39 protein-coding genes, 1 pseudogene and 1 CRISPR repeat array (1 of these 41 running past the window's edge) are annotated in these 57,671 nt (G+C 42.1%); of the genes and pseudogenes, 23 read left to right on the top strand and 17 right to left on the bottom strand.

The window, feature by feature from the left end; genetic code table 11:
- The 5 genes from bcsA to BV375_RS27685 form a co-directional block, all read right to left on the bottom strand.
- Positions 1-1,922: the 5' portion of a UDP-forming cellulose synthase catalytic subunit gene (gene bcsA, locus BV375_RS27705; protein WP_086766457.1), read on the bottom strand. It extends 691 nt beyond the left edge of the window; only the first 1,922 of its 2,613 coding nucleotides appear in the window; it begins with the start codon at positions 1,920-1,922; the stop codon falls past the left edge of the window.
- Between the two features lie 93 nt (positions 1,923-2,015).
- On the bottom strand, positions 2,016-4,373 hold the full coding sequence (locus BV375_RS27700) for a cellulose biosynthesis cyclic di-GMP-binding regulatory protein BcsB (RefSeq protein ID WP_086766455.1): 2,358 nt from the start codon (positions 4,371-4,373) through the stop codon (positions 2,016-2,018).
- Between the two features lie 124 nt (positions 4,374-4,497).
- Entirely contained in the window at positions 4,498-5,760 is a 1,263-nt protein-coding gene (locus BV375_RS27695; protein WP_086766453.1) for a glycosyl hydrolase family 8, read from the bottom strand.
- Positions 5,761-5,914: 154 nt separating this feature from the next.
- Positions 5,915-8,272: a tetratricopeptide repeat protein gene (locus tag BV375_RS27690; RefSeq protein WP_086766452.1), complete on the bottom strand. Its 2,358-nt coding sequence runs from the start codon at positions 8,270-8,272 to the stop codon at positions 5,915-5,917.
- Positions 8,269-10,017, bottom strand: coding sequence for a carbohydrate porin (locus BV375_RS27685; protein ID WP_086766450.1), 1,749 nt, complete (start codon positions 10,015-10,017; stop codon positions 8,269-8,271). The genes BV375_RS27690 and BV375_RS27685 overlap by 4 nt, the downstream gene beginning before the upstream one ends.
- 216 nt (positions 10,018-10,233) lie before the next feature.
- On the opposite strand from BV375_RS27685, the gene BV375_RS27680 reads away from it, so the two are divergent.
- Entirely contained in the window at positions 10,234-11,022 is a 789-nt protein-coding gene (locus BV375_RS27680) for a hypothetical protein (protein WP_086766448.1), read from the top strand.
- Positions 11,023-11,143: 121 nt separating this feature from the next.
- On the opposite strand, the gene BV375_RS27675 is transcribed toward BV375_RS27680, so the two are convergent.
- Positions 11,144-11,971 carry a hypothetical protein gene (locus tag BV375_RS27675; RefSeq protein WP_086766661.1) on the bottom strand — a complete coding sequence of 276 codons (828 nt, stop codon included), beginning with the start codon at positions 11,969-11,971 and terminating at the stop codon, positions 11,144-11,146.
- Positions 11,972-12,549: 578 nt separating this feature from the next.
- Between BV375_RS27675 and BV375_RS27670 the strand changes: the two genes are divergently transcribed.
- Positions 12,550-14,151, top strand: coding sequence for a cellulase family glycosylhydrolase (locus tag BV375_RS27670; RefSeq protein WP_086766446.1), 1,602 nt, complete (start codon positions 12,550-12,552; stop codon positions 14,149-14,151).
- Between the two features lie 201 nt (positions 14,152-14,352).
- Here BV375_RS27670 and BV375_RS27665 read toward each other — a convergent pair.
- The 5 genes and pseudogenes from BV375_RS27665 to rpsT all read right to left on the bottom strand — a co-directional run bounded on the left by BV375_RS27665 (position 14,353) and on the right by rpsT (position 25,772).
- Positions 14,353-20,304 (bottom strand): annotated as a pseudogene (locus BV375_RS27665) (DNA-directed RNA polymerase subunit beta'').
- 33 nt (positions 20,305-20,337) lie between these two features.
- Complete coding sequence (locus BV375_RS38875; RefSeq protein WP_279432973.1) at positions 20,338-20,460, bottom strand: hypothetical protein; 123 nt, start codon at positions 20,458-20,460, stop codon at positions 20,338-20,340.
- Between the two features lie 68 nt (positions 20,461-20,528).
- Positions 20,529-23,828, bottom strand: a complete 3,300-nt coding sequence (gene rpoB, locus BV375_RS27655; protein WP_086766659.1) for a DNA-directed RNA polymerase subunit beta — start codon at positions 23,826-23,828, stop codon at positions 20,529-20,531.
- Positions 23,829-24,628: 800 nt separating this feature from the next.
- Positions 24,629-25,414 (bottom strand): TatD family hydrolase, encoded by a 786-nt coding sequence (locus BV375_RS27650; RefSeq protein ID WP_086766440.1) that lies wholly within the window; start codon positions 25,412-25,414, stop codon positions 24,629-24,631.
- A 61-nt stretch (positions 25,415-25,475) separates the two neighbouring features.
- Positions 25,476-25,772, bottom strand: coding sequence for a 30S ribosomal protein S20 (rpsT, locus tag BV375_RS27645; protein WP_086766657.1), 297 nt, complete (start codon positions 25,770-25,772; stop codon positions 25,476-25,478).
- A 976-nt stretch (positions 25,773-26,748) separates the two neighbouring features.
- On the opposite strand from rpsT, the gene hisD reads away from it, so the two are divergent.
- From hisD to BV375_RS27630, 3 genes are all read left to right on the top strand, one after another.
- On the top strand, positions 26,749-28,050 hold the full coding sequence (gene hisD / locus BV375_RS27640; RefSeq protein WP_086766438.1) for a histidinol dehydrogenase: 1,302 nt from the start codon (positions 26,749-26,751) through the stop codon (positions 28,048-28,050).
- A 181-nt stretch (positions 28,051-28,231) separates the two neighbouring features.
- On the top strand, positions 28,232-28,657 hold the full coding sequence (locus BV375_RS27635; protein WP_086766436.1) for a universal stress protein: 426 nt from the start codon (positions 28,232-28,234) through the stop codon (positions 28,655-28,657).
- A 169-nt stretch (positions 28,658-28,826) separates the two neighbouring features.
- A complete protein-coding gene (locus BV375_RS27630) occupies positions 28,827-30,161 on the top strand; it encodes an HlyD family efflux transporter periplasmic adaptor subunit (protein ID WP_086766434.1) in 1,335 nt (444 codons plus the stop codon).
- A 67-nt stretch (positions 30,162-30,228) separates the two neighbouring features.
- Here the strand turns inward: BV375_RS27630 and BV375_RS27625 are convergent, their stop codons facing one another.
- The gene (locus BV375_RS27625) at positions 30,229-30,612 is read right to left on the bottom strand and encodes a hypothetical protein (protein ID WP_086766432.1); all 384 of its coding nucleotides are present in this window, start codon (positions 30,610-30,612) and stop codon (positions 30,229-30,231) included.
- Positions 30,613-30,808: 196 nt separating this feature from the next.
- Between BV375_RS27625 and BV375_RS27620 the strand changes: the two genes are divergently transcribed.
- The 3 genes from BV375_RS27620 to BV375_RS27610 all read left to right on the top strand — a co-directional run bounded on the left by BV375_RS27620 (position 30,809) and on the right by BV375_RS27610 (position 34,732).
- Positions 30,809-31,240, top strand: a complete 432-nt coding sequence (locus BV375_RS27620) for a hypothetical protein (protein WP_086766430.1) — start codon at positions 30,809-30,811, stop codon at positions 31,238-31,240.
- A 375-nt stretch (positions 31,241-31,615) separates the two neighbouring features.
- Positions 31,616-32,521 (top strand): Hsp33 family molecular chaperone HslO, encoded by a 906-nt coding sequence (gene hslO / locus BV375_RS27615; RefSeq protein WP_086766428.1) that lies wholly within the window; start codon positions 31,616-31,618, stop codon positions 32,519-32,521.
- Positions 32,522-32,674: 153 nt separating this feature from the next.
- Positions 32,675-34,732: a chromosome segregation ATPase gene (locus BV375_RS27610; protein WP_086766426.1), complete on the top strand. Its 2,058-nt coding sequence runs from the start codon at positions 32,675-32,677 to the stop codon at positions 34,730-34,732.
- 448 nt (positions 34,733-35,180) lie between these two features.
- Here BV375_RS27610 and crtD read toward each other — a convergent pair whose 3' ends face one another.
- Positions 35,181-36,713: a C-3',4' desaturase CrtD gene (gene crtD, locus BV375_RS27605; RefSeq protein ID WP_086766425.1), complete on the bottom strand. Its 1,533-nt coding sequence runs from the start codon at positions 36,711-36,713 to the stop codon at positions 35,181-35,183.
- 240 nt (positions 36,714-36,953) lie between these two features.
- Here crtD and BV375_RS27600 point away from each other — a divergent pair, with 240 nt between their 5' ends.
- Positions 36,954-38,234, top strand: a complete 1,281-nt coding sequence (locus BV375_RS27600; protein WP_086766424.1) for a pitrilysin family protein — start codon at positions 36,954-36,956, stop codon at positions 38,232-38,234.
- A 75-nt stretch (positions 38,235-38,309) separates the two neighbouring features.
- Positions 38,310-39,173, top strand: coding sequence for a fructosamine kinase family protein (locus BV375_RS27595; RefSeq protein WP_086766423.1), 864 nt, complete (start codon positions 38,310-38,312; stop codon positions 39,171-39,173).
- A gap of 235 nt (positions 39,174-39,408) precedes the next feature.
- Here BV375_RS27595 and BV375_RS27590 read toward each other — a convergent pair whose 3' ends face one another.
- Positions 39,409-40,275, bottom strand: coding sequence for a WYL domain-containing protein (locus tag BV375_RS27590; RefSeq protein ID WP_086766422.1), 867 nt, complete (start codon positions 40,273-40,275; stop codon positions 39,409-39,411).
- Positions 40,276-40,533: 258 nt separating this feature from the next.
- On the opposite strand from BV375_RS27590, the gene BV375_RS27585 reads away from it, so the two are divergent.
- The 7 genes from BV375_RS27585 (at position 40,534) to cas5d (ending at position 49,428) form a co-directional block, all read left to right on the top strand.
- Positions 40,534-40,794, top strand: coding sequence for a DUF433 domain-containing protein (locus tag BV375_RS27585; RefSeq protein WP_086766421.1), 261 nt, complete (start codon positions 40,534-40,536; stop codon positions 40,792-40,794).
- Positions 40,791-41,174 carry a DUF5615 family PIN-like protein gene (locus BV375_RS27580; protein WP_086766420.1) on the top strand — a complete coding sequence of 128 codons (384 nt, stop codon included), beginning with the start codon at positions 40,791-40,793 and terminating at the stop codon, positions 41,172-41,174. Before BV375_RS27585 ends, BV375_RS27580 begins: the two co-directional genes overlap by 4 nt.
- On the top strand, positions 41,174-43,372 hold the full coding sequence (gene cas3, locus BV375_RS27575) for a type I-D CRISPR-associated helicase Cas3' (RefSeq protein ID WP_086766419.1): 2,199 nt from the start codon (positions 41,174-41,176) through the stop codon (positions 43,370-43,372). Before BV375_RS27580 ends, cas3 begins: the two co-directional genes overlap by 1 nt.
- Positions 43,373-43,658: 286 nt before the next feature.
- Entirely contained in the window at positions 43,659-43,853 is a 195-nt protein-coding gene (locus tag BV375_RS27565; RefSeq protein ID WP_086766417.1) for a hypothetical protein, read from the top strand.
- A gap of 225 nt (positions 43,854-44,078) precedes the next feature.
- Positions 44,079-47,573 carry a type I-D CRISPR-associated protein Cas10d/Csc3 gene (cas10d, locus tag BV375_RS27560; RefSeq protein ID WP_086766415.1) on the top strand — a complete coding sequence of 1,165 codons (3,495 nt, stop codon included), beginning with the start codon at positions 44,079-44,081 and terminating at the stop codon, positions 47,571-47,573.
- A 113-nt stretch (positions 47,574-47,686) separates the two neighbouring features.
- Complete coding sequence (gene cas7d / locus BV375_RS27555; RefSeq protein ID WP_086766413.1) at positions 47,687-48,715, top strand: type I-D CRISPR-associated protein Cas7/Csc2; 1,029 nt, start codon at positions 47,687-47,689, stop codon at positions 48,713-48,715.
- Positions 48,716-48,720: 5 nt separating this feature from the next.
- The gene (cas5d, locus tag BV375_RS27550) at positions 48,721-49,428 is read left to right on the top strand and encodes a type I-D CRISPR-associated protein Cas5/Csc1 (protein WP_086766411.1); all 708 of its coding nucleotides are present in this window, start codon (positions 48,721-48,723) and stop codon (positions 49,426-49,428) included.
- Here cas5d and BV375_RS27545 read toward each other — a convergent pair.
- Entirely contained in the window at positions 49,425-49,835 is a 411-nt protein-coding gene (locus BV375_RS27545) for a hypothetical protein (RefSeq protein ID WP_086766409.1), read from the bottom strand. The genes cas5d and BV375_RS27545 overlap by 4 nt on opposite strands.
- A gap of 146 nt (positions 49,836-49,981) precedes the next feature.
- Between BV375_RS27545 and BV375_RS27540 the strand changes: the two genes are divergently transcribed.
- The 6 genes from BV375_RS27540 (at position 49,982) to BV375_RS27515 (ending at position 55,654) form a co-directional block, all read left to right on the top strand.
- On the top strand, positions 49,982-50,602 hold the full coding sequence (locus tag BV375_RS27540; protein WP_086766407.1) for a 2OG-Fe(II) oxygenase: 621 nt from the start codon (positions 49,982-49,984) through the stop codon (positions 50,600-50,602).
- Positions 50,592-51,446: a CRISPR-associated endoribonuclease Cas6 gene (gene cas6 / locus BV375_RS27535; protein WP_086766405.1), complete on the top strand. Its 855-nt coding sequence runs from the start codon at positions 50,592-50,594 to the stop codon at positions 51,444-51,446. The genes BV375_RS27540 and cas6 overlap by 11 nt, the downstream gene beginning before the upstream one ends.
- Before the next feature lie 103 nt (positions 51,447-51,549).
- Positions 51,550-52,143, top strand: coding sequence for a CRISPR-associated protein Cas4 (gene cas4 / locus BV375_RS27530; protein WP_086766403.1), 594 nt, complete (start codon positions 51,550-51,552; stop codon positions 52,141-52,143).
- A gap of 302 nt (positions 52,144-52,445) precedes the next feature.
- Positions 52,446-53,450 carry a type I-D CRISPR-associated endonuclease Cas1d gene (gene cas1d / locus BV375_RS27525; RefSeq protein WP_086766401.1) on the top strand — a complete coding sequence of 335 codons (1,005 nt, stop codon included), beginning with the start codon at positions 52,446-52,448 and terminating at the stop codon, positions 53,448-53,450.
- A gap of 9 nt (positions 53,451-53,459) precedes the next feature.
- Positions 53,460-53,732 carry a CRISPR-associated endonuclease Cas2 gene (gene cas2 / locus BV375_RS27520; protein ID WP_086689588.1) on the top strand — a complete coding sequence of 91 codons (273 nt, stop codon included), beginning with the start codon at positions 53,460-53,462 and terminating at the stop codon, positions 53,730-53,732.
- Positions 53,733-53,987: 255 nt separating this feature from the next.
- Positions 53,988-55,120: a CRISPR direct-repeat array (repeat unit 37 nt; unit sequence ATTGCAATTAACAATAATCCCTATCAGGGATTGAAAC).
- Positions 55,121-55,285: 165 nt separating this feature from the next.
- Complete coding sequence (locus BV375_RS27515; RefSeq protein WP_086766399.1) at positions 55,286-55,654, top strand: Dethiobiotin synthetase; 369 nt, start codon at positions 55,286-55,288, stop codon at positions 55,652-55,654.
- A gap of 100 nt (positions 55,655-55,754) precedes the next feature.
- Here BV375_RS27515 and BV375_RS27510 read toward each other — a convergent pair whose 3' ends face one another.
- Positions 55,755-56,366 carry a hypothetical protein gene (locus tag BV375_RS27510; RefSeq protein ID WP_086766655.1) on the bottom strand — a complete coding sequence of 204 codons (612 nt, stop codon included), beginning with the start codon at positions 56,364-56,366 and terminating at the stop codon, positions 55,755-55,757.
- 118 nt (positions 56,367-56,484) lie between these two features.
- On the bottom strand, positions 56,485-57,519 hold the full coding sequence (locus BV375_RS27505; protein WP_086766397.1) for an alcohol dehydrogenase catalytic domain-containing protein: 1,035 nt from the start codon (positions 57,517-57,519) through the stop codon (positions 56,485-56,487).
- Positions 57,520-57,671: the final 152 nt, after the last annotated feature.

Here is a 57,671-nt window from a genome sequence, read left to right as displayed (position 1 = left end):
ATATTTATTGTTTCGCCCATAACTACTTGGTCGTTACTCGAAATAACCACATTGAGGCGTCGTTGTAATCGGTGTGCAGAACGTACTTGCGGTTGTTCAAAGCCAACTAACAAAGCAGCTATCAGCAAAATTAGGTTAAAACAAGACCACATCGTATTGACTAAGACAGCTTGCCAATCTTCAGGGCGTAGTAGTAGCCAATAGGGGACAGCCAGCAAGGAAGCAATCACCACCCCAGTTACCAACAACAGATTGCGCATCGATTCCCAGTCAAAGATTCGTTGGGTAACAGATACTCCTTTATCAGTAACGTTAAACGAACCCAACTTGGGATTAATCAGCGCCAACAAAGTAACCCACCCAGCCTGGAAAGCCATTGCAAATTCAAAAATTTCATTCCAGAAAGAGAACCGGACGTGTTTGTAGATAATATAATTGGCTGACAAAGAGAGGATGATATGTGGTATGGCGTAGGCCAATGTTTCTAAACCTAAACCTTGGACAGAGTTAATCCCAAATAATAAAAATAAAGTGGGAGCGATCGCATATACTAATCGGGGATATCCATATAAAAAGTGCGAAGTTGCGCTTAAATAACAAATTCGCTGCGCAAATGTTAGCTTCAGTTTGCGGTTAAAGAAGGGATTTTCCAACCGCAATATCTGCGCCATTCCCCTAGCCCAACGTACTTGTTGTCCTACATAGGAAGAAAAGGTTTCTGGTGCTAAGCCAGCCACCATAATTTTGTCGTAGTACACCGACTTGTAACCTTTAGAATGCAACCGCAAAGCAGTATGACAATCTTCTGTAACCGTTTCTACGGCAATTCCCCCAACTTCCAAAGCATGGGATTTACGGATCAATGCTGCTGAACCGCAGAAAAAGGAAGCATTCCAAAAATCGTTACCTTTTTGTAGCACTTTATAAAACAGTTCATTGCCCACGGGGATTTTACCGTGAGTAAGCAAATTACGCTCAAAGGGGTCTGGGTTATAGAACCAGTGGGGAGTTTGCACAAAAGAAACTTTCGGGTCGAAAAAAAAGCCCACTGTATGCAATAGAAATTGGCGTGACGGAATATGGTCGCAATCCAAAATCATCACTAAGTCGCCGTCAGTTTTGCGAAATGCGGTGTTGATATTGCCAGCCTTGGCGTGGTCATTATTATCCCGCGTCATGTGTATACAGCCGAGTTCTTCGCACATTTGCCGGAGTTGTTCTCGTCTGGCGCTGAACTTTTCTCGACGTGGGTCATTTTCCTTGTACTTTTCCGGGCGACCATCATCCAGAATATAAACCTTCTTTTTGCTAGCAGCATAATCGCAAACTAAGGCTGCTAATGCGGTCTTACGGACAATCTCAACGTCTTCGTTATATGTTGGGATGTAAATATCAACGTTGAACCATTCTGCTTCTGCAATAGTAGATAAATTAACTGGCTGACGTTCTTTAATTTTGAGAGTTTGAAAATATGCCAACACCAAGGTCAAAATGGCGTAGAGTTCTGCTGCAAATAACAGTAAACAAGCAATACTATTCACCCACCCATCAAAATTCAGGGTGTAACTGGTGCGGTAATATAAATAACGCAGTGTTGTCACCAAACTCAACCACACCATAAATAGATGGTAATAATGGCTGATGTCAGCAGAAGATTCTTGATTTTCAGCTTGTATAACTAACTGACCAACTAACACTAAAAAGACGGCAACTGCACCCTGCTGCCAAACTTCTATTGGCGTGATAATTAATGGCACCGAAAGCAACAATAGCAGCGCAGCCAAAAACTTCAACTGGTTTCCACCCATGTTGTCGAGAACACGCTCAAAGAAACTGGGAGTCAGGTCAATAAGCCATTTAGTTAATTTAGCGCGCTGGCGATCGCCTGGTTTACGAGGTGGTCTGTATGAAGAAGAAGACATTTGTAATGTTAAACTTTTAGTTGTGAAATTTGAGTTTTAAGTTGCAAATTTACGCAGATAATTATTTGTCAGAGTCGCGGAAATTTGCATTTTTTACTTCTTCTCGTCATTAGATAAACGTTTAATATACAACTGAGAAATGCCATAAAGCAAAATTGAGAAACCAACAACTCCTACAGGTAGCAATAGCCAATTTTCTTGAACGAGGCGTGATACCTTACTCAGGAAAGTGGTTTTTTCCCAGCGCTTAATAGAAGGAGCACTTTGGAAAAAATCTAATTGATAAGCATCGGGATCGTAGGGAGCAGGGTTTCTTTGGTCGCTACTAATCAGCACCGTATCTTTTTTAAGTTGGAAGAACCACGAGTCTTGATTGAGGACTTGTCGCACTCGTTCTAAACCAATTTCAGATTGAGCTGTCAAAGCCAAAATCACGCGATCGCTGTTCCAAGGAGAGATAATTTGCTTGATCATCCCTTGCCCATCCTGAGGGGTTTGAATTGTTGCTTGGGCTGATAAGCGAGAAAATGCTTGGCTTAAGTTCAAGCCGCTAGATTGAAACACATCAGGAATCGGAAACTTTTCCCGTGTGCCAATTCCTACTAAATGGTCATTATTGCGGACTGTTTCAGGTAATGTATCTGGCGTGTAAACATCTAGTTTGACTGCATCCGCTTGGCTAAGTCGTCCTAGGCGATCGCTAAATGCCAGCAAAGTTAACACATCTGTAGTAGCGGGGTTTTGTGGTAGGATAATCGCCGTTTTTGACAAATCCTGAGGCGCAGTAAACGGAAACCCAAATTTCAACAGGTTTAGATCTGGTAAATCTGCTGAGATTTCTCGCCGCAAGTCGAAACTAGTATCAGAATGCACTGTACCTGTGAGTTGCTGATCCGGTGGCTGAAGACAGTTTTGTTTATCAAACGGTTCTCTGGAATTCATCCGGAAAAACACTTGCAGTTTAGAGTTAGGCTTAATCAGGTTTTCCGGCAAATTTACTTTTAGGTTTTTGCGATTTGCGCCTGATTCAGAATCAAGACGTGCTCCCCCAATGAATACGCCATCTAGTAGCACTTCTACAGCAGAGGTTCTGGGATTAATTTGCGGCCCGTAGCTGTAAACAAGGTTCATCGAACTACCCCGAACAAAGCGATCATCAGGTAAAGCACGGAAATCAATATCAATTGGTGGTGCTGCTGCACCACGTACAGTTACATCAGCAAAAGGCTGACCGTTTACTTGGGTTTTAATATCGCTGAGTTGAAATGTATTTTTCTCTGGTAAATAACGAGGCCATTGGCGGAGTCCAGGTGTAAGTGTCTCCTGGAGTTTATCAACTAAAATTACCTGACCCGTACCCATTTTCCGCACATCAGGCTGGGTCAAAAACTGCACTGCCTTCGCCACAGCTTTACTACTATTACCAGTAGCAATTAATACTGGAATATTACTTTTATCAATGCGGGAGATCAACAATATCCCTGTGTCTTCGGGTATCGGGTTGTTATCGCGATCAAGAACTTGAGAGCTAATAACTTTGAGAGGCAAATTCTTCCAAGTAGCTAAGGCAGGTTGTTCGCTTGGTGTACCTATAATTACTAAGCGTTGGTTCGTCTTCACATCTGACACATCAGACACCAAGCTCGTCTCTATTGGACGAAAATCTGCAATTCTACCTAAGGTTGCTTGTAAGCGCGCTGCGGGAGTCAGCCAAGATTGACTCACCTGGCTAGGTTGGAGGTAAACAATTTGGTTGGTATCTAAGCCTAGTTCATCAAAGAAAGGATAGGGATAGCGACTAAAATTGAGGGGAATCTGCTGTTGTTGGAAGTTAAAAATTAATTTGGAATCTGGCAGAATTTCTGTCCACAAATCCGGACTATTAGGATTACTACATTCTAGAGAGTTATTCTGCTGGGCGACAATTGTTAATTCGTTATAGTCCTGAAGTAATTTCGGTGGTATGTTCAACAATACTTGACCGATTTGAGACTGTTTCCGGTTCAGCGGTACACTACCGACACTAGTGCCATTAACTAGCATAGTCAGGTTAGAACGACTAGCATATAATGCTGGCGAGTGTTGGAAACGGATTAAAGCTTTCACCTGACCCCGATCGAGTTTCCAGCTACGAGGACGGGTAAAGGCAAGGCGAGCTTCCGAATAAACTCCCCGCAACCGCATACGATTGCCCACAATCGGACTGCGATTAAATTCTAAATTGTAAGTTATCAGATTTTTGGCATCAGCACCTTCTGCGAGGGCGTTTGTTTCTAACTTTTGTGTACTCCTACTTGCTGTATTTGCTTGTGCCAATAAAACTGACTGTTGCAGATTGTTATCTTTGCTCTGAGCATTAACATTGAATGATGAATCAGGAAATAATAAAAAGCAGGAAGTAACAATAATTACTTTTGTGCCAGTGGGTAAAAGATGAAACAACTGCTTCATGGTAGTGTTTGATGGTAGATATACGGATTTTTGTTTTTAAATGCGATTTATTAAGTGAAACTGCTTATTAAACTTGTAATTTTTATATCTCCTATTCTTTTTGGCTAAACAACACAACCTCCAGCTAATTAGCTTTAATTAGCTGTTTCGGCATTGACTCTGGAGGCAATAACCCTAACCAAGCTAGGTTTTGGGTGTAATATGCTGAGTGTTCGCCCCAAATTCCTTGCTTGTATTGAGGTAATAATTTTTTTTGTAGTATTTCTTGCGCTAGTGTTGGTTTAATCAAGCGCATGGCTGTATAAAACATGGCGTATTGGGATGTAGCATCGTAATCTACCAATGCTTTTCCTTGGAGGTCGATGCGTGCTGGTAGGTACGATTGTTGAGTCCACAAATTTTGTAAATGTTGAGTGAATTTCTCTAAATATTGCTGCGCTTGTGGTGAATTGAACCAGACAGCATCAAGTGATAACCGCCACCACACTCGATAAGCATCAAAACCATACAAACTCTTTAAGGCACTAGAATTTGGTGTGGTTTGGAATTGTTTTGTTTTTACATTTAAAGCCACCCAATCACTGGGCAAACCAACAGTAGAAAGCTGTGCTGAATTTTCCAGAACTTGGTAGCTGCTTTCTACTAAACTCAACCAGTCACGTGCGGGATCGACTTGTGCAAATATGCGAAAAGCATAGGGAGCAAGATAGGAAGGGTTGAGGTAGAGGGTAGATTCATTCGGAGCAAATGCTGACGTAGGGCCAGGAAGCAGATAGCGTTTTCCGTCAGGACTGGAAATGCTAGAAAGTTTCCACAAATCTTGCAGTTTGATTTTTGCTAGTTCCATGTACTCCGGACGATTCCAGCGTCGTGCTGCAAAAATCAAGGCAGTAATGGCATCAATATCGCCATCACTGGCAAAGGTGCTGTCAATGATACCCCAGCTACCATCTTGTTTTTGTCCCCATTTCCAAGCCCACAAGCTGTCTGTAGGTTTACCATTCTGTTGCCGCATCAGGTTACTTTCTGCCCACTTTAAAGTCAGAGCAAAAGTTTCGGGATCATCGATGAGTACGGCTCGCAACATGGCATAAGCTTGACCTTCACTAGTGGAATGATCGCTGGCTTCATAGTCAATTACTCGCCCATCACCTTGAATAAATTTGCGACGGTAGCTGTCCCAGCTTTCGGCTAGTAACTCCCGATTGGAGGTCGATTGTGGTAAAGCTGCCAAAAACACTGGCATTTTTTCACTACTATTTACATTAGAACTAGAGACATTGGCTACTGGAGTTGGATCGTTTGGTGTTTTGGGATTTACGACTAAGACACAGGCATATAGGCCGATTGGGCAAAGAAGAACTGCCACTTTTGGGAGGTACCGCATCCTAAGAAGTGTTTGATTTGTGAAACGTTGGTAAAGGGTGCAGGAAGCAAAAAAGCAATGCTAGAATTTTGTTCCTTTTCGCGTAACCTGCCCTTATTGTTCCCCTGAGGTAGTTCCCAATTAACTGGGGATTACTAATATTCCGTGAAGAAATTTAATTTTTACTTCGGCGTTGTGGATCTTCCCAAGGTGGTTGAAAACCTCGCCGCAGAAGAAAGTCCTCTTGTATTTGCTGCATCTGGCGATTTACATCAGTATCGGTTGACCCTTGGGCGATCGCTTCTAGTTGTAACTGTTCTAGCTGTGCCAAGGCAGACAAGGGCTGGTCTAAAATAGCTCTCAATCCAGCCAAAGCGCGTCTTGCATCTTTGTCATCCGGCTTTTGAGCCAACACTTGACTATAAATTTCCTGTGCTGACTCAAAGCGGCGTTGTTCAAAGTGAATTCCTCCTAAAGCGGCCAGGGCATCTATGTTATCTGGTTGCTGTGCCAAAATATTTTGATAAGCAACATTGGCTAAATCCAAATTGCCAACAGCACGAGCTAACTCTGCCTGTAACTGGTAGGAGTCTGGGTTGTTAGCCAAACGGGCAATTAACTGTTTTACCCTTGCTTGGGCTTGACTGGGATTGCGTTGTGCTATGACCTGCACCAAGCGTAGTTGCAATGGTATGTAGCTAGGATCTATTTGTAATAGGTAATTATATAAAGCTTCTCTTTGGGGGTCGGTAGGTAACACTCCCACTAAACTGTATAATTCTGCTGGAGTATTGCTTGCAGGCTGTGTTGCTAACCAATTGTTGAGAACTGCCTCTGCTTCTGGTTGAGAAATCCGCTTGGCTTGATAAGCGATACTGGCACGTCCTAGCTGAGTTGGCAAATCTTGAGGATTGCGAGCTAGTAATTGGTCATACGCAGCCACAGCTTCATCGAGATGTTTTTGTTGCAATCGCACACCAGCAAGCCCCCGCAAAGCCGCATCAACAATATCACTACTATCGGGACGGCTGCTAAGTACAGCTTGGTAACGTCGGGCGCTGGCTTCTAAACTACCTTCCCGGCGCTCAATTTCTGCTGCAAGTAATTGCGGGGCAAGATCTTTATTACTTTTATTACTATTGGTGTAAGCTGCCAAGGCTTGCCTAGCAGCATTAAGATCGTTTCGCTGTATATACATCTGAGCTAGGCGGAAATTCAAGAACGGTGCATTTACTCCTGTTTGCAAAAGATTTTGGTACACAGGTAAAAATTCTGCATCGGGGGCATCAATATTTACCAAGGCATTAGCTAGTTGTTGCTGTTGCGCGCGGTCAGTGGGTAAGGGTTGCAATACAGCAGCCAAACGCTGTCTTAAGTCATGTTTAGCAAGCATTCCTAGTTGAGATTCCAAAGCTAATTGCTGTACAACCAAACTGCGATCGCTCGGAAACTGTAAAGCTGCCTGTCGATAAAGTTGCAGTGCTGTTTGCCGCCCTTGGGGGAATCCACTATACACATCAGCGACTTCTCGCAGCAATGTAGGGGAAGGATTGGGAGTGTTTGTCAGCGCCTGACGATAAAGATCGATCACTTGCTGTGTCAGAGTGGGGTTGTTGATCCGTTTGCGAATTTCATTAAGCGATCGCGCTAAGGGTAAAATCGCATCTGCTCTACCTTGTAATGGATCTAATATTGCTAATGCTTGTGCTTGCTGTTGATTGGCAAGGTAAGCAATAGCTAGTTCCTTACGAGTCTCAATGGCTATGGCATCGAGAGTCTTTGAGCGCTGTAACTGCGCTTGTAAAACTTGTACTGCCCCTGCGGTGTCCCCGGTTTCTCGTAAGGTGCGACCGTAAGCTACCGCTGCGTAACCGACAATAGGTTTTCCAGTGGCTTGGTAACGGTTAAATAACTCCAAAGCTTGGGAAAATTCACCACCATAGCTATAAGTTTGGGCAGCACCAATTACGACCTCTGGCGTTGGGTTACTTGCCAGTACAGGTTGGTAGTCTGCTATCGACTCTGTAAACCTTCCCTGATATGAGTAGAGTAGAGCACGGTATCCGAGAGCTTCTAGGTCATTGGGATTCGACTTCAGTAAAGTAGTCAAAGCTGCAATTCCCTGTACTTGCCACTCAGGACGATAACTGCCCAGTAAACCAATTGTCTTTAGAGCTAGTTGATTATTGGGGTCTACGGCTACTACCTGTTGATAAGCACTCCAAGCTTCCGCAATGCGTCCAGCGCGGCGATAAGCGATCGCTAATCCTAACCTTGCTTGTAAAGATGACGGTTGGCCCTTGAGCGCTTGTTGGAATGTGGTAATTGCATCATTTACCAACCCCTTATTTAACAAGGTAAAACCTTTTTTTACCAATGTCGATGAACTTTGTGCTTGGACTGAGGCAGTGTTTCCCAGTGGTGGCAAAGTTACCACATAAGTAAAAAGGGTCAACGAAAAAGTCAAAAGAGAAAGATGTTGAATGATATTACCTTTTGGCTTTTGGCTTTTGCCTTGTTTATTGTGACTCATCGAGCAACTCTCCCGCTTGGAGTTACATCAAACTCTGATTTGACTCTGACACCCACAACTGTTTCTGAGAAATTATCGCGTCCTTGAACTGTAAAACCTAGCCGCAGATTAGGAATAAGTTGAAAATCGTAGTAAAGTTCCAACACATCTGGCCTATCTCCACGACGCAGGCGATCGCTCGATAAAGCACGTCCATAAGCTAGCCCTAGGCGATCATCTCGGGTAAACAAATCTAATAAGCTGGCTCCTAAGATATAGGTATCTGCACCCTGTCCTAGGTCGCGGTTTTCGTAGCGACCGTAGCGCCCAAAAACACCTAGTTTCAAATTAGGAATAAAAACTTCAGCGTTCAGACCGTATGCTTCTTCGCGATCGGTTTTGATCGGACCAAATTCATTATTTCCCCTAGCAATGCTATAGCTTTCGGCAAAGCTATCCCGAACACCAGCATCCCGATCTGAGGCATAAGTACCACGAATAATGGCATTCCCGTAACGAACAGCAACTTCTCCTGCAAATCCATCTAAGGAAAAGTCACTGATTTTGTCTGCTGAGGAAAAAACTGCTGCTTTTGCTTCAATATTGTCTGTGACACTCCAGTTAACTAACAAAGCGGGGCGAGAAGCAATCCCCGTTGCTGCTAATGCTGGGTTGGTTTGAAATACCGGGTTAAAAAATTGACTGGCCCCATCTTTGGCAAAACTATTACGGTCAAAATAAGACGTTAAATCTATCTGACCTACCACAAACCGCAAATTAGGGATGCCGGCGATGGAAGTGGCTAAATAAAGCTCGTTGATGTTCAAACCCTCTCGTCTAGAATCATCAAAGCTGCTACCTTGACTAGTTAAGTCTAAAGTCGCTCCAACTAAGGCTTGAGGAGAAAGTGGGTAAACTCCCGTAACTCTTGCCCGTGCTGAGGTATCACCTCCTTGAGTGACATAGACACCTTGGAGTTGTAAAAAGGGTTCTCTTAAAGCACGGCTAGTGAACACAGGATGCTGTTGGCTAGTTATTGTTTTAGGTTGTGTTGGCGAAACAGAAGTTGGAGGTGTCAGTAGTTGATTAAATGTTGGCGTTGCGGTGGTGACATTAGATTGGGGCGTAGTATTTGTATCTGGAAGTGGCGGTAATGGGGCTGCTTGGGAGTTAAGTAGCTGATTAAAAGTCGGTGCTGTGGGTGCACTAAACTCTTGATCTGCAACCTTACTAGCAAATGGCGGTAATGAGGCTGCTGGAGAGCTATCTACTTGTCTCAACAATCCCAAGCCGAGGTCAGAGGTCTCTCCATCAGCTGCTGTGCGTATTACATTTGTTGGCTTTGGAATTTGGAGTGTAACAGATCTTGGTCTCACCTGCTGTTGAATAAAGCTAGTCTCCTGTTGCTGGAGATTATTTACTGGTTGCTGTTGCACAGCTTTTGGTATCGGATTGACCAACGGTGCGTAGGCGTAGCCCGCCGCAGGCATCCCCATACCATCTGCTGTTGGTGGCGGAGGTACTGTCTGCAATTTTGGTACTGATTGACCCTTAGGTATGGATGATTGCGGTACTGGTAACAAGTTTGTATTGCTCAGTTGGAAATCTTTAGCTTCTTGTTGATTAGGATCTACTTGAGCTAAAGATGCTTCATTCACAGCCAATATCCAAATAATCGAGACTGCGACGCTACTCAGCAGTAAATGCACCTTCTGGGGCTGTTGTGCAAAAGTAAATCTAAGACAATTTAATACTTTTTGGCTCATGAGCCTAGTTGAATTTACAAGTAAGTCTTTACTTTATTTGATGTTGCCACTTTAGCAAAGAATCTGAGTATTTACCTCTATATAAACAGATTTTATAATTTTCTAAATAGCTATGTTAAAGATTGGTAAAGCTTGCAATTTTTAGAAATAAATTGGGCAAAATAAACATAAAACTCAGTTAGCTAGTTTTATAAACCTCTAAAGCCTAACTTTATAATGATAAATTTGCATTTTCAGGATATTAGCCGAAAAATAAAGAATAAACCTGCGGCTCTTCCTTTAGTATTTACCTCATTTATGTTGTTGGTTGGAAATTATGGCTGTGTCAAACAAGCACAAGTAGAAACCCAGCTAGAAATTAAAAATGTCCAAATATTATCAAGTAACAGCTTATACCGAGTAAATGGTAGTACAAATTTACCTGAGTCTAGCCGTGTTACTGTAACAGCAGTCCGCTATTTACGTCCTACAGCAGAACAACCAGGAGCATTGCTGAACTCTGATGCCAATACGAAACGTTCTATTTTGGCTCGCCAAATTGTACAAGTGAAACAAGGAAAATGGCAGGCTGATTTGAATCTGTGGCAAGTCGCACCTAATGGTAGTTTTGAGGAAGAATGGCAAGCCAATCAAATACAGATGAAACTAACTCCCGAAAGTGACGTGACATTTATTGCTACTTTCGATCCTGTTGGTCAGTGGGAAAAGTCAGATAATCATAAATCACAGGAAAAGCTGAAGCTAGAAAATTACCGACTTGAAGGTAAGTTAGTGCGCTTTACTAACGAAGGCGAAAAATATGCACAAGTTAGTCAAACTTTATCAATCCCTCTACCTACAGGGAAAACAACACCATCTCTTCCACAACCAGAAGATCTTAATGGCGGTTGGGGAAACCGCTATCAAATTCTGCCAGAACCCAAAGTGACTAGATCTACATTAATAGCACCAGCTAAATCTAGACAGACTAATGCTTCTCTACTCTCTTCCGAGTTTCTGCGCTAAATAAATTGAGATCGCGAACTTTTTGATATCAAATTACTTACAGATAAACACAGATAAATATTTATGTTTATCTGTGTTTATTAGTATTATTTAGATTTTGTCCTCAGTCTAAGATCTGAATTTAATGCAGCTGAAACTCATTGCTAGTAGAAGCATCATAGTAGATCTGAAATTTATCTGTGACTTTTGCTCCAGCATTCGATGCTTGAGGCATAACTCGCAAATTGTTCTGCATTGTCTGCATCTGCAACATCATCTCTCTAAGTTGTTTTTGTAACTCTTCGAGCTCAGATGGAGTGATTGTTGTCTTATTAACTTCTTCTAATACAACAGGCTCTTCTGTATTGTTGGTATTTGTTTGAGCATAGCTCAGAAAGGTTTGGGCAGATGCAAAATTAGAGGTAGCTGCCACGGTTTTGGCAGTTGTATTAGTATTGTGTGTAGTTGCAACCTGGGATACAAAATTCACTGGCTGTTCAGTTATAAGTGCTGGAGTTTGTACTAAAACAGGTTGGGATATGGTTGTAGCTAAAGTGTTTGAGGGGAGAGTTTGGTCTAAAGCTACTTCATCATCCAAAAAAGCCTTTAATCCTGATACTTGCAGGCGAGACTCTGAAAGTTTAAGTTCTTTAAGTAAGGTTTCTTTTTCTTGTAGATGTTGCTCTAAATTCGATAATTCTTGTTGATATTTTGCTGATTTTCGAGAAGAGTGTCGCCAACCACAAAAGGCCGCAGCTGATATTCCAGCTCCTACACTGAGTGCAGTTGATAATATTACGTAAGGAATAGCAACATCTCTCAGCTTGCCGTAAAAAATAGGTTCTTCTTGAAATTTAATCGCAATTTGCTTTTCCCCTAATGCGGCGAGGGGAAAAGACATTAATGAAAATACACCACAAGAAGCGATAATAGGTGGCAGAAAAAATTTTTGCAATGCAGATAAAGACATATTTAAAACTAGGGTTATTTGTTCAATAAAACAATGGGTAGATTGCAGCATGGCTGATTACCGCTGCCAATATATAGCTTTGATAGCTCTTCAGCGGTTAGTGAATATTTGTACTGCATTAGTATCCAAATTATTCTCTTCATGACTGATGTGCAATATGAGAGCCATGAAGAACTTAGAGAAGTAATTAAATTTTTCGTAAATTTAATTACTAATTCACTAGTATAAAAATAAGCTTAAGTACACATAGATAAGTCTATAAAGCTTGCTATATATAGATTTTTAGGACATTTAGAATCTAATTTTTTCACAAATCCAGGAACTTTTAGTGATAAATATTACTCTATAAAAGCTAGTGCAGACTAATTAGAAGAATTGCTATCTTAGAACCAAAATCATCTAGATAATACCTATATATCAGCAGAATTATGGTAATCATCTCTGGGATCAACTGTTATCCATGGCAAATTTGTTTAAATAATTAGGTTTCAAGACGACAGGGTTTATATAAAACATAATGCATCAAAACTTTAATCATTGCTCTAGAACCTCGACTTATATGCAAGGTAATTAAAAATATGCGACAAGTCTTTAAAAATAAACAAAAAAAATTGAGGTTGCGTAAACGCTCGCTCCTATTCTGCATAACTTTAGCGATCTTCCTGTTAGGGAATGTGACACAATTGCCTGCCCATAGCCAATTAACTGTGGCCAGTGCAGCGATGACAATACAGCTACCGCTTTCCACCTTGGGCGCAAAAATTGTCGATGCTAGAGGCAACATAGTACTACTGCGAGGTGTTAACTGGTTTGGCATGGAAACAGAGACACACGTACCTCACGGGCTGTGGCAGCGAGATTATAAAGATATGTTGGCCCAGATCAGGATGCTTGGGTATAACCTGATTCGGTTACCTTATTCCGTGGCTGGATTGCGTAGCTTGCCGCCGCAGGCATCGCCTGATGTCAATGGTATTAACTTTACTATTGGTAGCAATATAGAACTCCAAGGCAAAACACCTTTGGAAGTCATGGATTTAATTATTCAAGAAGCTGAAAAGCAAGGATTATTCATCCTGCTTGACAGTCACCGCCTGAATGATCAAAAGATTCCCGAACTTTGGTACGGTGACGGTTTTACAGAAGTAGACTGGATCGATACCTGGAAAATGCTGGCAGAAAGATATAAAAATCAAGCTAACGTTATTGGTGCAGACTTAAAAAATGAACCACACGGACAAGCTAGTTGGGGTACTAACGATTTAGCTACTGACTGGCGGCTAGCAGCAGAACGTGCAGGCAATGCTATTCTCAGTGTCAATCCTAACTGGCTAATTGTTGTTGAAGGTGTAGAAAAGAATGTCCCTGGCCAAAAACTGAAGCAGCATTGGCAAGGTGGTAATCTAGAAGGTGTCAAACGCTACCCAGTACGTTTATCTCGTCGTCATAAGCTAGTCTATTCTCCCCATGAGTATGGCCCGGGAGTGTTCAATCAACCTTATTTCTCAGAACCTAGTTTTCCTAAAAATCTAATTGATCGCTGGCAAATAGGCTTTAACTATATTTCTAGCGAAAATATTGCTCCGATTTTAATTGGAGAGTTTGGTGGACGACAAGTAGACACTATTTCTCCAGAGGGCATTTGGCAAAATGAATTAGTGAAATACATCCAGAAGCATAACTTAAGCTTCGCCTATTGGAGTTGGAATCCTAACAGTGGGGATACAGGCGGCATTTTACTAGATGACTGGCAAAATTACGATCTCCTTAAGCAGCAATTATTATCTCAACTACTCCCATCTATAGAAGCTAGTAAAAAAGATATCTCCTTGCCTTCCAGTTCCTCCATCCCAGTAACTTCTTTATCTACACCCCCACTGCAAGTAACTACTGAAATTTATGCCACTTGGGAAACAGGAGTTTGTACCAACCTGAAAATTACCAATCCAGGCAATACTAAGGTAAACAGCTGGCAACTAACATTTCAACTGAATCAAGCTAGAATCAACAATTCTTGGAATGCTAATTTTCAACAGCAAGAAACAACACAATATCTTGTGACTCCTTTGGATTGGGGAAGAGTAATTGAGCCACATCAATCGCGGGATATTGGTTTTTGCGCTAATAAATTGGGTTCAGATTACCAGGTGCGGCAAATAGAAGTAAAAATTCAAAAATAAAAAAGGCAAAAGAAATTTTCTTTTGCCTTGATAACTTTTACTGAAACATTTTTTAGCAAGGAAGTAGGAAGAGCTTTTAGCTTAGTACATAGATCTAAAGTCTCAAGAGTTTAGATATGCAGAGAAAGAACCTTTTTCCTTACTCAATCCCTTAACTTTAGTTCTGGGATTCAATTCCGCAGCACTACTTAACGCTTACGGTTATTCTTCGTAATCGTCTTCGTCGTCTTCCTCGTAGTCATCCTCATCGTCTTCTTCTACAAGATCAGTGACCTCATCAGCAATCAAGTCATCATCATCCAAAATAGACCGTTCTGCACGTCTACTGCCAAATGTAGGTTCGACAAGAGAAGGAGAATCTAAATTATAGGTGCGAGCTGTCCGGTCATCTAGCACCATATCTAACGGATCATCAACTTCATCTAAGACACTGGTACTTTCCAGTGCAGCGTAGTCATCAATTGCTCCTGTTTCTTCGTAGGCGTTATACCCAGTCCCAGCAGGAATCAATCGTCCGATAATCACGTTTTCTTTTAATCCCCGCAGCCAGTCAGATTTGCCTTCAATGGCGGCTTCAGTTAATACCCTGGTGGTTTCTTGGAAGGAAGCAGCGGAAATAAAGCTATCGGTGTTTAAAGATGCTTTAGTTATCCCTAACAATACGGGAGTATACTGTGCCCGCGCACCGCCAGTAATTGCCATTGCTTCATTTACCTGCTCAACTTGGCGCAATTCGACCAATTCGCCAGGAAGCATGGTGGTGTCTCCACCATCATCAATCCGGACTTTATTAGTCATCTGGCGAACAATCACTTCTATGTGTTTGTCAGCAATATCAATACCTTGGGACTGATATACTAACTGCACTTCGTTCACGAGAAATGTTTGCACTTTCTGTAAAGCATGGCTAGCACAAGCATAGACTCCATCTTCAGAACCCAGGCTAAAGAAGATTTCCAAAATTTCGTGGGGGTTGGAAGGACCATCAGTCAGGGGTTGTCCCGCTACTACATGAGAGCCATCTGTCACCACTAAATTCTGTCCAGGTCCGAGGGGATAATCTGTGACTACTCCATTGGGTTCTACTACCTTAATTGCGATCGCTTCATCGCCATCGCCGTAAACTACCTTCACTTCGCCAGCACGACGACATAAGATACAAGCTTCTTTGGGTTTGCGGGCTTCTAGGAGTTCCTCAATCCGGGGCAAACCTTGAATAATGTCCCCAGTTTTAGCACGTTCAAATACTAGCAACACCAAATTATCACCACGCTGTACCAAATCACCATCTTCTATCTGCAAGACAGCACCAGGGCTGACTCGATAGGGACGACCAACGCGGAGAGAAACCGAGTATTTTTGAGTACTGAGAGCCGATTCACCAGTCACAGCCGCAGCCGCAGTATTTTTGACATTTATGACTTGCCCAGATTCGGGAGCAAAGACTCCAGGGGCAATTTCTGCACCTTCAACTAGCAAATCTCCTGCTTTCACAGTGGGTTGGACGTTAGTATTGATTGTAATTTTGTCAACACTATCACGTAATACCAAACAGCGGCGGACATTTTCTGAGCCTTTTTGTACACCCCGTACTGTACCCCCTTCTTTACACAAGATTTGGGTACGGGCGACTACTGCACCAGGGGCGATGCTTTGCCCATCCTGTACTTCCAGTGAGGTTTGGGTACTACCTTGAGTAGCATCGGCCGCGATATCCCGACGAATTACTAAGGATTCCAAAATCACCAACTGCAAGCGTTGAACATCTGGGTCTTCGGTATCGGCTACTAATTCAATATCAGCAGCTAGGGGAGAAGCATTATGGTCATGTTCGCCTTCCTGCTCGATTTCCAAGACTAGTTGGGTACGTAGCAGCTCTACACCTTCCACAGACTTGACACGTTCGGAATCTTTGTAAGGTAGTCTTTGTACTGCCCGTAATTGAATTGAACGCCCAGTTTGTTGGCTTACAGATGTAGTAGAAGGCACATCTGGATTGCTAGGAACGGCAAACTCTACTACTGGACGGCTCAAGAGCGCTGGACCTTCTGGTGACTCCACATACTGGATGTAGCGCAATTCGGTGGCGACTGTACCTTGGAATTCTTCACCTGGCTGAATGAAAGTGTTGTCTCGCCCAATGACTGCTTCGGGATCGTCTACCATCAGCAGTTCACCTGGCTTAATTACGACTTCCCGTAAGATGTCGTTTTTCTGGGTGACTTCCACCACACCGCTATTTTGGCAAAAGATATCCTTAACTACTTCGGTACCAGCTTCGACAAACTGTCCGTCTTCCACCAACAGCAAGGAGATGTCTTTATTGACTTCGTGGCTTTCTTCGGGAATCCATAGCAAGGTGCCTCCCTGTACCACTTCATAACCTAGCTTGGCTTTACCTTTTTTCTGGACTTCTACGCCAGCGAACTTCAGAAAGCCCCCAGTGGTGGTGCGATAGCGGTCATCAATTAATTCGGCTACGACTTGACCATTTTGCACTTTTGTGCCTGGAGTGGCTCTGAGGTTAAATACTTGGTTATTACCAGTGGAGACTAGGTAGTTGTTGCGACCTTGAGAGCTTTGAACGGTGACTGTGGCTTGGTCTAGGACTACAGAAGCAGTGATAATCTCAATTTCTCTGGTACTCTTGCCGGGAGTAGCTTCTGGCAAACGGACTGCACCACCATGTAAAGTAGTTAATTTGGTTTCTGCCAATACACCATTTGAGGCGATCGCATCTCCATTTTTAACAACTAATTCTGCACCCGGAGGTAAGTTGTATACTTCTCCAGACAAAATCCAAATCAAACCACCCCTGGCGGCTGTGGTGGTGGTATTGCCTTGGCGGTCCGTTTTTTGTTCGGGAACAACTTCGGCAAACTGTACTTCTCCAGCCAAGTCTGTGGCTACATCTTTCACCGCTTTTTCGGTATTAGCACGAGTTGTCCGTCCACCGAGGGCAACTTCTGCCAGCAACTGACCCTGTTTTACTTGGTGTCCGTCGAAGACATAAAGTGTCGAACCTTGTGTTAGATGTACCTCTTGGTGAGGTGGGGTATCGGTTCCTTCTTTTTTTGGTTCCAGATGCAGGATACCGTTAGCTTCAACATATAGGGCCTCTTCACCGTGGCGAGTGCGATATGGTCTGACTTTCAGTTTCCGAGGAATCTTGACAGTACCATCAATTTTTGAGCGTACTTGCTGTGCTACTTCCCCAGTAAACACACCACCAGTGTGGAATGTCCGCATGGTTAGCTGCGTTCCAGGTTCCCCGATACTTTGGGCGGCAATAATCCCGACGGCTTCGCCTAAGTCTACCATTTTGGCATGGGCTAAACTCCAGCCGTAACAGTGTTGGCAAACCGAACGTGCCGCTTCACAAGTCAAGGGCGATCGCGCAAAGACTTCGGTTACGCCAGATTTTTGAATTTTTGCGGACAATTCATCTGAAACTGGGGTATTGCGTGGGGCTATCACTTCTTTTGTAGTGGGGTGCACTACATCTTCAGCTATTACCCTTCCATGTAAACGTGTAGCTAGAGGAATTTTAGTTTTTCCACCTTCTACCATTGCCCGTATGGGAATACCTCTAGTAGTACCGCAATCAAATTCCCGGATAATCACATCCTGGGATACGTCCACCAGACGACGAGTAAGATAACCAGAGTCAGCCGTCCGCAAGGCGGTATCTACCAAACCTTTTCGCGCACCGTAAGACGAAATAATGTATTCCGTGACGGTGAGTCCTTCGCGGAAGTTGGTTTTAATCGGTAGATCAATAATTTCCCCTTGGGGGTCTGCCATCAATCCCCGCATTCCCACCAACTGCCGGACTTGGGAGATGTTACCCCGTGCACCGGAGAATGCCATCATGTATACGGAGTTGAGGGGATTGGTTTTTTTAAAGTGAACGACTACTTCGTCTTTGAGAGCTTCACTGGTACCGTTCCACGTATCAATTACTTTTTGGAAGCGTTCGACTTCTGTGATTTCTCCGCGTTGATAACGGGCTTCGGTAGCGCGAATTTCTTCTTCTGCTGCTTCTAGCAGCGATCGCTTAGAAGGTGGCACCATCAAATCATCTACACTGATGGAAACCCCAGCTTTAGTGGCGTAGCGAAATCCCAAGTCTTTCAACTTGTCCGCCATGACTGCGGTACGTGCTGTACCGTAATTTACAAAAGCCCAAGAAATCAGATTTCTCAATTGGCCTTTATCAACTACGCGATTGCGAAAAATCGTGTTTTCATTAGTCATTAGTGATTCATCCCCAAGTTAGCTTGCCAGTGCTTCCTGAATTGCCTTGTTGTAAATAACGCGACCTGGTGTGGTGCGGACATACTGAGACAGCAAATTCCCCTTAGCGTCTTCTCTGACTCGGCGGAATTTATAGAGTAAAGTCCGGCTGCCATCGCTGTTTTCAGTGACTTCTAGCGGTTCTGTATCTGGCCCGTCTGATTCTACTTCTCCGTCAAACCGCACATAGATATAAGCGTGCAAGTCAATTTGCTCTTGCTGGAAAGCCATAATTACATCGTCGAGAGAAGCAAAATACCGTCCCGCCCCTTTGGTAGCATCGGGATTTTCTGCGGTTAAGTAATATGCCCCCAAGACCATGTCTTGGCTGGGTGTGATAATTGGTTTTCCGGTAGCTGGCGACAATATATTGTTAGAAGCCAGCATCAACAACCGCGCTTCTGCCTGACTTTCTAAAGACAGGGGGACATGTACCGCCATTTGGTCGCCGTCAAAGTCAGCGTTAAATGCCGGACAGACTAATGGATGGAGTTGAATTGCTCTACCCTCCACTAAAATTGGTTCAAATGCCTGAATCCCCAAACGGTGCAGTGTTGGTGCCCGGTTAAGCAGTACTGGGTGCCCTTCAATCACTTCTTCTAGAACATCCCAAACACTAGGATCGTTGCGAGATATGAGCTTTTTGGCGGCTTTGATGTTGTTGACCATGCCGCTGCGAATCAAGCGATTGATCACAAAAGGTTGAAATAGCTCAATTGCCATTTCCCTAGGTAAACCGCACTGATGGATATTGAGTTTTGGCCCGACTACAATTACGGAACGACCAGAGTAGTCAACCCGTTTACCCAACAAGTTTTGCCGGAAGCGTCCTTGCTTACCCTCAATAATGTCGGACAAAGATTTTAAAGGACGGTTATTTGCTCCTACAACAGTGCGTCCCCGACGACCGTTATCAATTAAAGCGTCTACTGCCTCTTGCAACATCCGCTTTTCGTTCCGCACAATAATTTCTGGTGCCAAAATTTCTTGTAGGCGTGCCAGACGATTATTTCGATTAATTACGCGTCGATACAAATCATTCAAATCGCTGGTAGCAAACCGACCACCATCTAATTGCACCATTGGACGTAAGTCAGGGGGAATTACAGGAATCACTGCCATCACCATCCACTCTGGTTTAGAACCTGTGGCGATGAAGTTGTCAATTACCCGCAATCGTTTAATTAACTTTGCCCGCTTTTGCCCTTTAGCATTACCAATTTCTTCGCGCAGGCTTTCGGCTTCTTGTTCTAAATTAATATCGGCGAGCAAGTGCAACAGAGCCTCAGCACCAATACCTACCTCTACACCTTGTAGCTGGGAATCTTCACTATAAATTTGGTCTTCAATTTCCAGCCACTGGTCTTCACTAAGAAGCTGTTTGTAGGTTAAAGTTTCGGCGTTACCTGGGCTAAGAACAACATAAGAGTTGAAATAGACAATTTGCTCTACATCCCGCAGGGGCATATCTAGCAGAATGGAAATATAGCTAGGAATACCTTTGAGATACCAAACGTGTGCCACTGGGGCAGCGAGTTTAATATATCCCATGCGGTGTCGGCGCACCCGTGACTCGGTAACTTCAACACCACAGCGTTCGCAGACTATACCTCTGTGACGCACTCTTTTATATTTACCGCAATGACATTCCCAATCTTTTGCTGGACCAAAGATGCGTTCGCAGAATAAGCCGTCCATCTCCGGCTTGAGAGTACGGTAATTAATTGTCTCTGGCTTGGTAACTTCACCGACAACCTGACCGTTAGGCAAAGTGCGTTCGCCCCATTGCCGAATGCGTTCTGGCGATGCCAAGCCGATTTTAACGTAGTCAAACTGATTAGTTTGGGCGTTTCTCATACTTAAGTACTGAGTTCTGAGTTATGAGTATATTTAGTTTTTAGGTTGAAATTTGGCATTGGGGAGCCAGTCGCGTGGGCGGGTTTCCCGACTTGAGGAGCCACTGCGTTGCAAGGGTTCCCCCCGTTGAAGCAAGTGGCGTCGAACTGGCGTCATTGGGCATCGGGCATTAGGCATTAATATTTATGCCGTTTCCCTATCACCCATACCCTATTACCTAATGTTTACTCGTCATCTTCCAGTGATTCACGGGAAAGAGATTCATAGGTGGGTCGAGGCGGTGTGCGACGGGCTGATTGGTCTGCCATCAAATCGACTTCCACATCTAAAGAACTGCCATCTGCTTGGGTTTCTACTTTGTGGACGGCAATATCTAACCCTAAGGATTGCAGTTCTCGCATCAACACTTTAAAGGACTCTGGTGTTCCGGGTCTGGGGATTGCCTTACCTTTAACAATGGCGTTGAGGGCTTCATTCCGTCCTTGCATATCGTCAGATTTAACTGTCAACAATTCCTGCAAGGTGTAAGCTGCACCAAAGGCTTCCAATGCCCACACTTCCATTTCTCCGAAACGCTGACCACCTTGTTGCGCTTTCCCACCCAAGGGTTGTTGGGTAACCAGGGAGTAGGGTCCTGTAGACCGGGCGTGAATTTTGTCATCAACCAAATGCACTAGCTTCAACATATAAGCTACGCCCACGGTTATAGGACGGTCAAAGGGTTCGCCTGTACGACCATCAAACACCATGATTTTGCCAGGATCATCGGGGTTGTATACCCAATTTCTGCCAGTTTCATCTCGTGCTTCTTGCAATTTGCCATGTACAATCCGGCGGGATGACTCTTCCCCATACATTTCATCAAAGGGAGTAATCTTAAACCGCACGCCCAAGTTCTGACCTGCCCATCCCAACAGACACTCAAATACCTGTCCGACATTCATCCGACTGGGTACACCCAAGGGGTTGAGAACGATATCCACTGGGGAACCATCGGGCAAGTAAGGCATATCTTCCAAGGGCAAGATGCGGGAAATAATTCCCTTGTTACCGTGCCGTCCTGCCATTTTGTCGCCGACTTGGATTTTCCGCTTCTGGGCTACATACACCCGAACTACCATGTTGGCTCCTGGTGGCAGTTCATCCCCTTGCTCACGGGTAAACAGACGTACGTCAACAACGCGCCCTTTTTCGCCGTTAGGAACTCGCAGGGAGTTATCCCGCACATCTCGTGCTTTTTCACCGAAAATCGCCCGCAGCAGTTTTTCTTCTGGGGGTTGGTCAGATTCACCTTTAGGTGTGACTTTTCCAACTAAGATATCTCCGGCTTCTACCCAAGCGCCAATACGAATGATTCCCTGTTCGTCTAGTTGACGTAGAGCATCTTCCCCAACATTGGGAATTTCTCGTGTAATTTCTTCAGGACCCAGCTTCGTCTGGCGTGCCTCAATTTCATATTTTTCAATGTGAATTGAGGTGTAGACATCGTCCTGAACTAATCTTTCGGAAATCAAAATTGCGTCTTCGTAGTTGTAGCCTTCCCAAGGCATATACGCGACGACGATATTTTGCCCTAAGGCTAATTCTCCACCTTCTGTGGAAGAGCCATCAGCTAATACCTGACCAGCAACAACTCGCTCACCTGTACGCACAAGGGGTTTTTGGTTGAGGCAGGTGTCTTGGTTGGAGCGCTGATACTTAGAAAGAGTGTACTTAATTTCAGAAGTTGAGTTTTTAACTCGTACACGTATTTCTGTGGCATCAACATAAACCACATCGCCATCGGTGCGGGATACAATTACCATCCCGGAGTCCCTTGCACCTTGGGCTTCTAAGCCAGTGCCTACTAACGGACGCTCTGGTTTGAGCAGGGGTACTGCTTGCCGTTGCATGTTGGAACCCATGAGCGCGCGGTTAGCGTCGTCATGCTCCAAGAATGGGATCATACTTGTAGCTACAGATACAATCTGTACCGGAGATACAGCTACATAGTCCACTTGCTCTGGGGTGGTGGTGGAGAATTCTTGGCGATAGCGCACTGGTACTTGAGGACCAATGATCAGGCCATTTTCATCAACCGGTATATCCCCTGGAGCGACTCGCAGGTCGTCTTCTTCATCGGCGGTCATGTAAACTGGCGGCAGGTCAAACCTCACCCGGGCATTTTCTACAGGTCTAAAGGGGGTTTCCAAAAAGCCGTATTGGTTTACCCGCGCATGAGTTGCTAAGGAGCCAATTAAACCCGCATTGGGTCCTTCTGGTGTTTCAATTGGGCAAATCCGCCCGTAGTGACTGGGGTGAATATCCCGGACAGCAAACCCAGCCCGTTCTCTAGTTAAACCACCAGGGCCAAGAGCAGAGAGACGGCGTTTGTGGGTCAGTTCTGCTAGAGGATTGGTTTGATCCATGAACTGACTTAATTGGCTGGAGCCAAAGAACTCTTTAATTGCGGCTACCAGAGGTTTGGGATTGACTAGGGACGCTGGGGTAAGGACTTCCGCATCGGATACAGTCATCCGTTCTCTAATGATTCTCTCTAAGCGGTTTAAGCCTACCCGCACTTGGTTTTGCAGTAGTTCACCGACACTTCGCACACGGCGATTACCTAAGTGATCAATGTCATCAATATTACCAATATCATATTCTAGGTTAATTAGGTAGTCTACTGCTGCCAGGATATCCCCTGGAGTCAAGACGCGCATGGTGTCGGGGACAGATAGCCGTAATTTTTTGTTGAGCTTGTACCGCCCCACACGACCCAAATCGTAACGTTTGGGATCGAAGAATCGGGAGTCTAACAGTTGTTGTCCACCCAATACTGTAGGTGGTTCACCAGGACGCAATTTGCGATACAACTCCATCAGGGCTTCTTCTTCGGAAAATTGCCCTTCTTTTTCGATGGTTTTTTGAAAATATTCAGGGTGACGTAAAGCGTCAAAAATTTCGTTATCTGATAAACCCAGAGCTTTTAATAGTACTTGGGCTGATAGTTTACGGGTTTTATCAATCCGTACCCACACCAAATCGTTACGGTCTGTTTCAAATTTCAGCCATGCCCCTCGGTTAGGAATTAAGCTAGCTGAATAGGTGCGTCGTCCGTTTTTATCAATTTCCGATTTGTAATAAACTCCAGGCGATCGCACAATTTGGTTGACGATTACCCGTTCGGCTCCATTAATAATAAAGGTGCCACGATCAGTCATCAAAGGCAGATCGCCAATAAAGACTTCTTGTTCTTTGATATCCCCAGTTTCTTTGTTGAGTAGCCGTGTGGGGACATACATTTGTACGGCATAGGTACTATCCCGCCGTTTGGCTTCTTCGACACTGTACTTCGGTTCTTTGAGTTTGTAGTTTTGACCTAAAAAGTGCAGCTCTAGTTTGCCAGTGTAGTCTGTGATCGGACTAAAGGAGTTAAGTTCTTCTATTAGCCCTTCTTCTAAAAACCAACGGAAGCTTGAACGCTGGATTTCAATCAAGTCGGGCAACAGAAAGGCGGGTTCCATATATGTTTCGTTCGTCATGCCTCTACCTTTGTCAACCTGGTTAAACTTACCATTGGACACTGCTTTTTGACGTTTCCCACCGCTAGCCAGTGTCCGTAGCTGTTTGGGAACTTCTCCTTACGACCACCTGAGATTTACAGGTGTGGGCAAACGCAGAAATTAAAGCGGGAAAGTGCTATCTTGACAAGGGGGAAAACACCCTTCATGGAGTGACAATTATAACTAATAACCAGCTACTAGATTGATTTCTCAATAGCAGATGGCTGAGATAGTCTGAAATTAAATTTGCTTTCGTCACTTCCCCTCCCAAAACCGCGTTAATTAGCCTCCGCAGCTTTATACTGTTGTGTCGTCACTACCCCTCTATATTTAAATTCACGATGATATCCTAAGACTAAGGAACCGATCGGCTTGTAACCGACTCTGATTTAGTATGGGTTTATCTTGCTGGGTTATACTCACAAGGCAATTACGTTTAACAGTTTTCTATAGGGTAAATACGGAAAAGGGAAACTTCTGAAAGATTGTAGATCAACACCAGATTATCAGGCTTTGAGATCGTCTAATAACATCCGCTTGTAGAGAGAGGAGGATGGTCAACCCCTGCGGAGAAGGAGCGTAGACACCCAGAGGGTGAGTTCTTTCAGAATTGGAATGATCAAGTTGGTAACAGCCCAAAATTAAGCTCAGGAGTTTTAATTTCCTTCCTTTATCATTATGGCGCAAGCAAAATGTTTTGGAGGAAATAATTTTAGCATATTCTTGTCCTCCTAAGGTTTTATTTTTTTTACATACCCAGACACAGTTACTGAGAAACTCTATAGTACAAGACCAAATAATTCACAAGCATTCTGGGTGGTTTGGTTTGCAATCGCCTCTACCGTCTCACCACGCAGCTGAGCTAGGTACTCTGCTACATAACGGACGTAGGCTGGCTCATTTCTACCTGCGCCTCGTTTAGGAACTGGAGCCAGAAAAGGACAGTCTGTTTCAATTAGCAGGCGATCGCTCCTCACCATAGTGGCTGTAGATTGGATCTGCTTGGCATTTTTGAATGTAACTGTCCCACTAAAACTAATGTAGAAGCCTAAGTCAATAAACCATTGCGCTTCTTCTGGTGTTCCACCCCAACAATGCATCACACCCCGAACACTATCTCCTTTTTGTTCTCGCCATTTTTGCAACACTTCTCTGACTTGGGGTGCTGCATCACGGCAGTGGATAATTACAGGTAACTTGAGTTCACTGGCAATTGCTAGTTGCGCCTCAAATACCATTCGCTGTTGCTCATAATTATCTGCTTTGTGCAAATCCAGCCCCATTTCTCCCATCGCTACTACTTTCGAGTCAGAACGAGCCAAAGTTAATATTTCATCAGCTGTCTGGCTATTCCATTGTTTAGCATCTAGAGGATGCAAACCTACGGCAAAGCTGAGTTCGGGAAACTCGTGCGCTATGGCTTGGATACTGGAAAATTCTGATGGCTCTACACAAGAATGTATTAAACGTACTACACCTGCTTCTTGCCATCGCAATCGCACTGCTGCTAAATCCGGCTGGAAAACGTCAAAATTGATGTGAACGTGGGTGTCAATTAGCTGCATCTTAGTTAAAAGTCATTAGTCATTGTCATTAGCACAGGACTAATGACTGAATGATTTTGGACTACTGTGCTGTTTGTGTAAGTGCTTTGAGTTTATGAGCCAATCTTGACTTTTTCCTTGCCCCGTTGTTGGGGTGAAGCACACCTCGCTTTACGGCTTTATCAATTTTGCTGTAAGCCTCAGCCAATCTCTCCTGTACTTGTTGATTTAACTCGGGAGTAGGATTAGCTGAATACACTTCTACTGCATTCAGGTATTTCTTCATCAGCGTCTTGACAGCTGATTTATATGCTTTATTACGCAGTCGATTGCGTTCTGCGATTCCGGCGCGCTTAAGAGAAGACTTTGTATTCGCCACAGTCAGTTCCAAAAAGACTATTAATATGTACACACACTACTAGATTTACTAATATAGCATCCATATTGCCAATGTTAAGATTTCCGAAAAATATTATGGTCTCAGTTTTCTTGATAGCTGGCAGCGGGTCGGGAAAAAATGGCAACGACACTGAGTTAGAAGCTGGTTAATCTTTCCACTAGCAGTCACAGCGCTAACTTTCGTTGTAACCTTATTTAGCTCTGTAGTTAGAACAAGGAGAAGAAGAGAAATTATTTAGTTGAAATTCGGACTCTGATAAGAAATAACCAAATCAGATATTCGCTTCTGCCAAGGAACACAGGCTCCTTGTTACACCTGGTTCATAATTTTGGTGGGCATTACCGACTCTGAAACTACAACTTTTTGAGCTTTGACCTTTAAAGGATGGTAAGGCCTGCTGTCGACCTGAGAAATACGTTAATATAAGTTACTCCAATATAATTATTCTAGCTCACCATTTGGATGAGTTGGAAGTTAGGCTGATAATGCGGTCTGTCTTATACATCAGGATATATTGTCGAAAGCAAAAAACTGTAAAACTCCTGAAGTTCAAGGTTGAAATTGAGAGAAACAACTGATCGAGTTTCTATACATTTTTAGCTACTACAATCAGGAAAAGTAAGTAAAAATTATACTCAGACCCTAACTCATTTCCAATTCAGAGCGAGTCGATGTGTAAACACACTATATCCATTTTGGCAAGTAATTAATGGATTGGGTAAAAGGGTAGTAGGAATTGGCACGCCTATTCCCTACTGCAAGCCAAGACTGGGCTTGTCAGATTGAGTAATGAAGTCGCCTACTCAAGCAACCCAGATCTAAGAACCTGGAAGTATCAAAAAAATCCAGGTTAAGCTAGAGAAGAGAATTAGAGTAAGCTTGGTACCTCCTTTGGGAAAAAGCAAGACTAATTCTCAGGCGGGAACATTCTAAATTTTGGCATTGTCCTTACTCCATGCTGCGAATTATTACTCAGCAGGCAGACGTTAGAGCAGAACTACAACGTATCTGCGATCGCACTCATGACGAACAGGTGCTTCACAAAGAGGCGACGGTGCGAGAAGTGTTACAAGCAGTGAAGCGCCAAGGTAACAAAGCTGTGTTGCATTATACAGCCGAATTTGACAACGAAACCCTCAAGCCAGAGGAACTGCGTGTTACAGGCTTAGAACTGGATGCGGCTTACCAACAAGTGTCCAAGGAATTGCTGGCGGCAATTCGGCTGGCTTGCCAACAAATTGAAGCGTTTCACAGCCAGCGAATACCAAAAAGCTGGGTACACTTTGGCGATAACGATGTAGTGCTGGGCAAACGCTACACTCCAGTGGATCGTGCAGGCTTGTATGTGCCTGGTGGTCGTGCTGTCTATCCTAGTACAGTACTGATGAATGCAATTCCAGCAAAAGTAGCTGGTGTACCTAGGGTGGTAATCGTAACACCGCCAGGCGTAGGAAAAGCAATTCATCCGGCTGTGTTGGTAGCTGCCCAAGAAGCCGGAATCCACGAAATTTATCGTGTTGGGGGCGCACAGGCAATCGCGGCTTTAGCCTATGGTACAGAAACGATTCCAAAAGTGAATCTGATTGTCGGTCCAGGCAATATATATGTCACTTTGGCAAAAAAACTAGTATACGGTAACGTTGGCATTGATTGTTTGGCAGGGCCAAGTGAGGTGCTAATTATTGCTGATGAGACCGCAAATCCCGTACATATTGCCGCTGACTTATTAGCACCAGCCGAACACGACCCAATGGCGGCAGCGATTTTGCTGACTACGGATGCTGCTTTGGCTAAAAACGTACAAGTAGCCGTGGAAAGGCAACTGGTAGATCATCCACGGCGTATAGACACAGAAAAAGCGATCGCTCATTATGGTTTGATTGTGATTGTGGAATCCCTAGAAGCAGCAGCAGAATTCTCAAATGAGTTTGCGCCTCAACATCTGGAATTAGAAATTCAAGACCCTTGGGAATTACTGCCAAAAATTCGCCATGCTGGGGCAATCTTTTTGGGTGACTCAACACCAGAAGCGGTAGGGCACTATTTGGCAGGACCAAATCACACCTTGCCAACTTCTGGTGCTGCCCGCTACGCTTCAGCACTGGGTGTGGAAACTTTCCTCAAACACTCTAGTATTATCCAATACTCACAGACGGCACTCGAAAAGGTGGCTGGTACAATTGACATACTAGCAGCAGTAGAAGGTCTACCATCTCATGCCGATTCAGTACGACGCAGAATTCAGCGTGAAGAGTGATTGAGAATGCTAAATTTTTGCTTATACTTTTGGTAAAAGTTACTCACTGCCTAGAAACTAGAAGTTTGGGGAATTGAGTACTATATAAACTCGGTTAACATCTGGAAAATTATTGGTGTAGTTACCAATAAACTTTACCAGGGATTTATTTAAGAGGTCTACTCTTGAGGAGACGGGAGCGGTGCTAAAAACTATTTTGGTAGCTCTGGACGGTTCGGAAATTGCAGAACGAGTAATTCAGAGTTTAGACGAGTTTGTTTTGTCACAAGACACCAAAGTTATTCTTTGCCATGTGTTTTCTACACCAGAGTCAGAGATGGAATTACCCGCTGATCGACCTCATTCAGAGTCACCAACATTTTCTTTTTTCCATATTGAAAAACAGCTGCAATCATACCAAGAAAATTTGTCAGTTAAAAGCGAATTAGAACTAGTAACTGGCGATCCGGCTGACGAGATTATTCGCCTTGCCAATATTTACAAGGCTGATTTAATAGTCATTGGCAGTCGTGGATTAACTGGGATGAAGCGAATTGTCCAAGGTTCTGTTAGTAGTCAAGTGGTAGAAGAAGCTGGTTGTTCAGTGTTAGTGGTGAAGCCAAATTAGAATCAAATAAAGGCAAATTTTCAGCGTTAAAGTTAACAGTTGAGTAAGTGTTAACTGCCGAAAATTAGAGTTAAATTCAGGCAGCCTCAGATAACCCAGTAGTAATTCCATTGACTCTACTGGGTTATTTGTGTGTAAATTGATATACTGCCTACACATCCTGGCGCTCATGCATAGCGAACCCAGTCCAGACTTAATTCGCCCAATCAGCAGTGACCAATTTCTGCCGCCAATTAGCCTTTGGACAATATTAGGGGGCTTCTTTCTTATTGGGACTGTGGGTGCAGCAGTGATCCTAGCTGCACTGACTCGATACAATATCACTGTTAAAGTACCAGCTACAGTCCGCCCTGCTGGCGATGTACGGTTAGTACAAGCAACTAGTGAGGGAATCGTCAAAAGTATTTTAGTTAAAGAAAATCAGGTAGTGAGTCAGGGGGATGCGATCGCTTACATCGACTCTTCTCAACTTGAAACCAAAAAAAGCCAAATTATTAGTACTATTCGGCAGAATGATTTACAGCTATCACAAATCGCTGCCCAAATCAAGGCCCTACAAACACAAATCACGGCTGAATCCAATTCCATGCAAAGGGCGATCGCCTCTGCTCAAGCTGACTTAATTCGCAACCAACGGGATTATCAAGACCAAAAGATTACTACTCAGACACAAGTGCAAGAAGCAGAAGCCTCTTTAGAATTGGCTAGGGAGGAAATGAAGCGATATCAACAGTTGGGAAATACAGGCGCGATCGCAACTCTACAAATTAAGGAGAAAGAACAGACTTTTAAAGCGGCGCTGGCTAGATTAGAACGCACCAAGGCTGGACTTAACCCTAGTAATGCGACAGTGGTGATCGCCACTGAACGCATTGCCCAAGAAAAAGCCAAGGGTGAATCTACCCTCGCAATTTTGAAGAAAGAACAAGAAGAATTAATTCGCCGTCAAATTGAAATCCAAAACCAAATCAGCACTGCTCAAACAGAATTGAAACAAGTCTCAACAGAACTGCAAAAAACTATAATTCGGGCCTCAGACACAGGTACTATTCTAAAACTAGAAATTAGAAATGCTGGACAGGTGGTGAGATCTGGGGATGCGATCGCTCAAATCTCCCCCAATCAAGCGCCTTTATTGATTAAAGCCAATGTAGCTGCTGCTGATATTAGCAAAGTGCGTATCTGCAAAGCTACCCAGGTAAGTGAATGTACACAGGGTAAAGTCATTATGCAGTTCTCAGCCTATCCTTACCCGGATTATGGCACACTCAATGGTGCTGTTAGAGGCATAACTACTGATACATTTACACCGCAAGTTCACAATAATCTTCTAGATCAGCCTTACTATGAGATAACAATCGAGCCAGAGAGAGTTTATCTGATCAAAGGCAATCAATCATATACCATTCAAGCTGGTATGGAGGTTACAGCCGACATTGTTGCTCAAGAAGAAACATTATTGACATTTATGTTAAGAAAAGCAAGGTTGCTAACAGATTTGTAGATTAACCGTGAAGAATGGTAAGTTCGCAGTCAGGGCTTTAGTCTTTTACTCTTAAGCTTTCAAATTATTACTTCTGAATCGCCAAAAACTGACGTAAACTTAACAAACTTAAGGTTTGTCCTAAATTTAGGGGTAGCATTGAAACTCCTTCTAAGCGAGACTGCACCCAACCTTCTCCCCAATACCATTCGTGAAAACCATCAATTCCTCCACTCAGTAAAAAGCGTAGGCAATTAGGTTTAGCGACGTTTACTTGATGATGAATCGCGACTGGCCCAGTCCAGGTAGTAAACTGAAAACCTGAGTGTAGTTCTTCTGGCATCCCGGAGGCAAAGCGTTGCCCTAACAGCCATTTTTGTAATTGCACAGGACGCAGTAGACTGTCGTGAATTGCACTTGCTGACGCTTCGATTTCTATTCGCAGTTGGCTTTGTTGAAAAGTACCCAGCATTTTTGGAGGATTGCACTCAACCCAAATAAGTTGTTATTTTATAGCAAATACAGTATAAAACAATAGTTTCAAATATTTATTGTAGACCTCCAATAATTCAATTTACACCTTATGACTTGTGTCATCTGTAATTTACTTATAGCAATTTACATTGCTAGTGTGCAGTAAGTAAATTTAAATTTGAGGAACACAAATTATGAATCTTGAGGTCAAATATCAGAGGTTATTGAAAATTCTGGTAATTGCCAGTATTATTTCTACAGCTATTCACTTTACTGATAATTATCTATTCATTGAGCAATATCCTCAACCAGTCTGGATTACAGCCTCTTCAATTTATCAATCGTGGCTCATTCTGACAGCCATAGGAATCACTGGATATTGGTTGTATAAATATCGAATTTTTTGGCTGGCTTATGGCTGTTTATCGGTCTACTCATTCACAGGTATAGCAAGCCCAGGACATTACTTTTATGGAACTCTATCACACTTCTCAGCGAAGATGCATCTCTTTATCTGGACTGATGGGTTAACTAGTTTAGCGATATTAGGATTTATTTTCTGGTCAGCACTGATCCTCAAGCAGTGGCGGCGAGAACCTAATCCAACTGACAATACCGAATCGTAAATTGATGCTCTAGTACATAGAATACATTCAATAAAATTTAGAGCAGCCCTTAGGTGCTCATTGCTCAGAAAGCATCAATTTCAAAAAACATGAGCTTGCTTATCAGGAGCACTGATTGCTATTAATATTAGCAGCAAATAATTATACAAAATTGCTATCGCTCATCTTCAGTAAAAAATGAGATTCCCAACTTCTTAAAACAGTTGGGAATTTGGATCTTTAAAAATGGTAATGAGAAATACTTTTCTCCCAGCTTAGTAGCAAATGATTATGTTTAAGTTTAGTTTAGTTATACTAAGTTATACTAAATAGTACTTTCATTCCCATGCCTCACAGCAGGGACGTTTAGTAAGATACTATTTGGTAAGGTTTTTCATGGCGGATCAATTAATTCGCGCCACGGCAGCCGAAGATGGGATTCGAGCCGTAGGTGCGATCACTACGCGCCTCACAGAGGAAGCAAGACAGCGTCACAACCTATCCTATGTGGCAACGGCAGCACTGGGTCGGACTATGGCAGCAGGCTTGTTGATGGCTTCTAGTATGAAGCGAACTGGGTCTAGGGTAAACGTCCGAGTAAAGGGTGACGGACCTTTGAGTGGCATTTTGGTGGATGCTGGGTTAGATGGCACGGTACGTGGCTATGTAGGCAACCCATTTGTGGAATTACCGCCTAATGCTAAAGGTAAGTTAGATGTTGGTGGTGCGGTGGGTAAGGGCTTCCTGTATGTTGTGCGGGATATTGGTTATGGTTACCCTTACTCTAGTACTGTAGAACTGGTTTCTGGTGAAATCGGTGATGATGTGGCTCATTACCTAGTAAGTTCCGAACAAACACCCTCAGCTATGGTTTTAGGTGTATTTGTTGGATCTGGTGGGGTAACTGCTGCTGGTGGCTTGTTGGTACAAGTGTTACCCAAAGCTGCCAGAGATGAAGCTTTAGTAGCAACCTTGGAATCACGGGTAGCAGGCTTGGCAGGATTTACGCCATTGTTGCAAGCAGGTAAGACTTTGCCAGAAATCTTCACAGATCTACTGGGAGATATGGGGCTAAAAATTTTTCCTGAAAGCCAAATCTTGCGCTTTCACTGTGGTTGCTCCTTTGACCGGATGTTGGGGGCATTAAAAATTTTGGGAGAAGCCGAACTACAAGATATGATCGTTAAAGATGATGGCGCTGAAGCAACTTGTGACTTTTGCGGCCGAGTTTACCAGGCAAGCAGCGATCAGTTGGCACAGTTAATTGTCGATTTGCAGACGGAATCTTCGGCTTCGGGTTAAGGTATAAAAGCGCACTAATTTTTGAAATTGTTAATGGTATCTGTGGAGAGAGATAATAAAAAAAGTAGCTTTTTAATAGTGAGAAAGTTACTATGGCAACAATGGAATTATCGATCTACAACAGATCGCTATTCAATTATTTTGGTGTGAGAGATGACAGAGCGGGATATTACAGACAGTTGGTCCCGAGGCAGATCCAGAGATCCGGATGAAACTAAGAGATTATCCGAAACAGAACAATTCGGTGAAACTAATTTATTCGGTATTCCAGCTACTGGTTCTAACTCTAAGTCAGTGAAGCGGCAAACAGACAATAATTCCGAAGGCTTTCCTTTAAATAATCAGTCACAAAAAACTGTTTCACCCAATTATATTTTCAGTAAATTGCCCCGCTGGATGCAAAACTGGGTGTTGTGGTTAGTATTATTAACCTTGATTCCCGGCGGAGTAGGATTCTTGGCTATGGCAATGTTATTCAAGTTGCCAGCAGCTCCCAACTGCCCAAAAATTTTCTGGCCCTTAGCTAGTGAATCGGTACGCCTACACTGCGCTCAGTTAGCGGCTTCTAAACAAACCGTAACCGATTTACTGCAAGCAATCGGGCTAGTAAAACAACTGCCAAAAAACCATCCCTTGCGGGGAGAAGCAGATCGTTTTATCGAACGGTGGTCGCAGGATATTTTGCAACTAGCCGATCAAAGTTTTCAAGCAGGAAACTTAGATGAGGCGATCGCAACTGCTCGTAAGATACCTGACGATCTAGCTGCGTATAAATTGGTAGAAGAAAAAATTACTAAATGGCAGTCGATCTGGTCAAAAGGCGAAGAGATTTACCAGGAAGCAGAAGCCGAATTGCGGGAAAGGCACTGGCAATCGGCTTTTATGCTATCTGCTAAATTACTGCGTCTGGACAATAAATACTGGGCAAGTACTAAGTACGATCAATTAAATCAGCTAATTGCCACAGCTAGAGAAGATGGTGAAAAGTTAGCCAAAGCTGAGAGTTTAGCCAACAGTGGTGTCGCTGATAAGATACTCGAAGCTATTAAAATCGTTGAAGCAATTGGGCAGAGTAGTTACGTTTATCAGAAAGCTCAAGAGTCAATTCCAACCTTTGGACATAAGATGTTGGATTTGGCACAGTCGAACTTGGATAAGCGGGATGCAGATACAGCGCTAGATATTGCCAGACAAATACCCGAAAATACTGGACTGCAAACGGAAGTTGAAGACTTTATCAGCTTAGCTGAAGCTCAAAGAAGTGCTTGGCTCGGTAATATTTCCGGTTTAGAGACAGCAATTTCCCAGGCACAACAAATCGCCCCAAATAGATCTGTGTATAACAAAGCACAGCAATTAATTGCTCGATGGCAGTTGGAAATTGAAGATGTTGCCCGCCTAGAAAAAGCACGAACTCTAGCTAGTCAAGGAACAGTTAACGATTTAACAGCAGCGATCGCCCAAGCGCAGCTCATCCCCAATAGTAACCCCCGCGCTACAGAAGCAAGACAAGAAGCGGGACGCTGGCAAGCCCAAGTCGAGACAATCCAAGACCGACCTTTCTTGGAGCGTGCCGATCAAATAGCACTGCTAGAAGATGTTAACTCTTTACAAGCCGCGATATCCGAGGCTAGCCAAATCCGCACTGGTCGTGCATTGTATCCAGAAGCACGCAGAAAAATCCGGAATTGGACAGCGAAGATTCAGCGAATTCAAGACCAGCCTTACTTAGATCAAGCAAGAGACTTAGCTCAGAATGGAAATTTGCCTGCTGCTATTAGTGCAGCTGAACAAATTGCATCATCGGGACGAGCACTTTCAGGTGAAGCACAAGAGGCTATAGATGATTGGCGAGGGCAAATTCGCGCCAAAGAAAGCTGGCAGAAAGCGCGGGATACAGCACTAGCTGGTACGCCACAAGCCTTGGTGGATGCTATACAATTAGCCCAACAGGTTCCCCGACGTAATATTTTACGTATGGATGCCAATATAGCCATTGATCAATGGAGTCAGCAGTTGTTAGATATTGCCCGATCTCAGGGACAGTCTGACATCTATAAGGGGATTGAGACTGCTAAATTGGTTCCCAGAGGTAGTTCTGCCTATAGTGCGGCACAAGAGCAAATTAGAACTTGGCGGCAATTTCTTAATCCTGAGCCTCAGCCAGTGCCTCAACAATCGCAGCCGTTACCGACTATTACTGGATTGTAATCTGGAATTTTTCTGCGTCTGTATGAGCTAGGAGTACAGCATACTGTACTCCTGCTTTGTATTGAAAAAAGGAACTCATACCATTTCACCTTAATAATGATAAAAATACGCGCTTCCGGGTTTAGCAATGCTCATACATACGTGTCAATTTAACGCAAAACCCACATTCCGCAAGGAACTGAAGTTCCTTGCTCATAGCAAAAGTCATCTAAAGATGACTAGATATCGCCCAAAATCTTGAGTCTACTTTAGTAGACTTTCGCTATTAGCCTGGGAATTGATTCCCAGGCGGGCGATGAGGCCTAGCGTGAGGCTATTTTTAACTTAAGTTGACACGTATGAGCAATGCTAAACCCCTACGAAAAATTTATTTGTATCAGGATTTTCGGGAATTGGTATGAGAAGTTGCGACAAGGAAGCAGGAGAAAAAATGACAAATGACCGGTTCCTAACGACTTTTGACTTTTGCCTCATTACTGGCTATTTGCCTAACCACTGTCAACGCTGAGTAACTCACTCCCGCCGTCCCTTCACCTGGGTGGGTAGAGTCGCCAACTAACCAGAGATGGTTGATAGGTGTACGATTGGCAAAACCAAAGGGGCCAAAGGTAGGTATGCGTTGACCGATGCCACCGACTATACCGCGATCGCGTGCTGTGTAATGAGCAAAGGTTCGGGGTGTGGCCGCTTCTTGATGCACTATCGTTTCTGGTTTGAGATAGAAGTATTGCCCTAAACGCGCGATCGCTTCTTCTGTATACTTCTGCTTCAGTTGTGCATAATTCTCAGTCTGCTCCCACCTCAGTGGATCTACAAAAGACGAAGCAATAATTGTCGCTTTACCATCCGGTGCGCGACCATCTCCGGGATGACTGACAGAGACAAATAGCGAATTATTTTCCCCAATTGGCCCATCGGCATTGTATAAAAATTGCAGGTGGGGAGGACATTCAGGAGGAATTGCGCTGGCGTCTACACCTAAATACACAACAAACGCACCGGATGCTGCGGGTAATTTTTCTACTCGCTGTTTATAGCCAGATGGAGCCTGTTCGCCCAATAGTTGTACTAGGTTTTGTACAGTAACATTAGCAACTATGTGGTCAGCTATTTCTGTCCAGACTTCACCGTTTTGCTGATTGCGAATCGTTACAGCTGTGGCTTGATTATTTTCGACGGTAATTTTTTCGACAGTGTGGCGCAGTAATAATTTGCCACCATCTCTTTCTAAAGATTCTACTAGGCGATCGCTTAATACCTGCATACTACCTTGGAGGTGAAATAAACCTTGGGGTAGTTGCGATACGCTGAGTGCAGTTGCAGCATAAAGTAAAGCCGTTTCTTCCGCATTGACTTGGGAATACAGCTTGAGTTGTAAATCTAAAAAAGTCCGCAAACGGCGATCGTTCTCTAGTCCATATAGCCGTAGCGCATCGCCTACGGTAAACAAGGTAAAGGGGACAGTAATTAGTGTACTTGGACGTACTGCTTGAACTAACTGCCACAAATCCCATAAACTGCGTGGCGGTAGCACCGGATCGCGTCCTTGAAATTCCCAGCTAGCTTGAAACAAAGTTGCCAGCAACTGCCAAAATGGTTCGCTACCTGGGAACTGTCGTTGACGTTCTTCTCGCCATTTTTCTGGGTCGCGCCAGACGTTGATTGGGGTTGATTCGCCTGGGAGGTAAACTGCACAAGCCGGATCGCAAGGTGTCGCTTCGGGAATATCTATTTTCAATTCTGAGAAAATCCGGTGATGGATTCCTCCTACTTCCAACCCCGCGACTTGGGTTGCTCCCACATCAAAGGTAAATCCTTTGCGTTTAAACGTGGAAGCACAACCTCCAGGTACAAGGGCTTGATCCACAATTAAGACGCTGTAACCTCTATGAGCTAATAATGCTCCAGCAGTCAAACCACCAATTCCCGCACCAATGACGATGACACGGGATGCTTTTTTGTCAAGCGAAAACCTGGACATTGATATTGATTTTTATAATTCTTAATATTACTATTCATAATTTTACAACGCTGTTGAACTGAATAATTTGCTCCTCAAACAGTTAATTCGTAAAGAAACTCAGTACTAAAAAAATATATGTAATCGTTTCTACAGAAAAGAAGCAAAGTCTCAGCATTGAAGTATTCACGTTACTTGTTTTCAGTGGTAGATAAGATAAAGGAGTAAGCAAGCTTTTCACCTCACCACTCACAACTACCAATGACCTCAACCCTGGTAAAATTTCCTCGTCTTAATGCTCCAAAGCTGCACCAGTTACCCAACGGTTTGACAGTAGTAGTAGAGCAAATGCCGATTGATGCTGTTAACCTGAGTTTGTGGATTAAGGTTGGCTCGGCGGTAGAATCGGATACCATTAACGGCATGGCTCACTTTTTAGAGCATATGATTTTTAAGGGAACAGAACGCCTAGCTAGCGGTGAATTTGAACGTCGAATTGAAGAGCGGGGAGCCGTTACTAATGCGGCTACTAGCCAAGATTATACTCACTACTATATAACTACTGCTCCCAAGGATTTCGCCGACCTCGCCCCACTACAAATAGATGTAGTATTTAATCCCAGTATTGAGGATGATGCTTTTGAGCGGGAACGCTTGGTAGTTCTGGAAGAAATTAAGCGTTCAGAAGATAATCCCCAACGTCGGACTTTTCGGCGGGCGATGGAGATGGCATTTGAGCGGTTACCCTATCGCCGTCCGGTATTGGGGCCAGAATCAGTGATTTCCCAACTCCAAGCCCAGCAGATGCGAAATTTCCACAAGGTTTTTTATCAACCTCAATCAATTACGGCTGTGGCTGTAGGTAATTTGCCTACAGAAGAATTAATTGAAATTGTTGCCCAAGGAATTACTCAAACTACTAAAACCAAAGACTCTGAAATCTGGATAGACTCAGGACTTAATCCAGAACCGGCGTTTGAAGAAATTGTCCGTCAAGAATTCATTGATGAAGCTCTCCAGCAAGCACGGCTAGTAATGGTGTGGCGGGTTCCAGGGTTGTTCCCTATTGAGCAAACTTATGCATTGGATGTTTTAGCAGGAATTTTAGGACACGGACGGACATCAAGGCTAGTGCAGGATTTGCGGGAAGAACGGAGACTGGTATCTTCGATTTCTGTAAGTAATATGAGTAATCAGCTGCAAGGGACGTTTTTTATTTCGGCTAAGTGTGCAGTAGAAAACTTACAGGCGGTAGAAGAGGCGATCGCTCAACACATGCGCATGTTACAAACAGAATTAGTAAAAGAATCGGAAATTGCGCGGGTGCGGCGGCGAGTAGCCAACAGATTTATTTTTGCTAATGAAACACCAAGCGATCGCGCTGGCTTGTATGGTTACTATCAGTCAATGCTAGGAGATTTAGAACCAGCCTTTAACTACCCTGCAAATATTCAAGCTCAAGAAGCAACCGACTTGATGCAGGCCGCACAACAATATCTTTCTCCCGATGCTTATGGTGTAGTTGTCCTCAAGCCAGCATAGGGCATTGGGCATTGGGTATGGGAAGGAGGACAAGGGAAGGGGGGCAAAAGCAACAAATGACAAATGACAAACACGATGTGGACAGAAATTGATGCTCATATTAGCCAAGTGACTGGCGAAAAATTTCAGAGTCAGCAAAAGCGGTCTGTGAGTGGTGGGTGCATTAACCAAGGCTATGCTGTCTCTGATTCTCAACGCACTTACTTTGTCAAGCTCAATCAAGCATCTCAAGTCGCCATGTTTGAGGCTGAGGGGATGGGGTTGGAGGAAATGCTCATCACAGCTAGTATTCGTGTTCCTCAACCCTTGTGCTGGGGTACGGCGGGTAATTCTGGCTACATCGTGCTGGAATGGGTGGAAATGGGAGGGGGTAACACCAAATCTTGGTTAGAGATGGGGCGGAAGCTAGCGGCGATGCATAAAGCGACTAGCAGTCAAGGTTTTGGTTGGAAAATTAACAATACTATTGGTTCCACACCCCAAATCAACACTTGGACAGCAGACTGGGCAGAATTTTATGCTAAACATCGCTTGGGTTATCAATTTCAGTTAGCTAGGCGGCGGGGGGGTAATTTTCCCAAGCAAGAGAAGTTACTAGCTGCTATCCCGGAATTATTGACAGATCATCAGGTGGAACCTTCCTTAGTACACGGCGATTTATGGGGAGGGAATGCTGGGTGTACGGTTTCAGGAGAACCAGTGATTTTCGATCCTGCAACTTATTTTGGCGATCGCGAAGTTGATATCGCCATGACAGAATTATTTGGTGGTTTCCCAGCCGCATTTTATCAAGGTTATAACGAAATCTTTCCGTTGGATGCAGGTTATGAGCAGAGAAAAACGCTCTACAACCTGTATCACATTCTCAATCACTTCAATTTATTTGGCGGTGGTTATGCTTCCCAGGCGAACCGGATGATTGACCAAATTTTGCGATGATTAATGAGAGGTTTGGCAATATGCCAAACCTTTTACTTCCAAAATTTTTCTGAATTCAGGCAAAATTAGGGTTTTGTTAAAGTTTTGCTGTGCTGCACGGCTATATAACTTGATTTACAAGCCGTGAAGTTAATGCACGATTCAAAAACTTAATTTGCGATTCAGAAACTTAAAATCTGAGTCAGAAACTTAATTTACGAGTCGCAAAAGTTGATTTGCAACTCGTAAAGTTAATTTAGTCGTTGGTTTCGATATCGTACAACTGACATAGGGTGCGAAGTTTTTGTTTGAGGCGAGCGCGTACACTCTCAGGTAAAATCACTACACAATCTGGCGCATACTGCATAACTTCGCGGTTAAACCAAAAGGTATTAGATACTCGCCTGATAACTCGCTTAACTCGCGGTTGATCTGGTAGCCATTCGTTGATATCGTCTTCAGGTTTGGCTTGATAGGCAAAAGCTAAACCTGCAAATAAGTGCATTTCTACTGTTATTTCATCCCAATTAGTATGCCATTCACCAGAAATTGGAGTCACAGCCGCATCGGTAATCCGGTCTAATCGTAAACTCCAGTTGTGAACTAGTTCGGGTATATCAAAGTTTGCTTCAGTTTCTTCACACCAGCAATCAAGATATTGGCGCTTTTCGTGCGGAGTAACTTTGGCGTGACGAACTGTGAAATTGAGTAAGCGCCCTGCTGCATCTTGATAAGAAAGCTGAAATGGTTGGTTTCGCAGGATGTAGTTATCTATTTGTAAGCGCCAAGCTGGGGGCAGATTTTTGAGAAAACCTTCGATTTCAGTTCGCAGTGGGATTGATAATTCGCTGCGTTCTAGAAGTAAGTTTGCAATGATTTGAGCTTGTTCAATTTGTCCAATATCTGTCAAAGCCGCAATACAGCGATGTAATGCGCGGATACGTGATTCTTTCCAATTGTTATTGTTACCGATGAGTAACTTACGTTGGGCGATCGCTTCTATCAACTTGGATATATTCGGGCGATCGCCCCACATCATACCGAATTCTAAGGCGATCGCTTCTAATTCGGCTTTGTCGCATTCTTTGAGTGAGAGAGTTATCGACTGACCTTTTCGGCTCATTTTACACGGACACTTTCTTATATACACTTCTTGCCAATCTCTAATATTGAATGTCAATATAGATTTCAACAACCTTTTACGGACACTTTTTAAGTGCATGTCTGTAAGAATTTAAGACTTAGGCACAATACAACGAAAGTGGCAGTAATTTATGGACTCTACGCAAGAATAGGGTTTTCGGTCACATCTTGCGTAAGTCCTAAAATTAAGAAAAAAGGATTTATTGAGAATAATTAGGACAAATTTGGAGAAGCTTCAATGACTAAGAACGATTTACTTTCCCGAATTTCCATTGACCCCAATATTTGTTTCGGTAAACCTTGTATTAAAGGTCATCGTATATGGGTTGCATTAATTCTCGACCTGCTAGCTGGTGGAGAAACAATTGAGACAATTTTGGCAGAATATCCAGGTTTGGAACGAGAAGATATCCTAGCCTGTATTGCATACGGTGCAGAAATGACAAGAGATAACTATGTAGAAATTCCTATTGGAGTGCAAAAGGAAACAAAAAAGTGAATATTAAACTTGATGAAAATCTGGGTAGTTTGCGAGTAGCTACTTTATTACGGTTGGCAGGACATGACGTGACAACAGTCAGAGAACAAAGTTTAATTTCCAGTTCTGATGCAGAATTAATTGATATTTGTCGCCGTGAGAATAGATGTTTAGTAACGATAGATAGAGGATTTGGAAATCGTCTCAAATATAAACCTTCTAACTATACAGGAATTATAGTTATTCGTTTACCACCCCGTCCTAGTTTTGAAGATTACCGTACAGTTACAGAAACTTTAATCGCTGGGCTGGAAGCAGCAGATGTGACTGGTAAATTATGGATAATTCAACAAGGAAGTATTCAGGAATATCAGGATATTGAAGTGGAAAAAAAAGATTAATGAACCAAGCATATAATATTACTCTCAAACCTGTTTATTCCCAAACCGTCGCCACACCTGAGGGAGTTAATTTACCCGATGGTTTATCACTTGTATGGCATCAAGCCGAAACATTAAAAGCTTTACAAAACCCAGATATTGATGTAGTGATTGACGTAGCAATGACGGGTGATGGTAAAACTCTAGTTGCTTACTTACAATCACTGCAAGGAGAAACCCCAGAAGGATTTTGTTATGCTATTGCACTGTATCCAACTAATGAACTTGCGCGCGATCAGGAAGCTCAAGTTAAAAGATATATAGAGCAATTCAAGCCGAATAATGATCCACGTATTGCTAGGCTAAGTGGAGCAGAATTAGAAATTTATGCTGAAAGTGAAGGAATTAAAAAATGGGAAGCGATCGCAACTCGCATTCAAGAATCGGAGATTATTCAAACTAATCCTGATATTTTTCACTATCTGCATCAGCACGCGTACTTAACTCCTAAAGATAGCCCTAATAAGTTATGGAGTCCTCTTGATACTAAATTTGACTTATTTATCTTTGATGAGTTTCATGTTTTTGCTGCTCCACAGATTGCCAGTGTTATTAATACAATGTTACTGATTCGCCATACCAATCGGCGTAAAAAGTTTTTGTTCCTTTCGGCTACACCAGATGAACAACTTGTTGAACTTTTACAAAAGGCGGGATTTAAACCACCTGTAGTGATAGATCCTGTTCAAAAAAATAAATATCAGTTTCCAGATACTTTAGAGCAAAGCCAAAAATTACAGGAAGATGGATGGCGACAGGTATCAAGACAAATTGATTTGACATTTATTGAATTGGAACCTACTTATAAAGCTTCTGAAACTTGGCTTTGGGATAACCGCTATACAATTTTAGAGTATTTTCAACGCCATCCTAATAGCAAAGGAGCAATTATTCTTAACTCAATTGCAGCAGTTAAACGGTTAACCAAATTATTTAGAGAATTTTTACATCCTTTAGAAGTTGAAGAAAATACCAGTTTAACAGGTAAAACCGATAAAGATAAATCTCTAATGGCTGATTTAGTGTTAGGAACAAGCACGATTGATGTAGGCGTTGATTTTAAAATTAATTTTCTTCTATTTGAATCAGCAGATGCAGGAAGCTTTATTCAACGATTAGGTAGATTAGGAAGACATGACAGTTATGAAAAAGAAGATGGAAATAAGATTCTCTTTGATAACTTTACGGCTTATGCATTAACACCTAAATTTTTAGTAGAAAAGCTATTTAAGGGAGCTCAGCCACCATTAGAACCTAATAGTATTTATGACCGTCCGTATTTCCACAACCAAATCCGAGATAAATATCGTCAGATAAATGATTTTCGAGCCTATTACCGACGATGGGCAGGTGTGCAATCAGTCCTGCTTAGTGGTAGTCAAGGATTGAATCATAAAACAATTAGGTCAGAATATGCAGCTAGTCGGGAAGCCTTTATAAAAGATTGTCAACAAGTATTTAGAACTAATTTAGGTAAAGTAAGAGGTTGCATTAAAAAATGGAAGCAAGAATGGCAAGAGCTTTCTGGTAATAAAACAGGAAATCCCATTGCTGAAGATGCTTCTAGCTTTCGGGGTTCTAGTGGATTGCAGTGTGGGTTGTATGATTTGACAGAAAAAAATATTGCAGACAGGTTTAAGACTTATGAATTACCTGGAATTTTAAGCAATTTAGAAATTGAGCCAATCACTGAAGCAGAGTTTATGCGACGGTTGTGGGAAACAGCAGAACGCATAAATCAACCAATTCCCAAAGGAAGATTTGAACACTGTCTGGCTTTTATGGAGTTAAAGGATTACAGAGAAGAAAGATTAAATTGGCGGTTTACGTATTCAGGAGACTTGGGAGCGATCACAGATTCTGCAAAAGTACAAGTTTTGTTAGGGGTTCAAGTTATGCAAGAACCTGCTACTCGCTGGATTTATGCAATCAACAAGCGTTTAAAGGAAAGAGGTCTGGTTAGCTACGTTATTCAGATGCAAGTGGACGAAGCAAAAAAATGTCTACAGCTACCAATGCACTTTCAAATTTATCCTATTGATGAGGCTGGTAGAGATGATGCAGCAGCCTACTCTGTCGCTTTTGGTCAGTCAGCTTTACTCTTAGATACTCTAGCCTGTCGTCGCAAGAGTTCAGGGGGTGAAGCATGGATTTGCTGAAAGTTACATCCCTGGTAGGGATTGTGACTGATGGGACGGAAGAGAAGCTTACGCCAGTAAGTTCAGACGTATTTGTTTCAATCCCTGATAGGGGTTATAAAAGCTTGCAGTTGATGCAAGTCTTACTCCGTCCCCATATAAAAGTACCACATCACAACACCAAGCCATTAAGTTTTGACATATTTAACTGTTAAATAAGTATGAACTTATTTAATCATGAGCGACCCCTTGATCTGCTACTGAGACAGGTGATAGCGTTTGTCCAACACTTTATTAGGAGGAGCAAATGAGCAAAAAAGAACGCATACGCCAACTTTTAGCAGACGGACAACCTCACACAGTGGAAGAACTAGTACGAATAACACATCGGTTTAGTGCAGTTATTCACTCACTACGTGAAGATGGAGAGGATATTAAAACTATTCCCATCGCACACAACGTCTGTGTTTACCAGATGCTGACAATGGTAAAGAGTGCGTAATTTTTAAAATGATATGGCTCTGTGGTAACACAGAGTCACCTTCTAGGGAAGCTTATCAGTAGCTTGCGGCGTTAAGTGCAGACATAGGTAGTCTCAACCCCCGGTAATGGCTGGTTAAGTCGCTTGTCAAAACCACCGCTATTTATAGAAGCGATAAATTCTGTCAAAGCTTCCCTTTTCTTGCTCAATTTAAGCAATTTAAATTAATTTAATTGGAAGTTGCAAATGGCTAAAAAACGTGAAAATGCAAAAGCAGAACAACTGGAATTATTCAGTTATGAAGAAGAAACGGATTTACAAGACCAATTAAATGAAGATTTTTTAGAAGATGAAAATGAGGATGAAGATGAAGATTTAGGTTTTGGCTTTGGCACTTCTAAGCGTGATGTTTCTATTGAGCAAGAATTACTGACACTCAAGCTCTTAAAAGAGGCTATTTTAACTCAAAATCCTGATGAAATTATGGCAGATTTTGCCAACCACGTTTTACCAAATTTGCTGCGAGTAGCTATTGGTGTGACTGCTAAAGGCGGTAAATGGATTGAGAATAAAGAACAGGAGCTAGAAGCATTAGGAGAAACACTAGACAGACGTAATGCAGGCGATCAATCTCTCAATACTCACTTACTTAATGGCTTATTTCCTGCAAATTTAATTGAACAACGTCTAGAAAAGTTAGATACCACAGTTAAACGGGTAATTCGTGAGACAGAAAGACGTTTATTAATTGCATCTTTTATTCTACATGATTTTGAGAAGTTTGATTATGATAGATTTCCAGAAATGCCACAAAAATATAAAAATATTCAAAAAGATAAAAAACAAAAAATTCGTGATTTATCCATATTAGAGCATCGAGAAATTATTGATGTAATTATTCGTTATTTGAAACTAGACTATTTAATTAATCCACAAGATAATCAGAAATATCGAGAGTATCTTGATGATATACTTTGTACTGCTTATAATACGCAAAGAAGATGGGATACAAACTGGAATTTTTCAGAACATAGCGAATTAAAACCGAAACTAAAAGGTGATAAGTTAGTATGCCTTGCTGCATTAGCTTGTCTTGCTGATCGATTGGCATCTATTATTAAACATCCAAAAGATGCTTTAAAATCAGGTATCAACAATATTGTAGGTCAACTTAGTAATAGACAATTAAAACTAAGCTATCACAGTATTGCAGAAAATCGTGGTGTGTTAACTAATGTCGTAAATAATGCACTAATTGATGCACATAAAGATTTTAACACGGAGGGAAATACACATTACGAACCATTACTATACCTACCTACAGGAGTAATTTACCTAACACACCGCAAAGCTCCACCTGTAAAACTTGAAAGTATACCAGAAAGAGTTGTTGAAAATATTAAATCACTTTGTGCAGGTGAACTTAAAGCCAGACAAACAGGATTTAGTCGTGATGGTAAAGGCATGAAATATGCCGATTACTACAGTTTATTTTTTGATACTCCAGAATTAATGCAAGTTGCCTTAAAAGCAACCAAACGAATATTGAAAGACGGTAAAAAACCAGTTTCTAAAGACCGGAGTGATAACTTAATAAAATTTCAAAAACAAAATATTTTATCACTTGGTTATAATTTTCAATTTAATGACGATATTCGCATAGATCAAATTGCTGAATTTGGTGATTTAGTGAGTCGAAAGATTTGGGGAGAAAAAGTTAAAAAGATTGAGGATGCACGTAAACAACGTCAAAATGAGCGTAAAAAAAATAAAGCCTTACCAGAAATACCAGCAATAGCTTTGGTCGCAGAAGATTTAATTTGTAAGGTTGCTGAATTTTGGAATCTATCTGAATATATACCTGTAATTAGGGAAATTCAACGAATTAATGAAACTTTAAAGGAACACAAACTCAAAGGTAATACAGGAGGTGTTCCCTATGAATGGTATTTTTTAGCTGCAAAATACCTACAAAAACACCCAGGTATTGAGGATGTTCGTCCAGTGTGTGAGGAAGTAATCGCCCATATTTCTCAACTTATTGAACCTATTGCTACTCAGTATGTATTACCTGATGGTTGGGATGATTTACGAGTTTGGGTGACAAAGGTTATCATGCTACCGGAGACAGGGGAAAATTGCTTACTACCTTACAAATTTTTAGAGGAGTTTGAATCTTATAAAGCAGCTAAGAAAAATGGTAGAGGAAGGCAATTAATCTGTTCTATCTCTCACTCTTCATATACAGTCACAGAACAGATGGAATCAGCAGTTTTATTTGCTCCTCAAGTTTATACTAATAAACAAATGTTAGGAGGTTCTAACGCTAAACGTAATATTTCTAGTATCGCTGGTATTGAAATCATGTTGCGACAGATTTTAATGAGTCAAACCCAAGCAAATGGAGGTAGGTTTGAGGATGCTAAATATAGATATCTATACTTTTATCCAACCTATTACTGCACTCCTGAAACAAACGCCTTTTTACATAAAGCTTATGACAATATTAAACAAACTCGCTTTGATACTGGAGTTCGTAATCATTTTATTAGTAAAGATTTGAAAGCTAACTTTGGACTGGAACGCTATCAAAATGCTGATTTATTCTATATAGATGAAAGCTCAGGCAAAAGAAATGATCGTACATTCAAACTTTCTTACTCCAACAAACAACCTCTAACATTTTACTTCATGGCTTTACCTCCAGAAGTTAGAGGCAAAGATAAAAAACCTACAGATACAGAGTCTTGGATCATGCCAGCTTGGTTATCGTTTGCATTTCCGATGATTCTGGACGTAAAAACAGTAGTTTCAGAATCACCAATTCCACCATTTACAGATGGGGCAGAATTTGAAGAAAGCGTATTTCTTGATAGTGCCCCGCAAGCATTTAGAGTTTTATTAAAAGAGCAGCGTTTTCGCCTTGATTATATCTTAGAAGGTTGGAAGCACAAAGAAACAAATAAGCAATATCCATCACCATTAAATCTCTTAACAGCAGCTTATGCTATTCATTTAGATGTTCATTCTAAACAAAGTAAAACTGGCTATGACCCTAACTGGGGTAAGTTTAGTGAGCTTGCAAAAGATTTTGAGACAAGTCCACTTTATATATTCGCTTATTTGAATGAGTGGGTACGTAAGCAAAAAATAGATGCCCCAAGCATTAATAAAGTCAAACTTTATGCTTATCACTTTTATCCTTGTTTTGACCCTGATACAAAATTTGATTCTATTAAAGAGGAATTAATTGTGGGAGAAGAATCTAGTTTGAATCATCCTAAGAAATTAACGGAACTTTATCGCCGATTTTATCGAGCCAAATCTAGTAAAGGAAAACCAATTAAATCCAATGCTATCTTGAAACCAATTGATGAAGCAGCAGATACTATTATCAAAGCTGACAAAGAAGTTTTCAAAGGTGAAGTGTTAGTTGATGCTGTAGCAGCTAAGATTTTCAAATTAATGGAGAGAGTTCGTAACTCAACAGCAGAAGGACGTTGGGTTATTGCTCATCGTGATGAAGAAAGAGATGCAATTTTAGATTTTGCACGATACTTTGTTTTAGAAGTTTTTGAAAAATCTTTTGCGGCCGATCGCGCTCGTTTAGCAGGTCGTCAACTTAACCTCATAAAAGATACTTGTGAATTTCTATATCGTCTAGAAAATGATAAGGAACGCCGTGAAAAAGCTAATAAGTCTAATGATGAGATTTCTGATGATAGTGAGGATGAAGATTAACAGCGTCTTTAGGATTACTACTCTTCTTTTGATTTTTCCATGAAGAATAATTTATCCTTGTTTTTCTATCCTCAAGCTATCTTGTATTTATCTAAAAACTGGACACAAAAATTATGTCATTTCTAAAAACTACTGACTCAAAATTCTTCCATGATGCAATTCCCTACAAACCGATGGGTAAATATGCCCATTTTCTGACCATTCGTATTACCGAATCTTATCCGCTATTTCAAACAGATAGTGAATTGAATAAAGCACGAGTAAGGGCTGGAGTCAAAGATAGAAACACAATTAGCCGTCTGTCGATGTTCAAGCGTAAGCAGTCAACACCAGAACGTTTAGTTGGTCGGGAATTACTGCGGAATTACGGTTTAATGACTGCTGAAGAATGTGAATATAACGTAGCTTTTGCTATGGATAATCCTGATTGTATTATTTACGGCTTTGCTATTGGTGATTCTGGTTCTGAAAAATCAAAAGTTGTTGTAGATACAGCATTTTCTATCACAGCATTTGATGAGTCACATGAAACATTTACTCTTAATGCTCCTTATGAAAATGGAACAATGGCAGCAAAAGGAGAAAAGAAATCTGATGGCAAACTCGATGGTGAAATAGGTACAGTTACTGCTAGGATCAACCAGCAAGATCATATCTTACCGCAAGTTTTCTTCCCTAGTATAGTCACACTCAAAGACCCAACTGAAGCTAGTTTTCTTTATGTTTTTAATAACATTCTACGAACTCGTCATTATGGAGCGCAAACAACCCGTACAGGTCGAGTAAGAAATGAGTTAATTGGTGTTGTGTTTGCAGATGGCGAAATTACTAGTAATTTGCGGTGGACTCAAGCAATATACGACCAGATGAAGGCTAACAATACTTTAAATCCACCCGATCCTTTGGATGAAGATGATGTCATCACTGCTGCTAAAAGTGCAATTGAGGGATTAATGGCTGATGAATTTATTGTTCACACTGATTTTATTGGTGATGCATTTAAATCTCTATTAAACGAAGTGAAGAGCCTCACAGGTAGCGAGAAAGGAATTCAAGAAATTTTACAAAAAGCTGATGCAGAAGCAAAGGCTTACGCTAATAAGCATATCAGTAAAAAGAAAACTGCTGCTAAGGCGGGTTAATAGTAATGGTCAAGATTTACCGTTGTCAATTAGAACTACACGACAGCCTTTATTATGCAACTCGTGAAATTGGCAGATTATACGAAACAGAGCCAGTAATTCATAATTATGCTCTCTGTTATGCATTGGGATTAGTTGATAGCACACTCTACTCTACTACTGTTACAGAAGAACATTCCTATCGCTACTTTTGCCCTGAGCAAGTACCAAAATATGAGGAGCATCTAACACCACTGAAGCAACAGGGAATTTATGTAACTCCGGCGCGTGCAATTAGCCATTCCGCTATTCTCAATACATGGAAGTATGCTAACAATAACTACCACGTTGAAATGGAGAAAACCCAAAAAAATATCCCCAGTTTTGGCAGAGCCAAAGAAATTGCACCAGAAAGTTTGTTTGAGTTTTTTGTAATAAGCCCAAGAGAACTCAAATTACCAAAGTGGATTCGCTTGGGTAAATGGATGAGTAAGGCTGAGTTGACAGTTGAAAAATTACCTCAAGCTAAAACTGCTGAAGGTGTATTCACCTGCAAATATCCCTTAAATCCTTTAGATGTGATGTTCACAAATCAAGTGATTAGCTATGATGTGGTGAATATGCCTCCAGTTAGCTTAATTCAAAATGTACAAATTCGCGGGCAATACTACCAATTTGATGGATTTCAAGATATAAAAATTCCAGTGCGGATGGAATATCGCTTTAAAGGTTAATTACCAAAACCTTTACCACGCTTTTTCTTTTTTGCTGGTTCTATCGTCATTAACTCTGCTGCAAAACCTGCTTCATTTTGCAATATTAATTTACGGATTCTCTGGCGTTGGTAAGCTTGCACTTCAGAAGCTAAGGGATGATTGGGGTCAATTTTTAGGTGAGTAATAGAAGAAACATATTTTTCTTTACTTTCGGGATTATTTGGCTCTTTTAGTCCACACATAATCCCGCCTTCATCTCCTGAATAACCTACGAAATCAATTTCAAATTCTCTGTCTGGATCAGCATCTTCTCCTTTTTGTTTTAATGTCTTGAGAAACTCTTTCCCAGCGCGTGCTTTAATTGGTAAGCTTTCTTTTAATTTTTCAGTTAGTGCTTTTGCTGCACTATAATCATCAATTCTCATGACTTTTGCTCTCTATGCAGTCTGTTCTCACTTTACTATGTATGTTCTACAGAACTTGATCATTTCAGCAGTTAGAACCTTCGCCACAATTGTTAATCATTACTTAGATATCATAGTTAAGCGATCGCTCATCCCTCACACTCACAGTGAAACACTATCAACTACAACAAAACGCCTTCCCTAGCAATTACCTCAACGACTTATGGGGAGAAATTCATGCTTGTTCTTACTTTGCTGTCAACAACCTCAACCGTGATTTTGTTGGGACAAAAGGATTTTCTGTGGTGTTTCAAAAATCACATATAGCGCAGGTAGAACAAAAGTTTCCCTACTTCAAGCCTTATCTGGATTTGGCTCTCCAGCCTAACTGTAACGCTTTTTACCTCAATCCTTTATCGCTCAAAGAAGGTTCGCGTGTCGATCCGCACATTGATCGCTCTTTGCGTTCTTACTGCAAAAACATTGAACCGCCTTTAGTTGTCAGCGTTCTTTATGTGCGCGTACCGCCCGATATGCAGGGGGGAGAACTGGTACTCAAGTCGCACAAACGCCAGCTTGGGCAAATTAAGCCGCAAATGAACACTTTACTCTACTTTCAAGGTGATTTAACCCATTCTGTCAACGCGGTGCAAACCCCCGGAAATCGCCTGAGTCTGGTTTGTGAACAGTATAGTTTGAGTGAGACTGAACTCCGGGACATACCATCCTTTACTGTGGAGTCAAGAGTTACTCAGTCTAGCAAAAAGCAAAAAAAGTATGCCTCATAGCCTGGTTCTTAACCTACTTCCTCAATCACCGATTCCACCCCAGTATCTCACCGGCAGACATCTGCACGCGCTATTTTTAACCCTTGTTAGTTCTGTTGATAGCACATTGGGCGATCGCTTGCACGATGCTAACGCAGATAAAGCTTTTACCCTCTCACCTCTACAAATTAATTCCCCTCTTCAAAAGGGGGGTAAGGGAGGATCTAAATTGCAATGGCAACATCAACAACCAATTCCTGCCGGAACGCCTTGTTGGTGGCGCATCTCTTTGTTAGATGACACTCTTTTTGGCAGACTTACCCAACTATGGTTAAATCTTAATCCCCAACACCCTTGGCATCTTGGCCCGGCTGACTTGTACATTACTAGCATTCAAGGTACACCCCAATCAATTCAACCTTGGGCAAATGCTAGCACCTACGCTCAATTGTACGAAGAAGCAAGCGATGCCTACGGCGGCAAGCTACGCGATCGCTCTCTTAACTTAACCTTCGCCACGCCTACCGCCTTCCGCCAAGGACAGTTTGATACTACTCTCCCTACCAGAGAATGTGTTTTTAAATCCTTGCTTTCACGATGGAATAAATATAGCGGCATAGAATTTTCTGAAATTGCGATCGAGTCAATATTTCCCTCTTTCGTCAACATTCACACCGAAATATTAGCCGACTCCCGCAGCAAATTTATTGGCATTGTTGGCGAAGTTAACTATCGAATTTTAGGAGAAGTTGAACCAATACAAATTAAGCAAATTAACGCTTTAGCTGACTATGCTTTATATGCAGGTGTAGGGCGAAAAACAACAATGGGTATGGGAATGATCCGGCGGTTGTATGCTTCTTGAAACATGATGAGGGAGATAAGGGAAGGGGGGCAAGGAGGACAGGGAGAATTAAGCCATGACAAATAACAAATGACCAATGACAAGTGACAAATAACAATTAACAATGAACACCGAATACATTCCGATTGCGGCATTAAATCAATATGCCTACTGTTCGCATCGCTGTTGGAGAATGTTTTGTGCAGGCGAATTTACCGATAATCAATATACAATCGAAGGGACAAGTTTACACGATCGCGTCCACACTACAGGCGATGGACAGCGCGAAGAAACTTGGCAAATTCGGGCGATTTGGCTGAAGTCAGAAAAGTACCAATTAATCGGGAAATCTGACTTAGTTGAAGTTGAATCTGGTGAATTTTACCCAGTGGAATATAAGCGGGGACGTAAAGGTGAATGGGATAACGATGAGTTGCAAGTTTGCGCCCAAGCTTTGTGTTTAGAAGAAATGACAGGGCGAACTATCAATACTGGATATATTTATTATGCCCACTCCCATCAACGCCAATTAGTAGAGATTAATTCTGAGTTGCGGCAAAGTGCGATCGCCACAATTAATGCTGTCACAAATCTACTGGAAACAGGAATCATGCCATCACCAGTTTACAGCAAACGCTGCAAAGGATGCAGTCTTTATTCCCAATGTTTACCTAAAGCAATAGATAAGCTAAAAAGTTATCAAGAAGCTGGGATGTGAAGGCAGCACCTCGGCTTCTCTGCGAGACGCTACGCGAACGCTCGGTGACCGAACAGATGATGGAAGGAAAGAAAGGTATTACTGCCAAGCTGCACTAATTAATTTTTGAGATTTTTACGATTGCAAATATATACCTGAACCTGCCGCATTAGTCCGCGTAGGCGGTGAGTCCAGCGCTGCGGGAGGGTTTCCCTCCGCAGGCGACTGGCGTTAGCGACGAAGGAGCGTCACCCGAAGGGATTTTGTTTGTGTAGTTGCGGATTCTATTCGCCTAAAAATGTTCTTAATTTTGGAATCAAATCATGGGAACAATTTACGTCACACAAGATGATTCTTTTATCAGCAAAATCGATGAACGTCTAAACGTTAAATTTGATAAAAAAATAATTTTAGACGTACCACTAATTAAAGTTGATGGTTTAGTAGTCATGGGACGATCTAGTATTTCCCCGGCGGCTATTGCCGAACTGATTGATAAAAAAATTCCCCTAACCTTTCTCACAAATAACGGTAAATATATTGCTCGATTGGAGCCGGAAATGAGTAAAAATATTTTTGTTCGTAATGCCCAATGGAAAGCCGCAGGTGAATCAGCCCAAGCTGTTCAAGTTACGCAAGGTTTTGTCAGAGGTAAATTAAAGAATTATCGCCAGACATTACTACAATCTCAACGCCGCTATGCTGAACTGGAATTGAATGCTGGTATCACTCAATTAACCAATGCGATCGCATCATTGGAAAAAGCCGATTCTATTAATTCTATCAGAGGCTTAGAAGGAGCTGGCAGTGCAGCATACTTTGGCTGCTTCAATCAACTAATTCGGGTTGATGATTTTAGCTTTACCACCCGGAACCGCCGCCCGCCAATCGATCCAGTTAATTCCCTTTTGAGTTTAGGTTATTCCTTGTTGCGTCATGATATACAAGGAGCTTTAAATATTGTGGGTTTTGATCCTTATTTAGGATACTTGCATACAGAGCGATATGGTAGACCTTCTTTAGCATTAGATTTAATGGAAGAATTTCGACCTTTAATAGTAGATGCTGTAGTTCTCACAGCAATTAATCGCCGGATGCTAACACCAAAAGATTTTATTACTGAACCTGTGAGTAATGCCGTTTCACTCACTAAAGATGGATTACATACATTTCTGCGACTATATCAAGAAAAAAAGCAAGATAAATTTAAGCATCCTGTCTTGCAAAAGCAACATTCTTATCAAGAAACCTTTGAAATTCAAGCACGGTTACTTGCTAAATATCTGCTTGGAGAAATTGATAAATATCCACCTTTAGTAATGAAGTAATTAATTCTGATGTTTGTAGTAGTTTCTTACGACGTACCAGAAGACAAACGCCGCACGAAAATCCACAAGGTTCTCAAATCTTATGGACAGTGGATGCAGTATTCGGTTTTTGAATGCGATCTGACACAAACTCAGTATGCTAAACTGCGATCGCGTCTGTCTAAATTAATCAAGCCAGACCAAGATAGCATCCGTTTTTATTTCCTCTGTGCTTGCTGTCAGGGAAAAATTGAGCGCATCGGCGGCGAAATGCCAATCGACACCACAGTGTTTTTTGCCTAAGTCTTGCGTCAACCAGTAGGTGTTTGAAAAATAGAGGCAAATTTTACGCCCCAAAAGCTTACCTCTTCTGGTTTTGAACCCTTTTACGCCTATTTTGAGGTTGACGCAAACTCCCGAATCCTTTCTACACAAGCTTTTGAGCTTGTTTCTCTAATGTCACCCTTGACAAATCAATGCCCCAAAAGCTACTTTGACTAGAGGTTGACGCAACTGTACCTTGAAAACCAAATATATCAATGCTTTCAACTCCGGGCGATTGCAATTAACAATAATCCCTATCAGGGATTGAAACTGATTGCATGGTTGAACGAGTGCCACGCGCAGAATTAGATTGCAATTAACAATAATCCCTATCAGGGATTGAAACCATGCCTTGTTCTTGTAATGCTTTTTCGTAGTGAATTGCAATTAACAATAATCCCTATCAGGGATTGAAACCAATTGAACCCGGTGCTGAGTATTGGTGGTGTAAGGATTGCAATTAACAATAATCCCTATCAGGGATTGAAACGTGACGTTAGCAAGAGTATAATTTCTGCCTTAAAATAATTGCAATTAACAATAATCCCTATCAGGGATTGAAACTCAGCTTTTAATTGATGCTCTTTCGGCTTTGGATTGCAATTAACAATAATCCCTATCAGGGATTGAAACAAGGCTTTGCGCTGATTGAAATCCGCAGCGCATTATTGCAATTAACAATAATCCCTATCAGGGATTGAAACACTAAAGGCGCTTCCGAAGTTAGCGGTAGTTAATTGCAATTAACAATAATCCCTATCAGGGATTGAAACAGGCGCTTATGAGCTAGCGCGTAAAGTACAAACTGCCGCCAAATTGCAATTAACAATAATCCCTATCAGGGATTGAAACTATTTTTTTCATACCAATCTGCGATCTCTGGCACCATTGCAATTAACAATAATCCCTATCAGGGATTGAAACAGCCATAAACCCTCTTGATGTGTGTAATCAAGTTATATCAAGATTGCAATTAACAATAATCCCTATCAGGGATTGAAACTGATGTGGAAACTCCCTTGCTAGTTCTTGCGCTTTTATTGCAATTAACAATAATCCCTATCAGGGATTGAAACTTTGATCTCTGCACCTTGAGCAATCACTTTGTTTGATTGCAATTAACAATAATCCCTATCAGGGATTGAAACGCATATATCTCCACTTGGGATATTGGATGTGAAAGGATTGCAATTAACAATAATCCCTATCAGGGATTGAAACACATTTTTGTTGAGGAGCAATCGCCCCATGAATGAAATTGCAATTAACAATAATCCCTAATAGGGATTGAAAAAACAGTGCGCTCCTAAAAGGAATATAAGGTGTTAAGATTCCACCTAATCAAAATCTCTAATAGGGATTGGAAGGTTGATGATATTTAGCTTACAGAGAAAATTTAAACTGAAATTCGTTTAAATCTCTAATTATGGATTTCAAAGTATTTGAGTTAAAATTCATCACAATCCCTATTAAGGGTGATAATTTGTAACTAAGTATTACTACTGAGACATAATCTGCTATAAGCTGAATAAATGAACTACGAAACAGCTCGCAAAATTCTTATAGACCAAGTATTGTCACCCGAGGACAACCCAGATTCCTTGTTAATGCGTATGAAGCAGGGTAAACCGCCAGTTCCTGGTCAAATCACCTCGATGTTGTTAGCGTTAAAAGTGGTGTTTGAATCTCTCAAAGAAGCCTCCACTCTCGATAGAGACTTAGCTTTTGCACTTTTTGAGTTAAGTATTAAGACTCAACAGTTATTTGCCGCAGGACGCAAGGCTGGAGTTGATTGGCCGCCATTACTTAAAGAAGATTTGCTACGAATTTCTCTAGCAGCTGAAAGTATTTTTTCTGGTACATGGCAAGCCCCGCCTTCTGGAGGGCTTGGCGGGTTATAAAAAGGCTGAAGTCTAAATAATAAAGTAGAAAATACCCAACTCTTCAGCTGACTCTATAGTGAAGAGTTTTATCATTTATTCTGCTTCAGCCTTTATCTATTTAACGATTTCGCAGTTCTGCTTCTAATTTGTCTAAATCGCTTTTGAGTAAAACTGTCATTTGACCAGTGAAAGCTTTGCCTGTCTTTGGCTGGGCAACTTCTACCCAATAAGCATAGCGATCGCCTACTCGCAATTCTCCTTGTAAAGCTTCCCTAATCGGAGTTTTGGCAAATCGGGCTGAGTTAACCGCACTTTGGTTGGGATATTTATAAAGTAGTTGAGCACGACTAAAGTCTTGATAGATATCCAACCCATAAATTACCCGTAATGCTTCCTGGAAGCGCTCAAATGACATACCGTTAACAGCATCATACATAGTAATGCGCTCGCTGCGAATCATGCTGCGGTCTTTAGCAAATGCTACTTTACCAGGAGGTAATACCGATGCTAAAAAAGTAAATCTTTGGGCCGCTGTGTCACTCTTTTGTATAAATAATCGCTCTCCACGATTAGGACGTAGAGTGGGATGTGCTTTAATCCAAGTATCTACTTCTTCTGTTTTTTGCCCTGGTAAAGCATTAGCTTTATAATCAGCAAGCATTCCCACCGATAGCCAAGACATTAAAGAAACAGGCAAAATCAAAAAAGTAAGCAGAGGTTTTTTTAGCATTTTATCTTCAGGATTTACATGGAAATTCCCTATTGGTAATAACAGGGACATAACCATAGTCTTCCCCTTTTTCATCACAATTATTTCATCTAATCTTTGTGTCCCCTTCTTCTCCTTGTCATGATTCAGGTGTCAGCGCTACCTTAATTACCTTACGCGCTTTCATATCATTAAACACTTGTGCTAAATCCTTTAACGGGCGATGTTCGCTGATCAGTAGTTCTAAAGGATGTTTACGACTAGCTATCATTGATAGGGCAGCCCGGACATACTCTGGAGTATTGTGAAACACACCCTTAAGAGTTAGTTCGCTGTAGTGTAGCTGTTCTGTGTTGACGGTAATACTGGTATCTCGCGGACAGCCACCAAATAAGTTAACAGTTGCACCAGGACGGGCAGTTGCGATCGCAGTTTCCCAAACGCTTGGCACTCCAGTTGCTTCTATCACCACATCTGCACCCCATCCTTGGGTGAGTTCTTTCACTACACCTGGAATATCCGGAATTTGATGATAGTTAAAGGTCTTGGCTGCACCCAATTTTTTGCCAATTTCTAATCTTTGGTCATTACCTCCCCACAGCCAAACCTCAGATTTGGCATCATCTGCCAAAGCTGCAACAAACATCAGCCCAATCGCTCCGTCTCCCAACACAACTACCCGATCTTCAGCTTTGATTTGGGTACGTCCTACTCCATGCAATACACAAGCTAAAGGTTCGGTCATCGCTGCCAATTCAAAAGGCAATTCATCGGGAATTTGCAATAAATTATGCTGTACTATTGGCGAGGGAATTTTTAGGTATTTTGCAAAAGTACCATTATTCCAGGTCAAATTAGGACATAAGGAATATTCTTGCCGTTGACAAAAAAAGCAATTCATGCACGGCGCAGAATTATTTGCGACAACGCGATCGCCTACTTGCCAACCTGTGACACCTTTACCTAATGCTACAATTCGCCCAGCTGCTTCATGACCAAACAAAGTCGGTGGTTTTAGCATTCTGGCATGACCACCACGCCGCCACACTTTTAAATCTGTACCGCAAGTTGTAGCAGCCTCCACTTGGATCGCCACCTCGCCAGCAGCACAAGTCGGATCGGCGACTTCCTCTAGGCGTAAATCTTCTTGACCATAAAGTAAGGCTGCCAACACAGCTTTTGACCTAAATTAATAACTCCACCTGATTTTAGCAGGTGAAGTCATCATGATTTTTAATTAAAAACGACTTACCAAGATTCCCGACTTCTTCAAGGATGCTGCTGGCGAATTAGGGGTCTAACCCATACTAGGTTAGACCCCCGATA

The organism is Nostoc sp. 106C (genome assembly GCF_002154725.1).
Lineage (GTDB): Bacteria > Cyanobacteriota > Cyanobacteriia > Cyanobacteriales > Nostocaceae > Aulosira.
The sequence above is the reverse complement of the archived record's forward strand: the minus strand, read 5'-3'. Positions and strand labels throughout refer to the sequence as shown.

What these genes read in the sequence shown, in the direction of transcription:
- BV375_RS27700 (WP_086766455.1), bottom strand. Translation starts at nt 4,373, where the DNA reads ATGAAGCAGTTGTTTCATCTTTTACCCACTGGCACAAAAGTAATTATT.
- BV375_RS27695 (WP_086766453.1), bottom strand. Translation starts at nt 5,760, where the DNA reads ATGCGGTACCTCCCAAAAGTGGCAGTTCTTCTTTGCCCAATCGGCCTA.
- BV375_RS27690 (WP_086766452.1), bottom strand. Translation starts at nt 8,272, where the DNA reads ATGAGTCACAATAAACAAGGCAAAAGCCAAAAGCCAAAAGGTAATATC.
- BV375_RS27685 (WP_086766450.1), bottom strand. Translation starts at nt 10,017, where the DNA reads ATGAGCCAAAAAGTATTAAATTGTCTTAGATTTACTTTTGCACAACAG.
- BV375_RS27680 (WP_086766448.1), top strand. Translation starts at nt 10,234, where the DNA reads ATGATAAATTTGCATTTTCAGGATATTAGCCGAAAAATAAAGAATAAA.
- BV375_RS27675 (WP_086766661.1), bottom strand. Translation starts at nt 11,971, where the DNA reads ATGTCTTTATCTGCATTGCAAAAATTTTTTCTGCCACCTATTATCGCT.
- BV375_RS27670 (WP_086766446.1), top strand. Translation starts at nt 12,550, where the DNA reads ATGCGACAAGTCTTTAAAAATAAACAAAAAAAATTGAGGTTGCGTAAA.
- BV375_RS38875 (WP_279432973.1), bottom strand. Translation starts at nt 20,460, where the DNA reads ATGACGCCAGTTCGACGCCACTTGCTTCAACGGGGGGAACCCTTGCAA.
- rpoB (WP_086766659.1), bottom strand. Translation starts at nt 23,828, where the DNA reads ATGACGAACGAAACATATATGGAACCCGCCTTTCTGTTGCCCGACTTG.
- BV375_RS27650 (WP_086766440.1), bottom strand. Translation starts at nt 25,414, where the DNA reads ATGCAGCTAATTGACACCCACGTTCACATCAATTTTGACGTTTTCCAG.
- hisD (WP_086766438.1), top strand. Translation starts at nt 26,749, where the DNA reads ATGCTGCGAATTATTACTCAGCAGGCAGACGTTAGAGCAGAACTACAA.
- BV375_RS27630 (WP_086766434.1), top strand. Translation starts at nt 28,827, where the DNA reads ATGCATAGCGAACCCAGTCCAGACTTAATTCGCCCAATCAGCAGTGAC.
- BV375_RS27625 (WP_086766432.1), bottom strand. Translation starts at nt 30,612, where the DNA reads ATGCTGGGTACTTTTCAACAAAGCCAACTGCGAATAGAAATCGAAGCG.
- BV375_RS27620 (WP_086766430.1), top strand. Translation starts at nt 30,809, where the DNA reads ATGAATCTTGAGGTCAAATATCAGAGGTTATTGAAAATTCTGGTAATT.
- hslO (WP_086766428.1), top strand. Translation starts at nt 31,616, where the DNA reads ATGGCGGATCAATTAATTCGCGCCACGGCAGCCGAAGATGGGATTCGA.
- BV375_RS27610 (WP_086766426.1), top strand. Translation starts at nt 32,675, where the DNA reads ATGACAGAGCGGGATATTACAGACAGTTGGTCCCGAGGCAGATCCAGA.
- crtD (WP_086766425.1), bottom strand. Translation starts at nt 36,713, where the DNA reads ATGTCCAGGTTTTCGCTTGACAAAAAAGCATCCCGTGTCATCGTCATT.
- BV375_RS27600 (WP_086766424.1), top strand. Translation starts at nt 36,954, where the DNA reads ATGACCTCAACCCTGGTAAAATTTCCTCGTCTTAATGCTCCAAAGCTG.
- BV375_RS27595 (WP_086766423.1), top strand. Translation starts at nt 38,310, where the DNA reads ATGTGGACAGAAATTGATGCTCATATTAGCCAAGTGACTGGCGAAAAA.
- BV375_RS27590 (WP_086766422.1), bottom strand. Translation starts at nt 40,275, where the DNA reads ATGAGCCGAAAAGGTCAGTCGATAACTCTCTCACTCAAAGAATGCGAC.
- BV375_RS27585 (WP_086766421.1), top strand. Translation starts at nt 40,534, where the DNA reads ATGACTAAGAACGATTTACTTTCCCGAATTTCCATTGACCCCAATATT.
- cas3 (WP_086766419.1), top strand. Translation starts at nt 41,174, where the DNA reads ATGAACCAAGCATATAATATTACTCTCAAACCTGTTTATTCCCAAACC.
- BV375_RS27565 (WP_086766417.1), top strand. Translation starts at nt 43,659, where the DNA reads ATGAGCAAAAAAGAACGCATACGCCAACTTTTAGCAGACGGACAACCT.
- cas10d (WP_086766415.1), top strand. Translation starts at nt 44,079, where the DNA reads ATGGCTAAAAAACGTGAAAATGCAAAAGCAGAACAACTGGAATTATTC.
- cas7d (WP_086766413.1), top strand. Translation starts at nt 47,687, where the DNA reads ATGTCATTTCTAAAAACTACTGACTCAAAATTCTTCCATGATGCAATT.
- cas5d (WP_086766411.1), top strand. Translation starts at nt 48,721, where the DNA reads ATGGTCAAGATTTACCGTTGTCAATTAGAACTACACGACAGCCTTTAT.
- BV375_RS27545 (WP_086766409.1), bottom strand. Translation starts at nt 49,835, where the DNA reads ATGAGAATTGATGATTATAGTGCAGCAAAAGCACTAACTGAAAAATTA.
- cas6 (WP_086766405.1), top strand. Translation starts at nt 50,592, where the DNA reads ATGCCTCATAGCCTGGTTCTTAACCTACTTCCTCAATCACCGATTCCA.
- cas4 (WP_086766403.1), top strand. Translation starts at nt 51,550, where the DNA reads ATGAACACCGAATACATTCCGATTGCGGCATTAAATCAATATGCCTAC.
- cas1d (WP_086766401.1), top strand. Translation starts at nt 52,446, where the DNA reads ATGGGAACAATTTACGTCACACAAGATGATTCTTTTATCAGCAAAATC.
- cas2 (WP_086689588.1), top strand. Translation starts at nt 53,460, where the DNA reads ATGTTTGTAGTAGTTTCTTACGACGTACCAGAAGACAAACGCCGCACG.
- BV375_RS27515 (WP_086766399.1), top strand. Translation starts at nt 55,286, where the DNA reads ATGAACTACGAAACAGCTCGCAAAATTCTTATAGACCAAGTATTGTCA.
- BV375_RS27510 (WP_086766655.1), bottom strand. Translation starts at nt 56,366, where the DNA reads ATGCTAAAAAAACCTCTGCTTACTTTTTTGATTTTGCCTGTTTCTTTA.